The organism is Microcoleus sp. B3-D7, assembly GCF_036705305.1.
Taxonomy (GTDB): domain Bacteria; phylum Cyanobacteriota; class Cyanobacteriia; order Cyanobacteriales; family Microcoleaceae; genus Microcoleus.
Genome location: NZ_JAUBUE010000038.1, coordinates 1 through 51,852, shown reverse-complemented (window position 1 = coordinate 51,852; position 51,852 = coordinate 1). Strand labels below are relative to the sequence as shown.

Annotated in this window: 44 protein-coding genes and 2 riboswitches; of the genes, 27 read left to right on the top strand and 17 right to left on the bottom strand. The window is 45.9% G+C overall.

Annotated elements, in window-relative coordinates:
* Nucleotides 1-1,947, bottom strand: a 1,947-nt coding sequence (locus QUB25_RS22145; protein WP_333186141.1) for an AAA-like domain-containing protein, incomplete at its 3' end; no start/stop codon positions are given.
* 36 nt (nucleotides 1,948-1,983) lie between these two features.
* Nucleotides 1,984-4,263 carry an AAA-like domain-containing protein gene (locus QUB25_RS22140; protein WP_333186139.1) on the bottom strand — a complete coding sequence of 760 codons (2,280 nt, stop codon included), beginning with the start codon at nucleotides 4,261-4,263 and terminating at the stop codon, nucleotides 1,984-1,986.
* 813 nt (nucleotides 4,264-5,076) lie between these two features.
* Between QUB25_RS22140 and QUB25_RS22135 the strand changes: the two genes are divergently transcribed.
* Nucleotides 5,077-5,391: a hypothetical protein gene (locus QUB25_RS22135; RefSeq protein WP_333186136.1), complete on the top strand. Its 315-nt coding sequence runs from the start codon at nucleotides 5,077-5,079 to the stop codon at nucleotides 5,389-5,391.
* 565 nt (nucleotides 5,392-5,956) lie between these two features.
* On the opposite strand, the gene QUB25_RS22130 is transcribed toward QUB25_RS22135, so the two are convergent.
* From QUB25_RS22130 to QUB25_RS22120, 3 genes are all read right to left on the bottom strand, one after another.
* Nucleotides 5,957-7,318: a serine/threonine-protein kinase gene (locus QUB25_RS22130; protein WP_333186133.1), complete on the bottom strand. Its 1,362-nt coding sequence runs from the start codon at nucleotides 7,316-7,318 to the stop codon at nucleotides 5,957-5,959.
* A 29-nt stretch (nucleotides 7,319-7,347) separates the two neighbouring features.
* A complete protein-coding gene (locus QUB25_RS22125; protein WP_333186130.1) occupies nucleotides 7,348-9,780 on the bottom strand; it encodes an ankyrin repeat domain-containing protein in 2,433 nt (810 codons plus the stop codon).
* Nucleotides 9,781-9,985: 205 nt separating this feature from the next.
* Nucleotides 9,986-10,120 (bottom strand): DUF4058 family protein, encoded by a 135-nt coding sequence (locus QUB25_RS22120; protein WP_333038323.1) that lies wholly within the window; start codon nucleotides 10,118-10,120, stop codon nucleotides 9,986-9,988.
* 323 nt (nucleotides 10,121-10,443) lie between these two features.
* Between QUB25_RS22120 and fbp the strand changes: the two genes are divergently transcribed.
* From fbp to QUB25_RS22055, 13 genes are all read left to right on the top strand, one after another.
* Nucleotides 10,444-11,517 (top strand): class 1 fructose-bisphosphatase, encoded by a 1,074-nt coding sequence (gene fbp / locus QUB25_RS22115; protein ID WP_333062254.1) that lies wholly within the window; start codon nucleotides 10,444-10,446, stop codon nucleotides 11,515-11,517.
* Entirely contained in the window at nucleotides 11,514-11,654 is a 141-nt protein-coding gene (locus QUB25_RS22110; RefSeq protein WP_333186125.1) for a hypothetical protein, read from the top strand. Before fbp ends, QUB25_RS22110 begins: the two co-directional genes overlap by 4 nt.
* A gap of 116 nt (nucleotides 11,655-11,770) precedes the next feature.
* On the top strand, nucleotides 11,771-12,925 hold the full coding sequence (gene tal / locus QUB25_RS22105; protein ID WP_333186122.1) for a transaldolase: 1,155 nt from the start codon (nucleotides 11,771-11,773) through the stop codon (nucleotides 12,923-12,925).
* 261 nt (nucleotides 12,926-13,186) lie between these two features.
* Entirely contained in the window at nucleotides 13,187-14,716 is a 1,530-nt protein-coding gene (zwf, locus tag QUB25_RS22100) for a glucose-6-phosphate dehydrogenase (RefSeq protein ID WP_333186118.1), read from the top strand.
* A gap of 122 nt (nucleotides 14,717-14,838) precedes the next feature.
* On the top strand, nucleotides 14,839-16,203 hold the full coding sequence (gene opcA / locus QUB25_RS22095) for a glucose-6-phosphate dehydrogenase assembly protein OpcA (protein ID WP_333186115.1): 1,365 nt from the start codon (nucleotides 14,839-14,841) through the stop codon (nucleotides 16,201-16,203).
* A 388-nt stretch (nucleotides 16,204-16,591) separates the two neighbouring features.
* The gene (locus QUB25_RS22090; protein ID WP_333186112.1) at nucleotides 16,592-18,136 is read left to right on the top strand and encodes a cobyrinate a,c-diamide synthase; all 1,545 of its coding nucleotides are present in this window, start codon (nucleotides 16,592-16,594) and stop codon (nucleotides 18,134-18,136) included.
* Nucleotides 18,137-18,368: 232 nt separating this feature from the next.
* Nucleotides 18,369-18,860: an ureidoglycolate lyase gene (locus QUB25_RS22085; protein WP_333186109.1), complete on the top strand. Its 492-nt coding sequence runs from the start codon at nucleotides 18,369-18,371 to the stop codon at nucleotides 18,858-18,860.
* Between the two features lie 212 nt (nucleotides 18,861-19,072).
* Entirely contained in the window at nucleotides 19,073-20,335 is a 1,263-nt protein-coding gene (gene codA, locus QUB25_RS22080) for a cytosine deaminase (protein ID WP_333186106.1), read from the top strand.
* 26 nt (nucleotides 20,336-20,361) lie between these two features.
* The gene (locus tag QUB25_RS22075; protein WP_333186104.1) at nucleotides 20,362-20,670 is read left to right on the top strand and encodes a hypothetical protein; all 309 of its coding nucleotides are present in this window, start codon (nucleotides 20,362-20,364) and stop codon (nucleotides 20,668-20,670) included.
* Nucleotides 20,671-20,681: 11 nt separating this feature from the next.
* Entirely contained in the window at nucleotides 20,682-21,134 is a 453-nt protein-coding gene (locus tag QUB25_RS22070; RefSeq protein WP_333186103.1) for a hypothetical protein, read from the top strand.
* A gap of 149 nt (nucleotides 21,135-21,283) precedes the next feature.
* Nucleotides 21,284-21,793, top strand: coding sequence for a KGK domain-containing protein (locus QUB25_RS22065; RefSeq protein WP_333186101.1), 510 nt, complete (start codon nucleotides 21,284-21,286; stop codon nucleotides 21,791-21,793).
* 120 nt (nucleotides 21,794-21,913) lie between these two features.
* Nucleotides 21,914-22,090: a DUF4089 domain-containing protein gene (locus QUB25_RS22060; protein WP_333186097.1), complete on the top strand. Its 177-nt coding sequence runs from the start codon at nucleotides 21,914-21,916 to the stop codon at nucleotides 22,088-22,090.
* 24 nt (nucleotides 22,091-22,114) lie between these two features.
* Nucleotides 22,115-23,578: an AtzE family amidohydrolase gene (locus tag QUB25_RS22055; RefSeq protein ID WP_333186095.1), complete on the top strand. Its 1,464-nt coding sequence runs from the start codon at nucleotides 22,115-22,117 to the stop codon at nucleotides 23,576-23,578.
* Between the two features lie 11 nt (nucleotides 23,579-23,589).
* Here the strand turns inward: QUB25_RS22055 and rpsU are convergent, their stop codons facing one another.
* Both rpsU and prfB read right to left on the bottom strand, forming a co-directional pair.
* Nucleotides 23,590-23,784: a 30S ribosomal protein S21 gene (gene rpsU, locus QUB25_RS22050; protein WP_006632476.1), complete on the bottom strand. Its 195-nt coding sequence runs from the start codon at nucleotides 23,782-23,784 to the stop codon at nucleotides 23,590-23,592.
* Nucleotides 23,785-23,957: 173 nt separating this feature from the next.
* Nucleotides 23,958-25,092 (bottom strand): peptide chain release factor 2 gene (gene prfB, locus QUB25_RS22045; protein WP_333186092.1). Its coding sequence is split into 2 segments (ribosomal slippage): nucleotides 23,958-25,019 and nucleotides 25,021-25,092, totalling 1,134 coding nucleotides; the frame shifts between segments, so codons are not numbered across the junction.
* Between the two features lie 204 nt (nucleotides 25,093-25,296).
* Here prfB and QUB25_RS22040 point away from each other — a divergent pair.
* Nucleotides 25,297-26,043 carry a Uma2 family endonuclease gene (locus tag QUB25_RS22040; RefSeq protein ID WP_333186089.1) on the top strand — a complete coding sequence of 249 codons (747 nt, stop codon included), beginning with the start codon at nucleotides 25,297-25,299 and terminating at the stop codon, nucleotides 26,041-26,043.
* Nucleotides 26,044-26,128: 85 nt separating this feature from the next.
* Here the strand turns inward: QUB25_RS22040 and QUB25_RS22035 are convergent, their stop codons facing one another.
* On the bottom strand, nucleotides 26,129-27,712 hold the full coding sequence (locus QUB25_RS22035) for a tetratricopeptide repeat protein (protein ID WP_333186086.1): 1,584 nt from the start codon (nucleotides 27,710-27,712) through the stop codon (nucleotides 26,129-26,131).
* A gap of 248 nt (nucleotides 27,713-27,960) precedes the next feature.
* Nucleotides 27,961-28,689 carry a Bax inhibitor-1 family protein gene (locus QUB25_RS22030; RefSeq protein WP_333136856.1) on the bottom strand — a complete coding sequence of 243 codons (729 nt, stop codon included), beginning with the start codon at nucleotides 28,687-28,689 and terminating at the stop codon, nucleotides 27,961-27,963.
* A gap of 544 nt (nucleotides 28,690-29,233) precedes the next feature.
* Here QUB25_RS22030 and QUB25_RS22025 point away from each other — a divergent pair.
* Nucleotides 29,234-29,563: a PEP-CTERM sorting domain-containing protein gene (locus tag QUB25_RS22025; RefSeq protein ID WP_333062273.1), complete on the top strand. Its 330-nt coding sequence runs from the start codon at nucleotides 29,234-29,236 to the stop codon at nucleotides 29,561-29,563.
* Between the two features lie 72 nt (nucleotides 29,564-29,635).
* Here QUB25_RS22025 and bchD read toward each other — a convergent pair whose 3' ends face one another.
* Nucleotides 29,636-31,753, bottom strand: coding sequence for a magnesium chelatase ATPase subunit D (gene bchD, locus QUB25_RS22020; RefSeq protein WP_333186082.1), 2,118 nt, complete (start codon nucleotides 31,751-31,753; stop codon nucleotides 29,636-29,638).
* 34 nt (nucleotides 31,754-31,787) lie between these two features.
* Entirely contained in the window at nucleotides 31,788-33,071 is a 1,284-nt protein-coding gene (locus QUB25_RS22015; protein WP_333062276.1) for a HAMP domain-containing sensor histidine kinase, read from the bottom strand.
* 207 nt (nucleotides 33,072-33,278) lie between these two features.
* Here QUB25_RS22015 and QUB25_RS22010 point away from each other — a divergent pair, with 207 nt between their 5' ends.
* On the top strand, nucleotides 33,279-34,616 hold the full coding sequence (locus QUB25_RS22010; protein WP_333186079.1) for an ArsB/NhaD family transporter: 1,338 nt from the start codon (nucleotides 33,279-33,281) through the stop codon (nucleotides 34,614-34,616).
* A gap of 79 nt (nucleotides 34,617-34,695) precedes the next feature.
* Here QUB25_RS22010 and QUB25_RS22005 read toward each other — a convergent pair whose 3' ends face one another.
* Nucleotides 34,696-35,892: a sensor histidine kinase gene (locus tag QUB25_RS22005; protein WP_333186077.1), complete on the bottom strand. Its 1,197-nt coding sequence runs from the start codon at nucleotides 35,890-35,892 to the stop codon at nucleotides 34,696-34,698.
* 170 nt (nucleotides 35,893-36,062) lie between these two features.
* Nucleotides 36,063-36,275, top strand: a riboswitch (cyclic di-AMP (ydaO/yuaA leader).
* A 99-nt stretch (nucleotides 36,276-36,374) separates the two neighbouring features.
* On the opposite strand from QUB25_RS22005, the gene QUB25_RS22000 reads away from it, so the two are divergent.
* On the top strand, nucleotides 36,375-36,542 hold the full coding sequence (locus tag QUB25_RS22000; RefSeq protein WP_333186074.1) for a hypothetical protein: 168 nt from the start codon (nucleotides 36,375-36,377) through the stop codon (nucleotides 36,540-36,542).
* 184 nt (nucleotides 36,543-36,726) lie between these two features.
* Here the strand turns inward: QUB25_RS22000 and QUB25_RS21995 are convergent, their stop codons facing one another.
* Nucleotides 36,727-37,920 (bottom strand): sensor histidine kinase, encoded by a 1,194-nt coding sequence (locus QUB25_RS21995; RefSeq protein WP_333186071.1) that lies wholly within the window; start codon nucleotides 37,918-37,920, stop codon nucleotides 36,727-36,729.
* Between the two features lie 213 nt (nucleotides 37,921-38,133).
* A riboswitch (cyclic di-AMP (ydaO/yuaA leader) is annotated at nucleotides 38,134-38,329 on the top strand.
* Nucleotides 38,330-38,429: 100 nt separating this feature from the next.
* On the opposite strand from QUB25_RS21995, the gene ntrB reads away from it, so the two are divergent.
* The 4 genes from ntrB to QUB25_RS21975 all read left to right on the top strand — a co-directional run bounded on the left by ntrB (nucleotide 38,430) and on the right by QUB25_RS21975 (nucleotide 42,650).
* A complete protein-coding gene (gene ntrB / locus QUB25_RS21990; RefSeq protein ID WP_333062283.1) occupies nucleotides 38,430-39,278 on the top strand; it encodes a nitrate ABC transporter permease in 849 nt (282 codons plus the stop codon).
* A gap of 117 nt (nucleotides 39,279-39,395) precedes the next feature.
* Nucleotides 39,396-40,826 (top strand): ABC transporter substrate-binding protein, encoded by a 1,431-nt coding sequence (locus tag QUB25_RS21985; protein ID WP_333186069.1) that lies wholly within the window; start codon nucleotides 39,396-39,398, stop codon nucleotides 40,824-40,826.
* Nucleotides 40,827-40,978: 152 nt separating this feature from the next.
* Complete coding sequence (locus QUB25_RS21980) at nucleotides 40,979-41,818, top strand: nitrate ABC transporter ATP-binding protein (protein WP_333186066.1); 840 nt, start codon at nucleotides 40,979-40,981, stop codon at nucleotides 41,816-41,818.
* 46 nt (nucleotides 41,819-41,864) lie between these two features.
* Nucleotides 41,865-42,650 carry a universal stress protein gene (locus QUB25_RS21975; RefSeq protein WP_333186063.1) on the top strand — a complete coding sequence of 262 codons (786 nt, stop codon included), beginning with the start codon at nucleotides 41,865-41,867 and terminating at the stop codon, nucleotides 42,648-42,650.
* Nucleotides 42,651-42,865: 215 nt separating this feature from the next.
* Here the strand turns inward: QUB25_RS21975 and QUB25_RS21970 are convergent, their stop codons facing one another.
* Complete coding sequence (locus QUB25_RS21970; protein ID WP_333062291.1) at nucleotides 42,866-43,084, bottom strand: hypothetical protein; 219 nt, start codon at nucleotides 43,082-43,084, stop codon at nucleotides 42,866-42,868.
* A 214-nt stretch (nucleotides 43,085-43,298) separates the two neighbouring features.
* Entirely contained in the window at nucleotides 43,299-45,260 is a 1,962-nt protein-coding gene (locus tag QUB25_RS21965) for a S9 family peptidase (RefSeq protein ID WP_333186060.1), read from the bottom strand.
* Nucleotides 45,261-45,339: 79 nt separating this feature from the next.
* Here QUB25_RS21965 and QUB25_RS21960 point away from each other — a divergent pair, with 79 nt between their 5' ends.
* The 3 genes from QUB25_RS21960 to QUB25_RS21950 all read left to right on the top strand — a co-directional run bounded on the left by QUB25_RS21960 (nucleotide 45,340) and on the right by QUB25_RS21950 (nucleotide 48,288).
* Nucleotides 45,340-46,263: a nucleoside hydrolase gene (locus QUB25_RS21960; RefSeq protein WP_333186057.1), complete on the top strand. Its 924-nt coding sequence runs from the start codon at nucleotides 45,340-45,342 to the stop codon at nucleotides 46,261-46,263.
* A gap of 160 nt (nucleotides 46,264-46,423) precedes the next feature.
* Entirely contained in the window at nucleotides 46,424-47,782 is a 1,359-nt protein-coding gene (locus QUB25_RS21955) for a DUF3370 domain-containing protein (RefSeq protein ID WP_333186055.1), read from the top strand.
* A gap of 122 nt (nucleotides 47,783-47,904) precedes the next feature.
* Nucleotides 47,905-48,288 carry a VanZ family protein gene (locus QUB25_RS21950; RefSeq protein WP_333186052.1) on the top strand — a complete coding sequence of 128 codons (384 nt, stop codon included), beginning with the start codon at nucleotides 47,905-47,907 and terminating at the stop codon, nucleotides 48,286-48,288.
* A 267-nt stretch (nucleotides 48,289-48,555) separates the two neighbouring features.
* On the opposite strand, the gene QUB25_RS21945 is transcribed toward QUB25_RS21950, so the two are convergent.
* Nucleotides 48,556-50,151 carry a DUF4335 domain-containing protein gene (locus QUB25_RS21945; protein WP_333186051.1) on the bottom strand — a complete coding sequence of 532 codons (1,596 nt, stop codon included), beginning with the start codon at nucleotides 50,149-50,151 and terminating at the stop codon, nucleotides 48,556-48,558.
* A 178-nt stretch (nucleotides 50,152-50,329) separates the two neighbouring features.
* On the bottom strand, nucleotides 50,330-50,935 hold the full coding sequence (locus tag QUB25_RS21940) for a DUF3038 domain-containing protein (RefSeq protein ID WP_333044296.1): 606 nt from the start codon (nucleotides 50,933-50,935) through the stop codon (nucleotides 50,330-50,332).
* A gap of 384 nt (nucleotides 50,936-51,319) precedes the next feature.
* Here QUB25_RS21940 and QUB25_RS21935 point away from each other — a divergent pair, with 384 nt between their 5' ends.
* Complete coding sequence (locus QUB25_RS21935; protein ID WP_242715747.1) at nucleotides 51,320-51,532, top strand: helix-turn-helix domain-containing protein; 213 nt, start codon at nucleotides 51,320-51,322, stop codon at nucleotides 51,530-51,532.
* Complete coding sequence (locus QUB25_RS21930) at nucleotides 51,522-51,740, top strand: hypothetical protein (RefSeq protein ID WP_333186048.1); 219 nt, start codon at nucleotides 51,522-51,524, stop codon at nucleotides 51,738-51,740. Before QUB25_RS21935 ends, QUB25_RS21930 begins: the two co-directional genes overlap by 11 nt.
* Nucleotides 51,741-51,852 lie beyond the last annotated feature (112 nt).

Genomic DNA, 51,852 nt, shown 5'->3' with positions numbered 1-51,852 from the left:
GCTTTCCAGGTGCCACAGTTTGATGGTGTTGTCACTGCTTGCAGAAGCCAATGTCTTGCCATCTGGACTCAAGGCGATACTCCAGACAGAATTGCTATGCCCGGTGAGGGTAGCGAGGGGTTTTTGGCTTTCTAGGTGCCACAGTTTGATGGTGTTGTCACTGCTTGCAGAAGCCAATGTCTTGCCATCTGGACTAAAGGCGACGCTATTTACAGAATTGCTATGCCCGGTGAGGGTAGCGAGGGGTTTTTGGCTTTCCAGGTGCCACAGTTTGATGGTGTTGTCACTGCTTGCAGAAGCCAATGTCTTGCCATCTGGACTCAAGGCGACGCTATTTACAGAATTGCTATGCCCTTCCAAACTATTGCGCTCTTTTACTGCGGACGCTGCTTGTTGCAGCGCAGCTATCACTCGTCCTCTAATCTGTTTTGTCGTCTCGGCTGAAGAATCTAGCTGTTTGAATGCTTGCCCTGCCTTTAATGCTTCCAACAGTGCTTGGAATGTCTGTCCTGAACGAAATGATTCATTAGAAAAAGCAGTTTCCTGGATGACATTTGCTAAATTCTGGGCTTGAGTGACTTTATAGGTGGCTAATTGCTCTGCTTTAATTAGCGTCTGATTGGCTTGAGTCAAAATTTTATTCGCTTGTCTCTGCGCTTCTAACTCTCGTTCAACTTCCCGTTGTTGGACTTCCCGGCTGGCATTTAAAAACTGATAATCCAAATCGCTCAAACTTTTATCTGCTGCCCAAGTTTGAGCATCGTGCAAGGCTTGACCCCGCAACAGTCGCGATTCATCTTGGCAATCAGACTCTATCCAAGCTTTAAAACTTTCGCTGTAAGGGCGGAGCTCCGCTAATTGTTTTTCCACCCAATCCAGGTTAAAAACCGATTGATAAATTGGGTTATAAACTTTAAGTTTGCCAGACTGCTTAACCACCAACCCTGTTAATCGCAGTTCCATTTGTTCGGGAGTATCATCAGTCGCTATTTCATTGTGCTGCAAAATTTGCTGATAGAGTCCCAATAACCTACTGGCACGCTGTTCGCTGCGTAAGATGCGTCCTCTAATCGTTTTTAAATGTTCTGGTTCATCCTGTCCTTCCCAATTATCAATCACCTTTTCTTGGACTAAAGTTTCTACCCACTCAGCGGGATTTGGAATGGGTGTATGATTTGCACTACCGAGCATTAGTTTACAAAGCTTTTGTGTTAAGAATGGCTGTCCGCCCGTCCAATATAATACTGCTTCTAACACAGCTTGAGAATTTTCCGCTTGAGTTTCTAACCCCACTCCTAAAGGTTGGGCTTCTGCTAATTGAAACCCCGTTAACTCTATTCCTCGACCAATATTAAACGGAGTGCGTCGCTTGTCTTGAATTAAATCTGAGGGAGTAGCTACCCCCAACATTGTAAATGTTAATCGACGATAGTCGGGTTTATCAGCTCGATTATTATAGCAATCACGAATCACAGCAAAAAAATCTTCTATTTTAAAATTTAAGCTGAGTAAACTGTCCGATTCATCGACAAAAATTACTATATTTTCTGAAATTATCTTGAGTAATACTTCTTCAAAAAATTTACTGAATCGTTTAACATTCGATAGTAAGCTGTTCTGCTCCCACCATTCATCTAAATCAAAAACGTCATACAAATCTAATCGGCTGACGATGCTATCAATCACGCCTGCATACCACTCTTCTGGCGTAATGTCTGAGGTGCCAATTTCTGTGATATCAATGCTACTACAGGCAATTCCCTCTGCTTGTAACCGCTGCATTGTCCGCACTCGGAGGGATGATTTTCCCATTTGTCGGGAATTAAGAACATAGCAAAATTCTCCAGCTTTTAAAGCTTGATAAAGTTCTTCATCCGCCTTTCTAGTGACATAAGTTGGGGCGTTTGCAGGCAGGCTACCCCCAACTTGATATTGATAATCCTTCATAGGTCATTGTTAATTTATAGGTGGAAAATCAGAGAATCAAGGAATCAATTTGTACAGCCGTACAGGTTCAGTAATTCCCTTTAACTGTTGCATACCTAAGTCAATCACATTTAAAGGTGAGTGGGTTTTAACGACTTGATAAACTGTTTCAGAAATACAGATTCCTCCTGGCTCTGCTTTCCCTTCTAAACGAGCCGCTAAATTTACACCAGCCCCCCTGATATCATTATTAAGAAAGAAGATTTCCCCCAAGTGAATACCAATCCGGTGTTGCAGGACATGACTCGCAGGTAAGGTTGTAGCAGCTTCGGCGAGACTTCGCTGTATTTCTAGCGCACAGGCTACTGCTTTTACGGCACTTTCTGGAAAGAAAATTAATAAACCATCGCCCATTTCTTTAAGGACTTTGCCTTGATGTTTAGCGCAGATGTCTCGGATGATATTGAAATCTCGATTCACTAATTCTAGTGTCAGCTTTTGGTTGGCCACTGATAAAGCGGTGGAATTAACTACATCGGAAAAAATAATAGCTGCTAAATTACTCTCTACGCTCAAGCTTAATGGGTTATTAGATTGTTGCACAGCAGTCATATTTGGTTGGGGAAAGGCTAGGCGATGGCTAAAATATTGACGATACAAACCACACAATGGCATGACAGCATTTCCCTGAAATTTGATCAACCCCATGCTTCGCAATTTAAAAGCCTCTCCGGTATTAATTTCTACAGGTTGTTCGCTGTTAATGACTTGTCTAATTGTTGCTGCTAGTTCTGCATCTTGTTCCAAGTTAACTAAATGCCGTCGTAAATGATCGTAGTAAGGGCCTTCTTCAGTAGGAGCGACTTTTAGCAAGCTATCTAAGCTAATTCTCCCTCTGGCAATTTGGTAGAGAGCAACTCGCACTAAATAAGGATGACCGCCCACCATTTCCATCAGGTCACAAATCTCTTGATTTGACCAATTTAATTGGTGTCGATTCACTAAATCTGTTACCTGTTTGTGATTGAGTTCAGGTAATTCTATGGGCAATCCCACGTTAAATGGCGACTGATTAATATTGAGAGGAATATAAACTTCTTGAGAGTGAGAAATGACCAACCTCAGCTTTTTCCAAATTTCCTCATTTTTTCCCCGTTCGTGCCAAGCTCGTAATAATCCAAAGAAGTCGGTGGCTATTTCGGAATGCTCAAAAATGCGATCGACTTCATCTAACCCTAAAACAAGAGGCTGAGCACTGTTAGATAATAGATAGCGTTGGAAATACTTCGTGCTTTTATTTTTACTGCCGAGAACGCCTTTCCAATATTCTCCTAACTTGTCTTCTAAATTTAATTCATTGGTAATCTCACCACAAAACCACTGCAACAACTCATCAAGATTGGTGAGAAAACTGCCATCAGCCCATTGAAAGTTTAAATAAGCCGTTTGATATCCCTGTTCCTTGGCTTGGTATAAAATTCGCTGCACTAAGGAAGTTTTTCCCATGTGCCGGGGGGCTTTGATTCGGATTAAAGCTCCGGGCTTAACAATAGTTTGGTAGCAGTCAGATTCAATGGGAGGCCGATCGATATATAGGGGTGAATCTAAACTAACAGAACCTTCTGGGTTGTCTAAGTTTGAACTCGAAACGGGAGATACGGCGCTAGATCGCGGATTTTCCACCACAGGCGACGACTCCTCAACGATATCGCTAACAGAAGCATCGCCCGATCGCCCTGCTGCATCCAACTCAGAAAAATCCGACTTTTTCTTTAATACCGGAGTCAGCTCTTCTGGAATACCAGCCATGCTGATGCTAACGCAACCCAATTTATAGGCAAATTCGATCGACTCCCCCGCCGCCAACGTATCGTAAAAACCTACAGCAAATTCTCGTGCGGCGCTATCTCCCACCGCTTGCTTCATGCCGATCACATAGGGAATGTGACGTGCGATCGCAGCCGCTTGCACTTCTGAATAGCAAGCGTTGAGTATTACGCACTCCACGTACTCATTAAACGCCTCAAATAAAGCTGCCAAAGCTTTGGTATTGACCAGCTTAATTTGTCCCGCCTCATCTTCCAAGCCTAAACCGCCTTCTCCTGCACCATGCCCAGAGAAATGCACAATCTCTGGTTTATAATCTAATATGGCTCGCTGCATTTCTCTGGGTGTCACCGCCCACTGTTGCTCAAGTTGGAACTTGTCGGCTTTTTTAGAGCGTTGCAACCCCTCTGCAACTTCCTTCGCCTCTTTCTGTAAGTCCACAGGGGTCGTATTTTTGGGGTTGGCTGCCAAAAACAGGATAATTTTTTTATTTCTAGGCGAAATACTCATTAATGGAACCTTTAGGAGAGGAGATACAGGAGCTTAACGACACTACCTCAGTCAGGGCGAGATATTTCTTGCCTTTATACGATATTTAACCACAAACATCTTTATTTTTGTTGAGCAGTAAACTGGCAGAAACGATCGCCCTGAGTCAAGCATAACCAATCGAAAAGGCGATCGCTACCTGACGGGGTGACAACCCCGCCGAAAGCATTATCTGTAGAGCTTTTGGAGCTTTTGTGGTAAAAAAAGATGGGGTCGTGATTGTGAAAAATCCCCATCTATTAAATATGCTTTTTTCATTTTACCAAATCTACCTACAACAACAGCTAAAAGTCACCGAATATCTGACTTTAAAGATTTTGGTATATCTACTTGCCATAAACAAGTAAGCCTGGAATTGCTAGCTTCTTTGATGCCTTATCCGATTCAATTTGAAAGCCGCAGGCGCAGCCTACAACGATTTATCAAATTGGATTGCCTCCAAATAGAACGCCTGTGGTTCCCTATCGTTCAAGAAATATTGAAGCAGAAATTTAAAAATCATAAATGGTTAAAACTCGCTATCGATCGCACTTGTCGGGCGATCCACAAACCTTTTTGTAATTAGTCTGATTTGGGACAAGCGAGCTATCCCCTTATACTGGCAACTCTTGGATAAGAGAGGAAGCAGTAATATTGCCGAGCAGCAAACTCTAATCACACCGATTTTAGAGCTTTTAAAGGATTACAAAATTATCATTTTAGGAGACGCCTGAATTTGGCAGCGTCAAACTAGGGAGCTGGCTGTGTCAGCAAGACGTGAAGTTCGTTTTTAGGGTGAAACACGAACGCTATATTCAGCAAGAATTTGCCCAATATACTCATTTGTCCGAGCTGGGATTGTTACCCGGAAGTCGCTTTTTTCTTACGGGTGTTAAAGTCACTAAACAAAAAGGATTTGGCTTGTTTAATGTAGCTGGTTATTGGCGTCGTAAATATCAGGGCAAGGTGGAGAATGAAGGTTGGTATCTTCTCACTAACTTAGAAACCCATAATACAGCAATTTCTGCTTTCAAAAGTCGTATAGGTATAGAAGCCATGTTCAAAGATTGTAAGACAGGTGGTTACAACGAGCGAGAAGAGTCATGCTAATAATGAACGGTTACAAAAATTAATTCTCCTCATTGCTCTGGCTTACAGTTCTGCTATCCTGCCAGGTCAAAAAATCAAGCACCAGGGAATTCAAAAGTATGTTAGTCGCCTCTCAGAATCTCAACGTTCCCAGCGCCGACACAGTAGCTTTTGGATTGGGCTATATGGTCAATCTTGGGTAGTTGGAATGGAGTTTTGTCAAGATATTATTGCAGAATTAATGAGGATGAGGCGAAATAAGCTACCCTTTTTTCAGAGGGGTCTGAGGGCTAGGTCCTTGATTTTATCAAGCTTTTGACTCTTGTTGTCACCCCGTCAGGATCGCTACTCTCAACTAATCTTTTTAGCTACGTATTCAACAAGTGCGATCGCCTTCCCCCTTTTGCAGTTTTATTTCATAAATATCGAGATTCTTTATAGTTTTATTCTCATTCCAGATCCAGGACTTTTTAATTATTATTGCCTAAATTAGTACATAAAATCTTCTATACTTCCGCATGTATTTAATCCACGCACTCAGAAAAAAAACGGTTTTTTTATCAACTCTGTGGATAACAACAATGATTTATTTTAGTTTACTTAAACAATCATTCAATTCCCCTACCAACCATTCTTTCTCAGCTTGCGGCAAAAATAAGCCAAAACAATAGTTACGCGACTTGGCGCGAATCCGGCAAAAAGTAATCGATTTTTTGAGCAATGGCAGATGAATTCCGCTCAACTTTACCCGCTGGATATCTTGAGGAGTGATTTGAATTGGTCTAGTGAATCGACGAAAATCAGTCCTCCACAAGCACCTACACAACCACATCAAAGCATAAAATAGGGTAAATGTTGTTATAGCCAGGAATGATATAACTAAAAATCGCCCATATAATGTAAGTAGCCAATCGGTTGTAGTGTATTCACAAGACAAGCTAGATAGAACAAATCCCAGAATCAAAGAGAATGGAAGTAAAAATTTATAACTCAGATGAATGAACTGGAAAAACCATTTGAGCTTGCTAGGTGAACGATCGGGGTGTATCTTGATTAATAACCACCGTTTAGTGTCAATTAAAGTAATTCGGGATTGGGGCGATCGCTTAAACATTTTGTCGGGATTATTCCCGCTTGGCTGTTCCCCTCGCAGCGCTGACAAAGCATCTTTTGCTGAGTTAAATCGCTCTTCAATTGCAGGTTCAATTACCTTCTCTAACCAGTCGGCAAACTCTGGAGAAATAGAGACGATCTCGCGGAATTTTACCTTCAGCTTTTCTCTGGGCAAATCCGATGGAAATTTCTGGGTTAACAAGAAAAGCAGCGTGGTTCCTAATCCATACAAATCTGTTGATAATACAGCTTTTCCTCGGAATTGTTCTGGTGCCATGTAACCGTAGGTCCCGACAACGGTACTGCCTCCAGTAACGGTATAATGGTAAGTATTTTGAACTGCGCCAAAATCAACTAGGAAGACTCGCCCATTTTTTTGCAGAATAATATTTTGGGGTTTAATATCTCGGTGGATTGCAGGAGGTAACAGCGATTGCAGATAAGCTAGAATTTCTAGCAATTGATAGGCGATATGACGAACTTGAGCTTCATTTGGTTTCCAGCCATTTTCTATCCACTGTGCGAGAGATTTTCCCGGTGCGAGTTGTTGGGCGATATAAAAACAACGATCTTGGGAAGTATCCACTTGAAAGTAGTCAATGTAGCGAGGAATTCCCGGATGATTCAATCCCGATAAAGTTTTTGCTTCTCGTTCAAATAACTCGATTTTCTTCCATTCAGTTGTCAGGCGCAGGGATAAAGCTTTGAGTGCAACTTTTTGATTGCTGTTTAAATCTACAGCAGCATAGGTGATTCCAACTCCACCCTGTCCTAATTTGCCGATTATGCGATATCTTTCAGCAATGATTTTTTCCGATTGTTGTAGTGTTTTCATATTTTTGTGCCTGAGTTGATTGTGGATGATTAGTAGGTTGCACCGCGAGATATGAGTATTTTGGCTGCTGCTTCTCCGTCGGGGTTCCAGTTGGTTTCTGCTATCTTTAGGGGCGTGTCGCCATAGCAGTTTGTAGCGTTGATTGTTGCACCTTTAGCAATCAGTAGTTTTAATATTTCTACAGTGCCATAATGTGCGGTTTTGTGGAGTGGGGTTGTGTTACACATATCTCTATTATTAACATCTGCACCGTTTTTAATTAGCAGTGCAGCAATATCATTGTGTCCGATCGCGATCGCTTGATACAACGGAGTTTGACCGTTCTCATTTCTAACGTTAACCCTTGCGCCATTAGCAATTAGCAGTTCAGCGATATCTTGAGAGCCTTGAGCAACAGCAAGATGCAGGGGAGTTTGAAGCAAGTTATTTTTGGTATTAACGAATGCACCTTTGGCAATGAGTTGTTTGGCTACATCCTCAAGTTTGAAATCGACAGCGATATGCAGTAAAGTTCTGCCTTCTTTGTCTTCACTATTAACATCTGGGTTTTTACTAATTAGCAGCGCCACTGCATCCTGAAGTTTCAGGTCTACGGCGATATCCAGTGGAGTTTTTCTTTGATTATCCTGGATATTAATTTCTGCACCTTTAGCAATCAGCAATTTTAAGATTTCTACAGTGCCATAATGTGCGGTTTTGTGCAGTGGAGTTGTGCCAGATCCATCTATATTATTGACATCTGTACCGTTGTTAATTAGCAGTGCAGCAATCTCATTGTGTCCGATCGCGATCGCTCGATACAATGGAGTTTGACCGTTCGCATTTCTAGCGTTAACCCTTGCGCCATTAGCAATTAGCAGTTCAGCGATATCTTGATAGCCTCGATCGACAGCAAGATGCAGGGGAGTTCTTTTTTCACTATCCAGAATCGCCACATTTGCACCGTCTTTAATTAGCTCTTGTACCAACTCCTTAAAACCTATTTTGGCTGCATTATGTAATAAAGCTGTACTCTTGCCATTTCGGGCATTGTCTTCTTTGATGTTAATTTTTGCGCCTGCGGCGAGTAGTATCTTTGCTATTGCCTTCGATCGCGCCGTATGTAGAGGAGTCAAGCCATTTTTGTTTTTGGCATTGACATCCGCACCTTTAGCAATCAGCAACTTGGCCATTTCAGGCGATCGGGCAAAGAACAGAGGAGTTCTATTAAAATATTGACTTCCTGTCCGGGCGTTAATATCTGCACCTTTAGCAATTAGCGTCTGTGCCACTTTTATGCGATCGAAGATAGCAGCGATGTGTAATGGGGTACCGCCATGTGTACCCTTAGCGTTGACATCTGCACCTTTGGCAATTAACAATTCTGCCACCTCTTTTGAGCCAGCAAAGTGTAGTAAATTCTCACTGCCTATCCTGCTATTGGCACTAATACCAAGATCCAGATAATGCCTAATAGTGTTAGTATCTCCCTGGCTGGCAGCCTCGACAACTGCATCGGGGGTAAATCCAATCCGGTTGAGGAGCGGATATTTAAAGTGATTTAAAACAGCAACAGTAGCAATAGCAGCAATTCCTATTTTGAGGCGTTTTTCCCATTGCATCGAGCGATCGGATTTAACGCTACATATTCGAGGATTGCGAAGCAATTCAAGCGCTTCTTTTGCCGAGTTAAAGCGGTTTTCTAAATCGGACGCGAGCGTTTTTCCTAACCAATCGGCAAATGCTGAAGAAATCTGAATTTGAGAGCGAAAATCTTTCTCTAGTATATTTGTTGGTAATTCGGCGGGGGAACGGTGGGTTAGTAAATACAACAAGGTCGCTCCTAAACCATATAAATCTGTTGCAGGTACGGCTTGTCCGAGAAATTGTTCTGGAGCCATATAACCATAGGTTCCAACTACGGTACTTCCTCGCATTAAAGTATTGTAATAAGTGTTTTGCACTGCTCCAAAATCTACTAAGCAGACTGCCCAGTCTTTTTCTTTGTGGGAATCGCTCGGCGATTTGAAAACAATATTTTCTGGTTTAATATCCCGGTGGGTCACAGGTGGTGTCTGTGAATGGAGATAAACTAAAATCTCCAAAATTTGTGTGGCAATGCGTTGAATTTCTGGTTCACTAGCGTGCCAGCCATTTTCGACTAAACTGGCTAGAGATTGCCCTTGGGCCAGTTCTTGTACTATATAAAAACAACGGTTATCGGGAGTATCGACATAAAAATAATCCAAATAACGCGGAATTCCCGGATGATTCAATTTTGATAAAACATTGGCTTCTCGTTCAAATAGTTCCAGGACTTTCCAGTCATTCATCTTCTGTAAAGACAAAGCTTTGAGTGCGACTCGCTGGTGTGTTTGGAGGTCAACGGCTTCATAAGTTGTGCTACTACCGCCTTCTCCGAGTAGCTTTTTAATTTGATAGTGTTTGACTAAGTTATGGGGAATTTGTTCAAGAATATCCATAGCATTATCCTGGGTTGATGAGTATCAACAAACATTTTGTATTTGGGTTTTAAAAACCCAAATTTTGAAAAATTTATGCAATGTAAATTGAGTGTTTGAGTATATTTCAAACAAGTCAATAGAAAAGTCAATGACGGACTCTGTATATTTGCTTAAATTTCAATTACCGTATTTCTATGGAGAGCTTACCCAGAATTTTGGAGTGTCATATCACCTTTGGCGAAAATTTACGTACGGGATATTGATCGTAATCGAGCCGATAATCATAGCCGACGCGATCGTAAATGCCTGCAAGCAATTCCGGCAAATTAACAATAGGTTCTACATCTTCTTCGCGCAAAGGAAGTTGTCGGTCTTTTTGAGATGCTAGCCAACGTTCGTAGGCTTCTCTATCGCCACTTTCTCTCTCAGCGCCCTCTGCGTCCTCTGCGGTTAATCAAAAAAATTAGTGATTTTGAATACAATTCCCGACTCAACAGCCGCTCGCACTCCTCAATTTTCGATGCGGATCTAAAATTCACCTAAAGTTCGACGCCCTTTGGCAAAACCCTTCCTAAGATAGAAGTTGGGGGACGATCGGTCTTTTAGCCGATTCAGGAGCAAGAGTCAAGGACTCCATCGAACCCAAATCCAGAGCAGCAAGACAGGGAGGACATCAAAATCATGGTAAACGCGCCGACAGGGGAAGCCCGACTGGGCCCGATGGATCAGGTGCAAGCCTTAGACCGCGATTGCACAACCCTATCTCGTCACGTACTCCAGCAACTTCACAGCTTTTCAGCAGATGCTCAGGATCTCAGCGCCCTGATGAATCGCATCGGACTAGCTGCCAAGCTGATCGCAAGGCGGCTCAGCAGAGCCGGATTAATGGCAGATGCCTTGGGGTTTACAGGGGCTACGAACGTGCAGGGAGAATCCGTCAAAAAGATGGATATCTATGCCAATGAAGTGTTTATCTCGGTATTCCAGCAAAGCGGACTTGTCTGCCGCTTGGCTTCGGAGGAAATGGAAAAACCCTACTACATTCCCGAAAACTGTCCGATCGGGCGTTACAGTCTGCTCTACGACCCTATAGACGGTTCTTCCAATCTTGACATCAATCTCAATGTCGGCTCAATATTCAGCATCCGCAAGCAAGAAGGGGACGATGAAGACGGTTCTGCTTCCGACTTGCTGCAACACGGACACAAACAAATCGCGGCCGGCTACGTGCTCTACGGCCCGAGTACCATGCTGGTTTATTCGATCGGTCAGGGTGTTCATTCCTTTACCCTCGATCCCAGTTTGGGCGAGTTCATTCTAGCTAACGAAAACATTAAGGTTCCCGATCGCGGCCCGATTTACAGCGTTAATGAAGGCAACTTCTGGCAGTGGGAGGAATCTTTGAGAGATTACATTCGCTACGTACACCGCAGCGAAGGCTACAGCGCCCGGTACGGCGGGGCTTTGGTGGGAGATTTCCACCGGATTTTATTCCAGGGAGGCGTGTTTTTGTACCCCGGAACGGTGAAAAAACCGGAAGGCAAATTGCGTTTGCTCTACGAATCGGCTCCCTTGGCGTTTTTGATGGAGCAAGCCGGCGGGCGCGCCAGTACGGGAGTTCAAGACATCTTAGACGTTGTGCCGACCAAACTGCACGAGCGATCGCCCTTGATTATCGGCAGTAAAGAAAATGTAGCGATGGTCGAGTCTTTTATTCAAGATCGATCGCGCAATCCTAGAACAGTCCAAGGGTGAAGGAAGAGCGAAGTTCGGCAACGAGCAATGTACGGGATGTAACGGATGTCACAAAGAGGGAAGAGGGAAGTTCGGCAACGAGCAATGTACGGGATGTAACGGATGTCAGCAAGAAGGAAGAGGGTTTTAACTTATAGCTTTCGACTCCCAATTACCAATTCCCCATTGCCAATTTTCAATTACCAATTTTCAATTTTCCATTTCCAATTTCCAAGTTCCAATTAACAGCTATCAAATTGTAGGAGTTACAGTAATGACAGCAACGTCAACGAATCACCTGTTAGAAATCAAAGAAATTGGCCAAAGTATCTGGATGGACAATTTGACTCGCGATCTGATCGAGTCCGGCGAACTCAAACAGATGATTGAAAGTAGGGGACTGCGAGGGATTACATCTAATCCGGCTATTTTTGAGAAAGCGATCGCGGGTAATGTGATTTACGACGCGGATATCGAAGCGGGCATCCGGGCGGGTAAATCTGTAATGGAGATTTACGAATCTCTGGTATTTGAAGATATCCGCAACGCTTGCGACATCTTCGCCCCAGTTTACGCAGAGTCGAAGGGTTTGGACGGTTACATCAGTATCGAAGTCCCACCGACGATCGCCAACGACACAGAAAGCACGATTAGCGAAGCCTTGCGCTATTACCAAGCCCTCGGCAAAGAAAACGTGATGATTAAGATTCCGGGAACCGCTCAAGGTTTGCCCGCAGTCGAGCGAGTCATCAGCGAAGGGATTAACGTTAACGTGACTTTGCTGTTCTCGGTTGACAGCTACGTCGAAACCTTCTGGGCTTACATTCGCGGTTTGGAAGCGCGGGCGGCTAAAGGTTTGGATGTGAGCAATACTGCTTCTGTTGCCAGTTTCTTCTTGAGCCGGATCGACATCAATATCGATGGCAAGATTGACGAGAAACTCAAAAATGTCACAGATATTTCCACAAAAGCTAAACTGGAAGCAGTGAAGGGGAAAATTGCGATCGCAAATGCGAAGGTAGCTTACCAGAAGTATAAAGAGATCGTAGCGAGCGATCGCTGGCAAGCTTTAGCAGCCAAAGGAGCGAAAGTGCAGCGCTTGCTGTGGGCTTCCACCAGCACCAAAAACCCCAACTACAGCGATGTCATGTACGTCGATGAACTAATCGGCCCCGACACCGTTAACACTTTGCCGCCGAACACCGTTGAAGCTTGTTTCGACCACTGCGATGTCGCACCCCGGATTGAGAACAACGTTGCAGAAGCTTACACCCTGATCGAAAGTCTCAAAGATCCCGACATCGACATCAACTTGGACAAAGTGATGGCAGACTTGCTCCTCGACGGGATTGAGAAATTCGTCACCCCGTTCCAATCCCTGATGGATTCCTTGCAAGAGAAAGTCCAGAAGTTGTCACCCGTCGCTTAGGCAGATATCTGTATCCTGAAAGGCAGAAGCATTTAGGAATCGGAATAGATAATTATTTGGGTTCTTAAATGCCGAGTTTTAAATCCTCTCTAGGGATTTTGAGATTAATGGCTCTCAGAGTTCCTAGAGAGCAAAATCATCTGCCTCCTCTAGCAGTATGAAGAACCGATTAACTCTCTCACCGAGCAACTAGCAGAAATGACCGCAAACTATCATGGTGTCTTGGCAGGGTTAACATCACTAGAACAAGGAAAATAAATAATGGTAACGCTACTTGAAAATCCACTGCGGGTCGGTTTGCGAAAAGAACGGGTGCCGGAACCACAAATTCTGGTAATCTTCGGAGCTTCTGGGGATCTCACCCAGCGCAAACTGGTACCTGCAATTTATCAGATGAAGCGCGATCGACGCTTGCCACCGGAAACTACAGTCGTGGGAGTAGCCCGTCGCCCTTGGAGTCACGATTACTTCCGAGAGCAAATGCGCGAAGGCATTGAAGAATTTGGCGGCGGCATTGGCAGTGAAGAATTGTGGCAAGATTTCGCTCAAGGTTTGTACTATTGTCCGGGCGACATTGATAACCCCGAAAGCTATCAAAAACTCAAAGCTTTCTTAGCCGAAATCGACGAAGAAAGGAGAACTCGCGGCAATCACATATTTTATCTATCAGTTTCCCCGAACTTTTTCCCAGAAGCAATTAGGCAACTGGGCGATGCTCAAATGCTGGTAGATCCAGTAAAACACCGCTTGGTAATTGAAAAACCCTTCGGCCGCGACTTGAGCTCGGCAAAAGCTCTCAACCGAGTCGTGCAGAAGGTTTGCCAAGAACAGCAAGTTTACCGGATCGACCACTATTTGGGTAAAGAAACTGTTCAGAATTTAATGGTGTTCAGGTTTGCTAACGCGATTTTTGAACCGCTGTGGAATCGGCAATTTGTCGATCACGTACAAATTACAGTTGCAGAAACAGTAGGCGTAGAAGACCGGGCTGGTTACTACGAATCCTCTGGGGCGTTGCGGGATATGCTGCAAAACCACTTGATGCAGATTTTCTGTCTGACGGCGATGGAACCGCCGAACTCGCTCGACGCTGACAGCATCCGCACCGAAAAGATGAAAGTTCTGCAAGCAACTCGCTTGGCAGATTTGAATAACTTGGAGTTCTCAGCGATTCGGGGTCAATATTCCGCAGGTTGGATGAAGGGGAAACCGGTGCCGGGGTATCACGATGAACCGGGGGTTGCTCCCAATTCGACAACGCCGACTTTTGTGGCGATGAAGTTTATGATTGACAACTGGCGCTGGCAGGGAGTGCCTTTCTACCTGCGAACCGGCAAACGGTTGCCGAAAAAAGTTAGCGAAATTGCAATTCAGTTCCGCGAAGTTCCGCTGCTAATCTTTCAGTCCGCGGCCCAACAAACTACTCCTAACGTTTTGACTATGCGCGTGCATCCGAACGAGGGGATTTCGCTGAGGTTTGAGGCGAAAATGCCGGGGCCGGATTTGCGGACGCGGACGGTGGATATGGATTTCAGTTACGGTTCTTCCTTTGGGGTGACATCTTCGGATGCTTACGATCGCCTGTTAATTGATTGTATGCTGGGCGACCAAACTTTGTTTACCCGTTCTGATGAAGTGGAAGAAGCTTGGCGGGTGGTAACGCCGGCGCTGATGGATTGGGAATCGTCCAACGAACAGGAGTTGGTTCCTAAATACGAAGCGGGTACTTGGGAACCGGCGGAAGCAGAACTGCTAATTAACAGAGACGGCCGCAAGTGGCGCAGACTTTAAGAGTCATGAGTCAGCAGTCTTTAGTTTATTGGTCAGGATTAGCCATTATTGATTAGCTAAAAACCAATGACTAAGAACCAATGACTAATGACTAATAACAAATAACAAAGGAGAAAAGATTTATGACGATGACACCGATGAAAGCTCCGCCTCTGGTTTCGCTGCAAAATCCTAAAGATGTGTCGATCGACCAAATAGAGGCCGAATTGAGTCAAATTTGGGAAAGTTACAGAGAATCTGGTTCAAAGGGCGATTCTCCGATCGCTAGTAGGGCAACAACTTTTACTTTTATAGTCTACGAACCCGAAGAAACTCAGCGGTTATTAGCGGATCTGGGGTTTTACGACGGGCCAGTGGACGGTATTACCGGGCCGATGACGGCATCTAGCATCAGGGCGGCTCAAAAAGCTTACGGGCTGCCGAGAACTGGCAAACCTAACGCTGAATTGCTGGCGACTTTGCGGGAAGAAGTAGCTCATAAAAATTCAAAAGGCGAGGAGATGGGCTCCAGTGGTTTGGGTTCCGGGGGTTCGGGGGTGGCTGATGCGATCGTGGCTGCCAATCCCTGCCGGATTATTGCTCTGTGCCCGACGGCGGGGGAAGATACGGGCGTGCAGGCTCAAGTGGCTGCTTATTGTCCTGTCCACAAGCGCACCACCGGCAATCTGATCTGCTGCGAGTATATTACGCTCCGGGGTACGGAAGCTGCGCTGGAACGGGTGAGCGGCATCGTGACGGCGTTGACGATCCCGGATTTGCCGACGCTGCTGTGGTGGAAGGCGAATCCGGATGCCGATCGAGGTTTGTTCCAGCGGCTGGCGACAATTAGCAGTTCTGTGATTGTTGACTCTAGCAGCTTTGCCGAGTCTGAAGCTGAATTGCTGTTGATGCACAGTCTGATCGAGGAGGGAATTCCGATCGCGGATCTGAATTGGCGCCGGCTGGCCGCGTGGCAGGAGTTGGCTGCTGAAGCTTTTGACGCGCCGGAACGTCGCGCTGCGATTCGGGAAATCGATCGGGTGACGATCGATTACGAACAGGACAATTCTACTCAAGCGCTGATGTATTTGGGTTGGCTGGCGAGCCGGCTTCAGTGGCGTCCGGTTGCTTTCAAACAGGAAGAGGGCGATTACCAAATCAAGCGAATTAAATTCGCGGGGCCGGACGAACGGGTTGTAGAAGCGGAGTTGGCTGCTATTCCTACTGCTGATACGGGCGATGTCCCGGGCGATTTGATTGCTCTGCGTTTGAGTTCTACGAACGAGAAGGCTGACTGCGGTACGGTTCTGTGTTCGGAAGTGGGCGGCTGTATGCGGATGGAAACGAAGGGTGGCGCTCAAACCGATCGGTTTAACCAGGTGAGTCCTCTGTTCGATCAGGTGACGGAACAGTTGCTGGGCCAACACTTGCTGAGTTGGGGCCGGGACGTGCTTTACGAAGAAAGTTTGGCAGTGACGGCTCAAATGCTGAAGTTAGCTAAGCGGTAAAAAGAAGTTCGGCAACGGATTGTGTACCGGATGTAACGGATGTAACGGATGGATGGAATCAGGAGAAAGGAGAAAAAAATAAGCAAGACGGATTGAGTTAATATTCAGTGGGGCAGGCAATGTCTGCCCTACTTTTATTCTTCTCTTTTCTTCCTTCGCGCTCTTAGCGTCTTCGCGGTTCGTTAAATAGTTATTATTTGAGCGGTTTGAGAGCAATACTCATAACTTTATCAACTGTCTATTTTTATGAGGAAAGATTGCCTAAATCTTTGATTGATACAGAAACCGCAGATGCAAGGCAGATTAACACAGATAAACGCAGATAATTTCCTAATTGGAAAGCGACTTGGGCAATCTTATCTATTATTTATTTTAACTAACTAGAACTATGGCTTTAGTAATTGCTGGCGAACGCAGCGGTGCGGGAAAGACGACTGTGACGATCGCCCTTTTAGCTTATTTAATCCGTCGCGGCTTGAATGTTCAATCTTTTAAGGTAGGCCCGGATTACATCGATCCGATGTTTCATGCTTTTGTCACGGGTCGCCCCTGTCGGAATTTAGACGCAATATTAACCTCTGAATCTTATGTAAAAAAGTGTTTTTCTCGTCATATTCAAGATGTCGATTATGCCTTAGTTGAAGGGGTAATGGGTTTATTTGATGGAGTGAGTCGAAAAACTCAGGAATCACGAAGCCACGACACGGATTTTGACACGGATACACGAATTAATTATCGAGAAGAAGAAGGCAATTATGATTTTTCCTTTGCTTCTACGGCTCATGTGGCTTATTTGCTAAATGTGCCGGTATTGTTTGTGATAGATTGCAGCAGGCTCTCTGGTTCTGTGGCTGCGATCGCCCACGGTTTTCGTTCTTTTAACCCTGACCTTAAATTCGCTGGTTGGGTACTCAATCGGGTGGCGAGCGACCGACATTTGGAACTGCTTCAAGATGCTCTCAAACCGCTCAATTTACCTGTTTTGGGCGTTTTGCGTAGGGATGAGGCTGTTACTATTCCCGATCGACATTTGGGGCTGATTCCGGCTGAGGAGTTGCCGAATCTTCATGCTGCCATCGATAAATTGGCTGATTTGGCTGCTGTTAGTTTTGACTGGGAGCAACTTTTGCCTTTGTTGGCTGCAACTCGAAATGGGGGGGGTGAGGGGTCTGAGCAACTTTCGGGTAGGCACAATCTCCCTTCTGTAAGTGTAACTAAAAAAGATGATGTTGTCAACTCTTTGGGAAAACAATTTGGAGTGAGGATTGCAGTGGCGCGCGATCGGGCTTTTAATTTTTACTATCAGGACAATCTTGATTTGTTGGAAGAGTTGGGTGCGGAGTTGATATTTTGGAGTCCGCTTGATGACTCGGCTTTTCCTGACAATGTGCAAGGGTTATATTTTGGTGGGGGTTTTCCCGAAGTTTTTGCTCAGGAATTAAGCGGTAATGTTTTAATTCGGGATGCGGTAAAAAGTGCGATTTTTTCGGGAATGCCGACTTATGCGGAGTGCGGCGGTTTGATGTATTTGTGCGATTCTATTGTAGACTTCGATGGCAATTCTTTGCCAGGGGTGGGTGTGTTGGAAACTGCTGCTGCCATGGGAAAGCGTTTGACGCTGGGATACCGAGAAGCTGTGGCGGTGAGGGATAGTTCGGTGTTAACTGCTCTCGATCAGGTTTGGGGACATGAGTTTCATCGATCGCATTTAACTGTGGAACCGAGTAATCCAGTTTATCACAGTTGGAGGTATGGGAAGCGAGGGGAAGTTGAGGCGGTTGCTGAAGGTTGGGGAGTTTGTCAGGTACACGCTTCTTATTTGCATTTGCATTGGGGTGCTCGGCCTGATATTCCGGCTCGTTTTTTGCAGCAGTGTGCTGATTTTGATTGTAAGGGTGTTTTGGGCGATCGAGCTCAATTAATATCTTTTTAACGAACCGCGAAGACGCAAAGGACACGTTCGGCGAAGCCGTTCCCGAAGGGTAGGAGGAGAAAGAAGAGGAAGCAGAAGATAGGTAATATCTGTAGCGCTTTGGCAGTAAATCAATTCAGTTTTTTGGGAAGTCGAAAAGCCTGTTCCTGGCTGCGCCTAGAGTATAAATAAAGCGGTCTTACTATTTATATTAGAATATTGATGACGGATCGAGCTAGGGATGTTTGGATTTATGAGTGAATCAATTTCGACTAAGCAGTTGTTTGCACAATGGGTGACACCGGAGAATTTTCGGAGTTACGGTCAAGTTATCTTTGCGGCAATTGATGGCAAGTATTTCGATGCTGAGGATGCTCAGTTAAATTTGCAAAATGGTATTCCTAGATTTTACATTATGCGGCTGCACGAGAAAGGTCGCAAGTTTGGCAAAATTACGCGACACCTTCAATGTACTCAGTGTTTGGGTTCTTTGGAAGGGAAGGATTGGTTGATGGCGGTTGCGCCTCCTGGAGATAGCTATAAACCGAGTTTAGAGGATATGGCTGCTTTTCGGATTCCGGGCAATTGTTTTATTAAGTTAGATGTGGGGACTTGGCACGCTGGGCCGTATTTTGATGCGGATTTCGTTGATTTTTACAATCTGGAATTGAGCAATACTAATGTGGTTGACCATTTTACCTTTGATTTTGTGAAAAATCACAATCTGGAGTTTGAGATTGTCTGAGGTTGGCGATTTGTAGTTGCGCTTTCTTCTTGGTAATTATTGTGAGAGGTTTGTTGTTTGAGTAAGATTTTTTAACCGCAGAGGGCGCAGAGGACGCAGAGGAGGAGAAGGAGGGGGTTCGCAAGTGATTGGGGAATGCTTTTGGTCTTACTAGGCTGAATCGCAACTACGAAGGATCAAGTTTAAAACTTTTAAATTTAGGTGCAATCTTTATGTCTGAGCAAAAGTATAGCTTTGTTCTGCGCGAATGTCGTTTGTTAGGTGCGGACAGTCAAACAGTGGATATCGCTATTGATGGGGACAAAATAGTCGCCGTATCGACGCAGATTTCCGAATTGGGAGAATCCGAAATTGATGTTGGAGGCAAATTAGTCTCTCCCCCGTTTGTGGAGTCGCACATTCATCTAGATTCGGCTTTGACTGCGGGGGAACCGCGATGGAATCAAAGCGGCACTTTGTTCGAGGGAATTCAAATTTGGGGGGAACGAAAGCAAAGTTTAACTCTGGATGATGTCAAAAAACGGGCTTTTGAAACTTTAAGACTGCAAGCGTCTCAAGGGATTTTGTTTGTCAGGAGTCACGCTGATGTTAGCGAACCGACGCTGACTGCTTTGCAAGGGCTTTTGGAAGTTCGAGAACAAGTCAAAGATTGGATGACTCTGCAAGTTGTGGCTTTTCCCCAAGACGGGATTTACGGAAGTCCAGAAAATGACAAACTTTTAGAGAAATCTCTGGATATGGGTGCGGATGCTGTGGGCGGGATTCCGCATTATGAGTTGACGCGAGAAGATGGGGTGAAGTCGGTTGAGCGAATTTTTGAACTTGCTGAAAAATACAATAGATTAATAGATGTTCACTGCGATGAAATCGATGATGAACAGTCGAGATTTTTAGAAGTTGTAGCAGCTTATGCGATTAGAAGCGGGGCTGGTTCGCGGGTGACGGCAAGCCACACGACGGCTTTCGGTTCTTATAACAATGCTTATGCTTTTAAGCTGATGGGAAGTTTAGCAAAATCGGGAATTAATTTTATTGCCAATCCTTTAATTAATATCACCCTGCAAGGCCGCGCTGATACTTATCCCAAACGCCGTGGGGTGACGCGGGTTAAGGAGTTGTGGCAGCAGGGATTGAATGTGAGTTTTGGTCACGACTGCGTGCAAGATCCTTGGTATAGTTTAGGTACGGGAAATATGTTGGATGTCGCTCATATGGCGGTTCATGTTTGTCAGATGACGGGAATGGCTGAGATTGCAGCTTGTTTTAATATGGTGACTGTCAACGGTGCTAAAACTCTCAATCTGGGAGATAAAAATTATGGGATAAATGCGGGTAAACCTGCCAATTTGATTGTGTTGGATGCTGATGATTGTTACGATGCAATTAGGAGGCGCGCTGCGGTTCGGTATGTGATTTCGCGGGGTAAGTTGGTGGCGGAAACTGCACCTCCTAAAATTAGTTTCTATCCTATTTGACAAACAATATTTGAAGCTGTTAAATTGTGAATCAAGGTGCTATTCCCGATGAGAGTCCGAGAAATTTACTAGAGCAATTGCTCCTGCAAGATGCTAAAGCTGGTAATTGCAGAGTAATTCATTGCGGTACAGATAGATTGTTGGGAGATGCAGCGAGACTTATTGCTGTTTATGGCGGGAATTTTGAAAATTGGGATAAAATGACAAGTATTGAGACTTTGGAAATTAATGGAGCTTCCGTACAAGTCGATTGGTTTCGGAACAGTCAGACTCTTCAAGATGTGGAGTTTAAGTTCAAGCGACAGTATCCCAAAACAGCCCCTAAAAATCTGTAGGTAATCAAGTTATGAAAATTCGTTGTATTGCTAATACGGGTGAATCTCTGCCTGAAACATATATAGATCCGCCACGCGGTTATACTAGAAAAGTTGAGTTGCCACTAACTATAGGCAAGGAATATGTTGTTTATGCTATCCGAGAATGGAAAGGCACTATTTGGTACTACATCTGCAATGATAATTACAGCTATTATCCTATCCATAATCCGGCACCGCTGTTTGAAGTGGTTGACAGTAGGGTTTCTAAGTATTGGCGGTTTGAAGTTTCGCCCAATGGTTTGTTAATGATAGCCTTTGAGCAGTGGTTGACTGACCCTTATTTTTATGATAAGCTAACGGATCAGGAAGAGGCGGAGGTTGAGATTTTTGAGAAGGTTAAAGAATTGATGGATGCTGAGGATTTTACTTTGCCTCCGCTGGATGTTGCCGTTGAGAAGTTGCGGGAAAGTGTCAGTGTTTGAGTTAAAGACAAATAGCGAAGCGGAGTAAGTTCATAAAATCTGCTAAGCAAGCAGACATAAAAAAGGTAAAGATAGTTGTATTCGTAGGTGGAGACGGCCACGAGAACATTTGTAACTCCTGCTTCTACACGCCTGATATTTAAAGATACATGACAGGCTCTAATTTTATGAGTGATAAATTTCAACCACTAGACCGCGATGATGATGTTTTGTTATTCGATAACAATAATACATTTACAGTGGGCAAATTCAAGGTTTTAATGAGTCAACAATTTCAGGAAAAGTTTTTAAGAAGTTATTACGAAAAACATAGTTATAATGGCGGTCGTTCTCAAGAACGTATAGATATTAAATCCGACTTAAGCACTATCTCATTTGATTCTGGAGGTTTTATCTGCAGTGAGATTCAATGGAAATGTATAAAAGCAGTAAATTGTAAACTTCTCAAAGTGGGTTCTGGAGGATGGCAGGAAGGAAAATTGAGAATGCAGGCAAAAGTCGTAAATTCATATTACGAAAATGATGATTATAAAAAGTATAATAAAGCTGTTCTTGATATATGTATAGAATTCAGTCCCGATATACCAAATGAAGCTATATCACCTTTAGATGATATCAGACAATCCGAGGAATACAAAAAACTGAGCAATAATAACTGACTGCCCGATCGCGATTACGATACAATAATCGATCGCACTTATATCTGAATCTTAGATTTTAAACCGCAGATGGGGGCGGATGTACGCGGATGAACGCTGATGTTTTTTTGGGAGGGACTGATGGTAAATGTAGAAGAATATGTCGATCGCACCGCTGAACTGATAAACTTGCCGTTAGACCCGGAACATCGGCCGGGTGTTGTGGTAAACTTCGAGAGGATAGCTGCGATCGCCCGACTCGTTACTGAGTTTCCTTTACCCCCAGAAGTAGAAGCCGCGCCGGTGTTTGAACCTTAGATTTTTAACCGCAGATGAGGGCAGATGAACGCAGATGAACGCAGATGTTTTTTAGATAAGGCTGATGCGGTTGCTACGGCAGCGGCGGTTAAATCGGGTAAGGTTACGGCTACAGTGGCGGTAAATGCTGCTTTGGAACGGATTGCTGTTAAGGATAAAGCTTTTAATTGCTTTACTGCAATCACTGCATCAAGCGCACTCGCAGCAGCCGAAAAAATAGATAATTCGATCGCACATAACGAAAACCCAGGCCCTTTAGCAGGCGTTCCCTTCGCAGTCAAAAACCTGTTCGACATCGGCGGAATTACTACTCTAGCAGGGTCAAAAATCAACGCTGACAATCCTCCGGCTACCCAGGACGCGGCTGTGGTCGCTAGACTCAAACAAGCCGGGGCTGTCCTCGTAGGTACTCTCAACATGGACGAGTACGCCTACGGTTTCGTCACAGAAAACAGCCACTACGGGCCGACTCGCAATCCCCGCGATACTACCCGCATCGCCGGCGGTTCCAGCGGCGGTTCCGCAGCATCAGTCGCCGTCGGTTTTGTACCCTTCACTCTCGGTTCTGATACTAACGGTTCCATCCGCGTACCGGCTGCTTTGTGCGGTGTCTTTGGCTTTAAGCCTACTTACGGCCGTTTGTCGAGGGCTGGCGCTTATTTATTTTCGAGTAGTTTGGATTGTGTAGGGCCGTTTGGGCGATCGATCAGAGATATGGCGCTGCTGTACGATATCCTGCAAGGCCCTGATTCTCGTGACCCAGTTTGCACTCAACGCCCGCCTGAACTTTGTTCGCCGCAATTAAATAAAGGTATCGAAGGATTGCGAATTGCTGTTGCTGACGGCTATTTCGCCACAGGGGCCGAACCGGAAGCAATGGATGCTGTAGAAATAGTGGCTAAAGCCTTGACAAATCTCTTAGATTGTGGTATAAGCACAGAAAAAACAACAAACCCCCCAAAAATAGGGGGGCTTGCAACTGTCAGCATACCGGAATCCGATCGCGCCAGGGCTGCGGCGTTTATCATTACCGCCTGCGAGGGGGGAAACTTGCATTTGGACAATTTGCGATCGCGCCCTCAAGACTTCGATCCTGCCACGCGCGATCGCTTTTTAGCGGGAACCCTGATCCCTGCGACTTGGTACTTGCAAGCCCAGAGGTTCAGACAGTGGTACCGCGATCGAATTCGCGAAATATTCCAACACGCAGACATCATCCTCGCACCCGCAACCCCCATAGCTGCCCCTGAAATTGGCGTCGAGAAAATGGTAATAGCCGGACAAGAAATCTTAGTGCGTCCCAATCTCGGACTGTTCACCCAACCCCTATCATTTATTGGCTTGCCCGTTCTTTGCGTGCCCGTACAGCGGCCCGGCGCTTTGCCCTTGGGCGTACAAATTATTGGTGCTCCCTACAGCGAAGCGGTGATTCTCCGAGTCGCTGCGGTACTAGAATCGCAAGGCATTATATCTGCCGAATCAATTTAGTGCTAATAATTCTAGGGCTTGTTATTGCGGTGAAAGCGTCTCTTAGTCCTTCTGGCAATAGCTTTGCGCTTCTGCTTTTCCAACGGAGTTTCAAAGTGGCGGTGCTTTCTCATGTCGGGGAAAATACCCGCTTTAGAAACTTGTCGCTTAAACCGTCGCAGGGCTGACTCAATCCCTTCATTTTCGCCTATTACAACTTGGGTCATTATTTCTCCTTAGTGTTTGTCAGATCAAGTTTTATCATATCAAGGTTTTTGGCCGCGCGACCTGTTGAAGGTCGGGCGATCGGCCAAAACCCCAAAATTATAGCAAATCCGCTGCCATCACCGCTCTTGATTCTTTAGTCGGCGCAGGCCGACTTCGTATGTCAAGGCGCAAATTATATTCGCGCGGTTCCATCGGTTTGGGCTATCAACTGATTTTCCTGCCGCAGGTAAGCTTGAATAAACGGGTCTAATTCGCCGTTCATTACATCTGCGATGGCGGTTGTTTCCACCCCAGTACGCAAATCCTTCACCATTTGGTATGGGTGAAAAACATAATTGCGAATTTGGTTGCCCCAAGCCGCCTCCACCATATCGCCGCGAATCTCGGCAATTTCCGAAGCCCGCTGTTCCTTAGCAATCACCAACAGCCTAGCCTTGAGTAATGCCAAAGCTTTTTCCTTGTTTTGCAACTGACTGCGTTCCTCTGTACAGCGGACGGCCAAGCCAGTAGGAAGGTGAACGATGCGGACTGCGGTTTCTACCTTGTTAACGTTTTGCCCGCCCTTGCCGCCCGCGCGGGAAGTCGTGATTTCCAAATCTTTTTCGGGAATGTCCAACTTGACGGATCGATCGAGAATTGGCATCACTTCAACGCCCGCAAAACTGGTTTGACGCTTGTCGTTAGCGTTAAAAGGCGAAATTCTGACCAAACGGTGAGTGCCTTTTTCCGACCTCATATAACCGTAAGCGTAGCGGCCGACAATTTCCAAAGAAGCAGATTTAATACCTGCTTCCTCTCCCTCGGAAATTTCCATTAAATGTACTTTGTAACCTTGACTTTCCCCCCAGCGGGTGTACATCCGCAGCAGCATTTCGGCCCAATCTTGAGCATCTGTGCCGCCGGCGCCGGCGTTAATTGTCAAAACAGCGCCGCTTTGGTCGTAAGGCCCCGATAATAATTGTTGCAGTTCCCACTGGTCGAGTTCGCGGGTTAACTGAGAAAGACTCGATGAGGCTTCTTGGAACAGGGACTCGTCGGCTTCTAACTCCAGCAGTTCTAAAATAGCTTTAGCATCTTCCAAGCTCGTTTGCCAGCCGCGATATTGTTCTAAATGAGATTTGAAGTCATTAAGTTCTTGCAGGGTTTCTTGAGCTCGATCTTGGTCGTCCCAAAATGCTGGTTGGGCGCAGATTTGCTCTAAGTCTTGAATTTTGGCTGTAAGTGCGGGGATGTCAAAGATAGTCCTGGGTTGTACCCAGTCGATCGGACAATGTTTCGATATTGTGTTTGATGTCTAGAACTTCCACTGTGAGTTCTCCTAGTTGTGGGGTGTATTTTTAAGTTTAGCTGAAATTGGGATATTTCAACAAACAAAATGTTATTGCTTCTTCCTGATTAGATATAGTGCGAACCCGTTGAATTAAAAACTTTACCGCATTAAAAATTTAAACTTCAAAAAAAGTTGCTATAATTTAAAATCAGGTTAACGATCTCGATGGGAGTTAACTGCCATGATTTCCCCAGAACTAAAATTAAGCTTGCCGTCCACCGAAGACCTGCCCTGTTCGGACGATACTCCTGTGGATAACGAAGACCAGAATCTGCTACCCAACCTATTGTTGTTTGTCCTGACCGGTATTTGGTCCGATCGCATGGATTGGTACTTTGGGGTGGATATGGCGGTGTATCACACGACGGGAATCAGTCCCAAAGTGCCTGTCGTCCCCGACGGGTTTCTCAGTTTGGGGGTGGAGCGCCGAAAAGGAGGCAAATCTCGCCGCAGCTATGCTGTCTGGGAAGAAAACGAGGTTGTGCCGATCTTAGCATTGGAAATGGTGTCTCACAAACCCGGTGGAGAGTACGACGATAAAATGTCGATTTATGCCGGGTTAGGGGTTTTGTACTACATTATTTACAACCCCGAATTTTGGCGGCGCGATCGGCATCAACCGTTTGAAGTGTACAAGCTGATTGACGGGCAGTACCGGCAGCAGATTGGCGAACCCTATTGGATGCCAGAAGTCGGACTGGGTATAGGGCGATCTCAGCAAGTTATTGGGGGCATCGAGCAAGAAATTCTGGTTTGGTACGACGAGTCAGGAAATGTCTATCCCCTGCCGGATGCAGCGGCGGGGCAGATGCGCGAAGAGTTGAGGGTTGAACGACAGCGAGCTGAGGTTCAACAGCAACGAGCCGAACGTTTAGCTGAGTATTTGCGATCGCAAGGGATCGATCCCGATAACCTGCCTGAATCGTGACGTGAAATTCGATCGGCTTCACCGCATTCTTCCTTCTATCTTGTGACAACAGTCAACAGTCAACAGTCAACAGTCAACAGACTTCTTATATATACTGCGAACCTGTTGAATTGAAAGTTTTACCGCATTCGTGAGCGCATACGTCCAACCTTTTAGAACAGGAAAAACTTTTTGTGAGGTTTTCGCGAAACCAATCTTTTGCGATCGCATCTTTCACCGATTGAGTTCTGAGAGAATTAAAGCCATTTCCGTACTTTTCAATTAAAGCCAGCATTTGCGGTCTGTAAGTGTGGTTGTAAACAGCGTATTTAGTATGGCTTACCCAACAGCAAGGCCAGAGTTCCGCTTCAAAACTGATGAAAATCTCTTTGCTGGCTTGAGTTTGGCAGCTAATTTCTACATTTCGGTAGTAATTATTTAGGCTGCCAAATTTTTCTACAGCTTGGATAAATTGGTCTCCCTGGGGGTTTTTATATTGTTCCAATGATGGGGGTTGCAGTTCTTCGCTGGCTGGTTTTGATGGGACGGGCTGAGTTTGAGCGGGTGCTTGAGAGGTTTCGATAGCTATAGCTTGATACCAAGCATAATTTGCTTTTTCTGGTTGCCCCAACTGCATCAACACTTGAGCTAAATTGCGATAAGCTCCGGCAAAATTGGGTTTAAGCTCGATCGCCTTTTGGTAATAAGCACTAGCTGGCTGCCACTGTTGCTGTTGAGCATAAAGACTGCCGACATTAGCATAAACTTCTGGAAAATTAGGCTGAATTTTGAGGGCTTTGGCATAACAGTCTGCTGCTGCTTGCATCTTCCCTAAACCTTGAACAGCATTGCCCAAAGTTTTCCAGGCTGCTGCAAAATTAGGTTCAATTTTTAGGGCTTGTTGGCTGGCTGCGATCGCCTCTGAGAGCTGTCCTTGTTTCAAACAGTGCTCAGCTTGTTGGTGCAACCCAACAGCCGTCTGTGTTTGATTTTGAGGGGCTGACGCATTAGTTGTTGCTGGTTGGTTGGGGCGATCGCTCTTAGCCTCTACCTGAGAGTTTTCTGCCTTCTGAGGCTGTTGATTTGCGGACTCTTTGTCATAAATCTCTTTCGCCACAAAACGAGAGGTAGCTTTCGGTACAAACTCGACAAATCCTAATTGTTGGGCTAAATCCCGCGCTGCTTCTACTTGGTGCTGGTTGTGTTCAAATATCAAGTAATGCCATACAGCTTTTCCGCCAGCTTGGATAAAGGCATTAACCGACTGCATTATCCTGTCCCAGTTGGTATTTTGGCGGTAGATGCTGTTAGTATCGGCCAACCCGTCGATACTAAAAATTACGCGATCGTGTTCTCCTGTCATCGCCTGTGCCAGGGCTTGCCACCAGTCGGGATTGCGTCCGCTACCGTTGGTGTACAGGCTGATATGAGGAACTCCCATGCGGTGCAAATATTCTATCGCAGGAATTGTGGTATTGCTAGTCATAGCATCGCCGTAGTTGCCGCACATATACACCAAATCCAACTGAGAGCAAAACTCTTGTGGGAAAATTCTCTCAATATCCTCCATCTTTAATTCCGCCCCCGGCAAAATCGGGTTGTCGGTGCGCGGACACTGGGGACAAGCTGCATTGCACCTGGAGGTAATTTCTACGCTGACGATCCTAATATCTTCATATTTTAAGTACATGAGTTTTCCCCAATTAATTTGTGATTAATACTGAAATCGCGATCGACACAATTAGATAACAAGAGCTTTGATTGAGTGATTAAAAAGTAAAATTATACCTTATGCCTGTCGGCTGTGAACATGATATAAGTTTTTTGTATGAGGGACAGGGGAGGCGATGACGACTATCTTGATGCCAAATCTTAATAAAAAAAAAACCGCGGCCGGATGTCGATCGAGCCGCGGTTTTTTTTAAGCTAAAGTTTCAATTAATCGCGGCTGTTGATAGCAATCAGCAGGCGCAGAATGAAAATGAACAAGTTGATGTAGGTCAAGTACATCGACAGAGCGGCGGGCAAATACTGATCGTCGCGGTAGCTGCGGGGTAATATGTAAAAATCGACGATCGCAGCGCCGGCAAATATAAACACGCCGATGCCAGAAATGCCAATTTCCAACCAGGTTGGGGTGTAGATGCCAAATAGAGAGAGCAGAAACTGACCGCCAACGACGACTAACAAAGCAATCACACCTAAACTGATAGTTTTGGTGAGGGCCATGCCGTCTTGTTCAGAAAGGTTGGAGCCAATTTGGCGGGCGGCGATAAAGGTAATGCCGCATCCGAGGGCCGCAAAAGCGATGCCGGAGATGCCGACGCCTTGGGTTCTGAGGGCTGTAAATACCAATCCGCTGAGGGTGTAGCCGGAAAGCAGGCTGTAGGTTGCCAGCAGGGGCAAAGCGGTGTTTTTGTTGCCTTGTTCGGCGGCGCCGCGGGCGATGAAGAAGAGAATTAATTCTACGACGATCGCAGCAATGAAGGTGGGAAAGAAGATCCCAGGATAGTTGCGGATCACTCCGAGGCCCCCGTAGGTGCCGACAGCAGTTAAGACAAGTCCGCCGCCCACGAAGGGGAGAGCGTTGGAGATGACGTTGGGGCCTACCAGCGCGTGGTTTTTGGCCTCGCGCACGGCTTCGCGGAAATTGCTAGTGTTACTCACGAGGATTTACCTAATTTTGGCTGAGAATTGCTATCTATCATTTTGACAGCTTTACACTGTGTTTGCAAAACTTGAAAGAGTTTAAAGATTTGATAAAGAATGGGGGTGAAATCACTCCAAAGCAGGGATCGATTGTTTATAATCGACTGCGTACAGGTCTGTGCCGTGTCGCTGTCTCGCACTGTTGCGCGTCGTGGCAAAGCTATAATTGAGTTTAAAGGGCGGGCGCTATCTGCAGCCAGGGGCGAGCTTAAAGTCAATCAAATCGCAGATAGCGAATGTAAATCAATTTTGGATTGGGGATTTACGATTGGGGATTAAGGAGTCTATGCTAGAGGCAGGGGCCACAGTGGATTTTAGGTTTTTGATTTGCAACTTATTTCAAACTAGGGACCTGAAACTTCAATAATCTAAAATCTAAAATCTAAAATCTAAAATCTAAAATCGGTTCCGTTAATTGCTAAGGTAGCTCAGACAGAGGATACCCATAAAATTAATGAATAGATCGAGTTATATCTACAAACTGCTAAAGAGGTAATGTCCAATGCCCACCTTTTTTGATCGCAAATTATTGCCACCTACCGCCGGAATATTATTGGCTGCCGCTGCCGTTATTTCCGGTGGTCAAGCTGCTGTTGCAGCTAATGTCGGAGCCGTTGCTACCGCTACTTCAGGGCAGGGTTCAGAACATTTGCTGCTGGCTGATAATATCGCTCAACTCCCCCAAGGTACAACTTCTTCAACCCCCAACCGGGGGACGGCAAACCGCGTACCTCTGCCCGTAAGAATTCCTGAGCCTTCGACGGTGGTAGGGTTGGGTTTAGTTGCGGGTTCGCTGGCGCTGACTCGCCGGAGAGTGAGAGTTAAAAATTAGACTTTTGGCAAAAAGTCTAATTTTTGGATTTTTAACCGCAGATAAACGGAGATAAATCCAGGTATCAGGATTTTAGCCGATCGCGTCGCGCAGAGCATTTTTAGTCATAGCTGCGATCGACTGTTCGGTAGCTTTGGGCAAGTGATAGTATTTCCCTCCAGAAGTCTTGGCCAATTCCTTCGCAAAGCCAGTCGAAATAAACTTGCTCTCGGTATCAATCACCAGCAACTGCATTCCCAACCCACGAATTTTGGCAGCAATTTCTAACAATTCCTGCTTAATATCAGGCTTTTCTCCATCTACAATCGGTTCGCCCAAAGAACGAGCCAAAGGAATATTGCCGCGTCCGTCAGTAATGGCGACAATCGCAACTTGACCGATATCTCCAGACTGCCGCGCGTTGACTCCCACCCGCACTGCTTGAGTCAAACCGTGGGCCAGGGGGGAACCGCCTCCGCAGGGCAACCGCTCCAAACGCTTGCGGGCCAAGGCTATTGAGCGAGTCGGCGGTAGCAGCACTTCTGCTTGTTCCCCCCGAAAGGGAATGAGAGCAACTTGGTCGCGGCTTTGATAAGCTTCTGTGAGTAGCTGCATGACTGCACCTTTGGCCGACTGCATCCGGTTGAGGGCCATCGAACCCGAAGCATCGACGACAAATACGACTAAAGCTCCAGCTTTTCTGGCCAAGCGCTTCGCCCGAATGTCTCCCTGCTCCACAAATACACGGCGCTGAACCCCCTCTTGCCCCCCCTTGCTAAGGGGGGGTTGGGGGGCGTTAGAATTCCTGTCGCGGCGGGCTTTTTGGTAGGGTGCGGCGGCTCTGAGGGTGGCGTCAACGGCGATGCGGCGGACGGGGCCTTTGGGCAATACCGGCTTGACGTAACGGCCTCTATCTTCCGAGAAAATGGTGCTGCGGCTGCCCGATTTGCCTTGGCGGCTGGCGGCTTGGGCGAAGAAAAGCACGCTGGGGTCGAGAATTACGCCTTCGGGGTCGAAGAGAAATTCTTCGGGAATGGTATCTTTTTCTGGTTCTTCTTCAGGTTCCGGGTTGTCTTCATCCTCTTGGTCTTCTTCGTCTTCTTGCTCGTTTTCTGGTTCGTCTTGTTCTTGTTCTGACTGCTTTTGGGGAGGCGGTGGGGGGGGAGGAGGAGGAGAGTTTTCGTCGTCTGGGGGAGTTTGGATGATGGTGGCGCGGGGTACGATGACTAATTCTACGGCGCGGCGCAGGTCTTCGGCGTTAACTTCTGTGCGTCCCTCCATGGCGGCGGCGGCTTTGGCGACGCGGACTGCGAATATTTCGGCGCGGTGTCCTTGAACGCCACCCCGGATGGCTTCTTCTACTAGGTAGGCAATTTGTTCGCGTTTAATGCTGACATCTTTGAGCCATTCTCTGGCTAGGATGATTTGGGTTTTGAGGTTGTCGGTGTCTTCGCTGTATTGATTTAAAAATTCTTGGGGGGAGCTGGAGTAGGATAAAGCTTTTTCTACTGCATAGACTCTTTCTTCTATTTCGAGTGCTGCGTCGGCTGAAAGTACGATCGCGATGCGATCGAGCAAATGTTCTCTCAGCGGCCCTTCTTCGGGGTTGTAGGTGGCGATAAATAGAGGTTTGCAGGGGTGTTGGAAGCTAATGCCTTCGCGCTCTATTTGGTTGCGCCCTTCGGTTAATACTGTTAGCAATTGGTTGGAAATGTTGTCATCGAGGAGGTTAATTTCGTCTACATAAAGTACCCCTCGATTTGCTTGGGCTAAGAGTCCGGGTTGAAATACGGTTTGACCGAATTTTACTGATTGTTCGACATCGACTGAACCTAATAGTCTGTCTTCGGTGACACCCAAAGGAATTTGAATGAATGGTGTGGGAATTATTTCAGTAGTTAAGGAATTAGTATCGGTGGTGTGGGTATCTTGCCCCCCATTTTCTGGTAACAAGCCTGATGCTTGTTCTGCAACAATTTCATTAGGTTCGGCGTTGCAAAAAGAATCTCTAACAATTTCAATGGGTGGCAGTAATGAGTGCAAGGCGCGGGCCATTACTGATTTTGCTGTCCCGCGGCGGCCTGCGATCGCAACTCCTCCCAATCCGGGATCTACTGCTGCTAACAGCAGGGCTAATTTGATTGCTTCTTGCCCGACTACGGCGGTGAGGGGAAAGGCTGTGGTGGAAGGGCTAAGGTTGGCTGCGGGCATAGGATTTTCGGATGTAAAAATTTGAACTTAATGTTTAGCTTACTTCTTGGAGTATTTTAACTTCTTGCGGCAGAATCACGGTAAAAGTTGAGCCGACTCCTATTTGTGATACTAACTCGATTTTGCCTTGCAGCAGCGTGACGAGCCGCGATACTATTGCTAATCCCAGACCAGTGCTTTCGGTGGGAAAGAGCTGTTTGCCGGCTTCTCCTGCTTGAAAGAAGGGGTCAAAGATGCGCTTTGTATCTTCGGGGGCAATGCCAATCCCGGTATCTGTAATTGCGATCGCCCACTTTCCGTCTCCAGCAGGGTGGCAACTTAATTCGATGCTACCAGATTCTGTATAGCGAATGGCATTGCTCACCAGGTTGGTCAGAATTTGTTGCAGCCGCTGTGCGTCAGCGATTACTTGTCTTGGGGCGCAGTCGCTGGTAACAGTGAGCTTTAATCCTTTAGCATCAGCAATTGGCTGCATCATTTCTACTACGGTGTTAATTACAGATTGTACATTAGTGGGCCGCAGGTTAAGTTTAATTTTTCCGGCCTCGGCGCGAGAAATTTCTAGTGTGTCATTAATCATGCGAAGCAAGTGTCTGCCGTTACGCAATACTCGCTCGATGTGTTCGATGCCGGGGAGAGTATCTTTGACTTCAGATTGCCATTTTTCTTTTCGCAGAAATAGTTCGGAATAACCAATAATTGAGTTGAGAGGAGTTTTAAGTTCGTGAGCCAAATGGTAGACGTTTTCTTGATGGACGCTGACCAGGCGAGAGAGTTCTTGATTGGTGAGTTGTAACTGAGTTTGGATTTGTTGAAGTTCCTGCAGCCTCTGAGCAACGTAGCTGTTGAAACACTGGGCAATTGCTTCGTCTACTACGGCATCTATCAGCCTAAAAGCTCTGAATACGTCGGCGGTGGTTCCTGCTAGCAATTCTGATTCTAACTGCGAGAATATTACTTGACGCAATAAGTGGTATTCCCGGGCTACTTCGGCAGCATCGTAGCCTTGTTCGGCTCTGAGAAATCCGTGATCTAAACTGGCTTCAATTAATAGTTTTATTTCGCTGTTTTGATATTGGGAAAGCACTGTGGCCATCGCCTCCAGCAGGTGAGGTATGTGATTTTCGATTGCTGAGTGCGGTAAGGCGTCAGCGCTTTCAATTTTCCGATCCTGACGCACTGCTTCAATCCAGTTCTGGACGATAATATCGGTTTTTTCGGCGAGCACTTGGCTGTAGTCCATAATGTCTGCGTGGGGGTTGAGTTTGGCAGAGATTGCCCATGCTTCATTGTAGTTGAGCGATCGCCCGATCGCCATACCAAACTTCGGGCGATCGCGACCCTGCCGAAAGAAGTAGTTTTGAGGTGATTTTTTCCCTGTGCCGGAGAGTTCTTGATGAGCCGCTCCCAGCTTGTTGCTGCCAAAATCAGCACTTAAATTTATTGACAGAAGAGCCAGGAAGTAGTATATTCACTCGAACCGAGACTTTTTAATTTTTAAGTTTTATTATTTTCAGGGGACTAAATGGAAAACGTGCAAGCTGTGATTGCTGCAACAACATTTATATGTGTAATTTTCTTAATAATTACAGAATGGATACACCTCACAGTTGCGGCATTTCTGGGAGCGGTGATTCTGGTTTTTACCCACGTGATGACGTTAAACAACGCGATCGAATATATCGGTCGGAGTCACGCCACGCTGGGCTTATTTTTCGGAGTCATGGTAATGGTGAGAGCATTTGAGCCTACCAAAGTATTTGAATACTTGGCAACTCAAATTGTGCTTTTGGCTAAAGGCAAAGGCAAAAATCTCTTGCTGGGTATTGTCGCAATTACTACCCCAATTTGTTCTGTTTTGCCCAATGCCACGACAGTCATGCTGCTAGCACCATTAATTCCGCCAATGGCAGAAGAAGTCGGTGTAGATTTTGTGCCGTTACTGATTTTAATGGTATTTGTAGCTAACAGTTCGGGACTGCTGACAATCGTGGGCGATCCGGCCACATTCATTGTCGGCGATGCTATTAACATGAGCTTTACAGATTACCTGGTAAAGTTAAGTTTGGGCGGGGCAATTGCATTAGCAGTGATAGTAGTTATGTTGCCTTGGCTTTTCCGCGAAATTTGGCACAAGAACTTAGACGATTTGGAACATTTGCCGCGCCCAACAATTAATCACCCGCGAGTCTTAGCAGTGGGCGGTGTAATTATAGCTTTCGTGCTGACATTTTTTGTAATAGGAGAGTCGCTGCCCGTGCCTATTTCACCGGCAGCCGTTGCTTTGTTGGGGGCTGCTTTGGCAATGCTTTTAGCTCACCATTCCCAAATTGATTCTGTTAATAATATTTTGCGGGATTTAGATTGGAGCACGCTGCTATTTTTTATGTCTATCTTTGTGCTGATTGGCGGTTTGGAAAAAACCGGAGTTATCGCCAGTATATCTGGAATATTAGCAGTGATTTTAGGTAAGAATATTTTTCTGGGTTCTTTAGTTTTGTTATTTTTTGTGGGTTTGATGTCGAGCGTGGTGCCAAATATTCCGTTGGTAGTGGCGATGGTGCCACTGCTAAAACAGTATGTTGTCAATACCGGGCTCGCACCTGCAGAGGTGCTGGCTCCGGATTTTGCAGGGCAGTTTCCACCTGCTGTGCTGCCACTTTTTTATGCGATGATGTACGGAGCAACTTTAGGCGGAAACGGCACTTTGGTAGGAGCTTCTTCTAATATAGTGGCGGCGGGAATTTCTGAACTGCACGGGCGCCGGATTTCTTTTCAAACTTTTCTGCGTTACGGGCTGCCTGTGATGGCGGTGCAATTAATAACTGCGGCTGTTTATGTAACTCTTCGGTTTCTGATTTGAAGAAGTCATTAGTTGGCAGTTGGCAGTTGGCAGTTGGCAGTCAACAGTCAACAGCCAACAGTCAACAGTCAACAGTAATCTAAACTCCATCCAATTCTAAGGGAAAAATTACAGTGAAGGAGGAGCCAACTCCTACTTGAGAAACTAATTCGATTTTACCTTGCAAGAGCTTGACTAATCGAGCGACAATTGCTAGCCCTAAGCCGGTACTGTCAGGAATGCCAGAGCTCAGGGAGTTGTCGGCTCGAAAGTAGGGTTGAAAAATCCGCTCGCAGTCTTCAGGAGCAATACCAATTCCTGTATCTGAGACCGTTACTGTCCAATATTTATCTGGCAAAAGTTCGCTTTTTATTGTAACAGTACCGGCTGTGGTGTAGCGAATGGCGTTGCTGGTTAAGTTTGTGATAATTTGCTGCAAGCGCAAGCAATCTGTCACCACTTGATCGTCTGAGAGATGGCACTCCACAGCTATCTCTAAACCTTTGGCTTTCGCTAAAGGCTCGATTATTTCAACCACCGTGGCGAGTACATCTGGCAGTCTGATTGGAGCTAGCTGTAACTTTATTTGTCCGGCTTCGTACCGCGAAATTTCCAGAGTATCGTTGATCAATCTCAGCAACAGCCGGCCACTGTTGAGGACTCTATCAATATGCCCTATATTGGGAACAGAACCTTTAATTTCGGAATAGTTTTGTTGCTGGCGCAAAAACAAATCTGAGTAGCCGATAATAGAGGTGAGGGGCGTTTTTAATTCGTGAGCTAAGTGAGATAAGTTCTCTTGATTGGCGCGAACTAAGCGAGTCAGTTCTTGATTTGTAAGTTGCAATTGGTTTTGCAAATCCTTGAGTTCTTGGAATCTTTCTTGGGTAAAGGTTTGGAAACATTTAGCAATTACTTCGTCGAGCGCCGTGTCAATTAACCGGTAAGCTCTGCTGACTTCTGCTGCAGAGGCTTTTAACAATTCTGGCTCTAAAGCCTCGAAAGTTACCCAGCGCAGCAAGCGGTATTCTCGCGCAATTTCCTCGGCGTCGTAGCCTTGTTTTGCCCTGAGAGTTCCGTGTTCTAAACTTTTTTCTACGAGTGTGCGAATGTCGCTCTCTTGGGATTGGGAAAGCATAGTTACGATCGCTTGCAGTACCATTGGAACGCTGTCGCGCACGCCATTGTAGGTGAGTTCTTTAGCGGTTTCGAGTTGATCGTCGGATCGTACAGCTTCGATCCAGTTTTGTATAATTATGTCGATTCGATCTTGCAGCGCGAGGCTAAAGTCTCTCATGGCTCAAGTAGAGAAATAAGTGGGCGATCGCATTTTATCTCTCTAAGCTAGTTTAATAATTAACTTTTTGAATAGTTTGTCAACTTTTGGGCTTCGCCGATCGCTAATAGCTACTCCTAAAGACCTATTGACAATATAATACGCTCGTGCGAGCTTAAGTTAAATTGGCTTAAAACGTCAAGCCTAATCCAGCAATGCGCGATCGAACCAAGCGTGTGGCTGGAGCGGAGGAACCAATTTTGGGGGCTAATTTCTACAGAATTAAAAAGCAAAGTTAAAAATTGCCAAATTTGAGTGTAATTTTGGATTTTGAAATCTAAGGAGAAGGACATCTCTCAGTCCTAGCCTGTCAGCTAACTTCGCAGGCATTGAGAAGAGACTGAAAAGCCAAAGTTCTGAAAAAGATTGTTTGCCTTCGTCAGTGTCTCAGGTTGATATTGTTCAAGATTTTTGTACCTGCCCTGACTCTGAAGGAGATTGAAATGTTGATACAGCTTAATTTATCTGCGATCGCACTTGCAGGAGTTGCAACGTGGAAGCGGGTAAAACCCGTTGTCATCCGAGATGCAGTTTTGTTGCCGGCGGCTAGTTTTGACTGCACGGGCGCCGGATTTCTTTTCAAACTTTTTTGCGTTACGGGCTGCCTGTGATGGCAGTGCAATTAATAACTGCGGCTATTTATGTAACTCTTCGGTTTCTGATTTGAAGAAGTCATTAGTCATTAGTCATTGGGCATTGGGCATTGGGCATTGGGCATTGGGCATTGGGCATTGGGCATTGGGCATTAGTCATTAGTTAACAGTCAACAGTCAACAGTCAACAGTTAACAGTAATCTAAACTCCATCCAATTCTAAGGGAAAAATTACAGTGAAAGAGGAGCCAACTCCTACTTCAGAAACTAATTCGATTTTACCTTGCAAGAGGTTGACTAATCGAACGACAATTGCTAGCCCTAAGCCGGTAGTGTCAGGAATGCTAGAACCCAGGGAGCTGTTGGCTCGAAAATAGGGTTGAAAAATTCGATCGCAGTCTTCTGAAGCAATGCCAATTCCTGTATCGCTGATGCAGAGACTCCACTGTTCGTCTGACAATAATTCGGTTTTTATGGTAATAGTACCAGCTTGGGTGTAGCGGATGGCGTTGCTCGTTAAGTTGGTGATAATTTGCTGCAAGCGCAAGTAATCTGTCATAACTTGATCGAGAAGCGGAGTGCACTCAACGACGATCTCTAAATTTTTTTCTTTAGCCAAAGGCTCGATTATTTCGACAACAGTGCCGATCGCCGATCGCACATTTGTAGCAGTTAGCTGCAATTTTATGCGGCCCGCGTCGTAGCGCGAGATTTCGAGAGTATCGTTAATTAATCTAAGTAAGCGTCTGCCGTTGCTGAGGACTTTATCAATATGTGCCAAATTGGGAACAGAATCTCTAATTGGAGAACTGTTTCTTTGGCGCAAAAACAATTCTGAGTAACCAATAATAGAGGTGAGGGGAGTTTTCAATTCGTGAGCTAAGTGAGATAGATTCTCTTGACTGGTGCGAACTAAGCGAGTCAGCTCTTGATTTGTAAGTTGCAAGTGGTTTTGCAACTCCTGTAGTTCTTGGAATCTTGCCTGGGTATAGGTTTGGAAACAATCAGCAATTGCTTCGTCGATAGCACTGTCAATTAAGCGGTAAGCTCGGCTCACTTCAGCGCCCGAGCCTTTTACCAATTCTGGCTCTAAAGCATCGAAAATTACCCTCCGCAGCAAGCGGTATTCCCGCGCAATTTCTTGGGCATCGTAACCTTGTTTTGCCCTGACAGTCCCGTGCTGTAAACTTTCTTCTATGACTGTCCCAGTGTCGCTGTCTTCTGATTGGGACAGCATAGTTACCATCGCTTGCAGTACGATGGGAAGGCTGTCGCACACGGAATCGTAGGTGAGTTGTTTGGCGGTTTGGATTTGCTCCTCGGCGCGAACAGCTTCGATCCAGTTTTGGGTAATTAGGTCAATTTTATCTTGTAGCGCTTGGCTAAAATCAATCATGGCCCTTAATATATAAATCAAGTCAGCGATCGCATTTTATCTCTCTAGGTTAGTTTAATAATTAAATTTTTGAATAGTTTGTCAACTTTTTTTGGGCTTCGCCGAGCGCTAATAGCTACTTCTAAAGACATATTGACAAAATTAAATGGTCGTGCTAGCTTAAGTTAAATTGGCTTAAAACGTCAAGCCTAATCCATCAATGCGCGATCGAACCAAGCGATCAAACCAAGCGTGTAGCTGGAGCGGAGGAACCAATTTTCGGGGCGAATCTCGACAGAATTATAAAGCAAAGTTAAAAATTTCTAAATTGCCAAATTTAAGTGTAATTTTTGATTTTGAAATCTAAAGAGAAGGACATCTCTCAGTCCTAGCCCGTCAGCTAACTTCGCAGGCATTGAGAAGAGACTGAAAAGCCAAATGTTCTGAAAAAGATTGTTTGGCTTCGTCAGTGTCTCAGGTTGGTATTGTTCAAGATTCTTGTACCTGCCCTGACTCTGAAGGAGATTGAAATGTTCATACAGCTTAATTTATCTGCGATCGCACTTGCAGGAGTTGCAACGTGGAAGCGTGTAAAACCCGTTGTCATCCGAGATGCTGTTTTGTTACCTGCTGCGGGTTTTTTGGGAATTCTTGGCTTGTGGTGGATTGTTGCCAGCTTCAAAAGCGATTTGATTCCCACTCCCTATCAGGCGTTTATAGCTAATTTAGATTACATATTGCATCCATTTTATCAGCGCGGGCCTGGAGATTTAGGCATTGGCTGGCTGCTGCTAGCGAGTTTGCGACGGGTGTTGGTGGGATTTTTCCTGGGCGCAGCAGTGGCGATTCCCGTGGGATTTACGATCGGGATGTCGAAACCGGCCATGATGGCGCTCAATCCGCTGATTCAAATCTTTAAACCCGTGTCGCCGCTAGCGTGGCTGCCGATAGCTTTATCGATTTTTAATTTAGCAGAGCCGTCGGCAATTTTTGTCATATTCATCACGTCTTTGTGGCCGACAATTATCAACACTGCTTTGGGAGTTTCTAGCGTTTCCCAGGATTATCTGGATGTGGCGCAAGTGTTGGAAATGCCCCGCTGGAGGCGGATTACCAAAATAATTTGGCCGGCCAGTTTGCCATACGTTTTTACAGGTTTGCGGATTAGTTTGGGGATTGCTTGGCTGGTGATTGTGGCGGTGGAAATGCTGACAGGCGGTGTGGGAATTGGCTTTTTTGTCTGGGATGAGTGGAGCCGTTTGAATCTGAGCTCGGTATTTTTAGCGGTGTTGGTAATTGGCATAACTGGATTGTTGCTCGACGCTGCTGTTGACAAAGTTCAGGAGTTGGTAACGCATCGATCAATCATTAATCATTAGTCATTAGTCAATTGGCAGTTGTTAGGCAAGCAGTTGCCTGTTGTCAACAGTTAACAGTCAACAGTCAACAATCAACAGTTAACAGTCAACATTTAACAGTCATTAGTCAAATTAAATATGAGTGATAAGTTTTCCAATGAATGGAACCGCCGAGAGTTTTTGCAAGGAATGGGAGCGGCGGCGGCGGGAATGGCTTTATCTGGTTGTGGAATTAGCGCGGATCGATCGGCAAAAGGACTCACGGAAGAAGCCTCAGCCGTAAAGCCGGTTGTCGATTCCCGAACCTTAGAAAAACCAAATTTAACCGTAGGATACGTGCCGGTTAACGATTGTGCACCATTTGCGATCGCCTGGAAAAAAGGCTTTTTCCGCAAATACGGTTTAAACGTCCAACTCAACCGCGAAGCAAGCTGGGCAACCTCCCGGGACGGCGTAATCTTCGGCCGGCTCGACGCCTCCCCAGTCGTATCCGGCGCCGTCACAAACGCCCGAGTTGGCGCCGAAGGAGCGCGCCACGCACCACTGTGCGCGGCAATGACAATTCACCGCCACGGCAACGCCATGACGATGAACAAAGCTATGTGGGATTCCGGTTTGCGCCCGTGGCACGAATACAACGGCAATTTGGAAGAATTTGGCAAACAATTTCGAGCCTTTTTTGACAGTCAGCCGTCGGAAAACAGGGTTTGGGCAGTGGTTCTGAGTTCTGCTATTTACGAATACTTTGTCCGCTACATATCGGCGGCTGCCGGTGTCGATCCGTTCAAAGAATTTCGGGTAATTATTGTGCCGCCGCCGCAGATGGTAACAAACATCAGGATTGGCGCCATGCAGGCTTACATGGTGGCCGAACCTTGGAATACGCGGGCAATTCAAGGCAATTTGGGAGTGGGTTTTACCTTCGTGCAAGGGAAGGAAGTTTGGCTGGGACATCCCGATCGCCTTTTGGGAGTAATGGAATCATTCATTAAGGAAAATCCCAAGACTTATTACTCGCTGGTTAAGGCAATGGTGGAAGCTTGTCAGTATTGCAGCAAGCCGGAAAATCGCAGTGAAATATCGGAGCTGCTGACTGAGCGATCGTTTACGGGGGCGAGACCGAAAAAAGGGGCGATCGACAAATTTACGCGACCGGCAATAGTTGGCGACTACAACTATGGAGGGTTTGACGAAAAAGACCGCACCATACAATCGGAAGATGCAACTATTTTCTATGACATTCCTAAGAACTTACCTCAAATACCCGGAAATCATTCAACATTTATGTGGCAGTCTCAGAGTATTTGGTTGATGACTCAAGCCGCTCGCTGGGGACAGATTAAGGAGGTTCCAAAAAATGCTGAGGAATTAGCTAAAAAAGCTTGGAGAACCGACCTTTACCGCAAGATTGTTGCCGAAATGGGGATCGATTGTCCCCAGGAGGATTACCAAGTAGAACCGGCGGAACTTTTTATTGATAAAAAGGCATTCGATCCTAGCGATCCGGTGGGCTATTTGAAGAGTTTTGAAATCCGAGCCAACCGCCCTCAGTCTTTTTTTCAGTCTTAATGTTTGACATCTTGCGCTTTTCCGACCGTCCCCCCAGGGATCTAAGTCCCTCGCTAATAGCTAAAGTCGGTTGAAACAGACTAAAATATTTTAGAAATTACGCCACCGTAAGGAAATCAAATTAACACTTTACTACTTTTTAGGAGAATACCGTGACTCAATACTTTTCTACTTCTCTCGAAGCCAGCAGCCAAGTCCAGAAGCACCCTGAATTTCTGGAGATTAACAACTTGTTCAAGTCGTATAAAAGTGCTGACGGTAGCGAATTTAGCGTCTTGGAAAATATCAATTTAAGTATTGGAGAAAACGAATATATTTCGGTAATCGGTCACTCGGGTTGCGGCAAATCAACACTGCTAAAAATAGTGGCAGGTTTGGAAAAACAGAGCGCGGGAATGGTGACACTGGAAGGAAAAGAAATTCGCAAACCTGGAGCCGATCGCATGATGGTATTTCAGCACTACGGATTGCTGCCTTGGCTGACGGTGCGGGAAAATATTCGGCTGGCAGTTGATGAAGTTTTGCGAAGTCTTAGCCGCCCGGAGAAGATTAGTCTTGTCAACGAACACCTAGCAATGGTAAACTTAACGGCAGCAGCCGATAAATATCCAGACGAAATTTCAGGAGGCATGAAACAGCGGGTTGGGATTGCGCGAGCTTTGGCGATTCGACCAAAAATGTTATTAATGGACGAACCGTTTGGAGCGCTGGATGCTCTAACTCGCGGCAAGTTGCAGAAACAGGTGCTGGATATTTGGGAAAATCACAGACAAGCTGCAATGATGATTACTCACGATGTGGATGAAGCTATTTATATGTCCGATCGCATTGTGCTGATGACAAACGGCCCGGCTGCGACGATAGGTGAAGTTTTGTCAGTGCCGTTTGCGCGCCCGCGCGATCGCCAAGAGTTGCGGGAATCGAAGGAGTATTACGAAATCCGCAACTATGCTTTGAATTTTCTCGATCGCTACTTTACTCAAGACGAATAACACCCGACGGATTGACATAACAATTTACTTAAGAGAGGTTAAGCCTGTGAATCTCAAAACAATGTTAGCGCGTTTTGAAAGTGCATTGGGATACCAAAATTTAGCAGAAGAAATGGTGTTGCTGCCGGAGCCAACCTTACCAGTTTCTAAGAAATCAAAATCCCCAAAACAGGCAAAAACTATCAATTTTATTGTCGGTTACAACAGTTCTCCCCAAAGTCAAATAGCTCTGGATATTACCCTTTGGATGGCGCATCAAACTCGTTTCGTAACAACTAAAGAAGTCACGGTTCAAGTCGTATACGTGATCGACGAATCGCCAAAAAATTACCGCGAAGATACTTGCAAAGTTGCTGTAGCAAATGCCTTGGCTGCACAGCAGAAAGTGTCTGATTTAGAGGAAACATTCGCCCTTAGTTGTGCAGCGCCTGCGCTCGCTTTACCAACCGAAATCCCATTGGTATCCCAGCAAAAAAATTGGGTAGATCCGCATTATTTTCAAGCTATTTACGGTCAAAATAATGAGTACGAGGTAGCAGATAAGTTGCTGTGGCAAGCGCGCTGTTTGGCTGAGGAGTGGCGCGGTTTATTCAAAGCTCATTTACGCATCGGGCGGGTTGCTACAGAACTGAGAAATGTGGTTGAATTAGAATCAGCCAATTTACTGTTCTTGGGCTGTGGTTCTGCCAACCATCGGCTGGTTAGGGAACTAGGCAATAATTTTCCCTGCTGCGTACTCGGGATTCCTTCGGCACTCAGCTATCACATGGATGTTCAGCCTGAAGAAAATTTGAGCAAGTTACAGTTAGCGACTACTATACCTGCACGTTAAACTTGTTCGCTCGTTGGGTCAGAATCTAATTATGTAAGGTGCGCTAGGCGCACCCTATGACTATAATTGGCGCGCCCAACCTTTTTTTGCGTAAGTTCTATACCGATCAAAAATTAAAAATGGTTTTCTCGCTCGAAGTCCTAATTATGAGACAATTAGGACTTTTTTTGATTGTGGAGATTCTCAAAATTCTAGTCAAGGAAAATTATCGGAACTTATCTGACCGTAGACAATTCGTTAACTAATTTTATCCTTCCCCGGCACACAGAGCGCAGCAGCCGATCGATCGAGCGTTTGTCTTCCTCAGTCAAATTTTCGTCAAAAATAGCAGCCATCAAACCATACCTATCGGCTAGAGTAATGTAGCCATTTTGATTCACTTCGGCAAACAGCTCGCCCAAAGCAGATGGAATCAGGTGGACAGGAGTTTGCATAGTAATTGACTCTCTACGCGACGATCGGGCGATCGGGCGTTTCTAGGGCAACAAAAGGCGATCGCACTATAAAAATTTATAGCTGTATTGCCTTTAAACGTGTGACAATAAACAGCAAAATTTGTGAAGTAAATCACATTAAAAATTGGCAAATTCTGATAAAGCTTGCAGGTGCGTTTTAGGGAAGACCGAGCAACTGCAAACTTGATGTTTTCTAAAGATTGAAAATCACCACTTCCTCTACAGGTTCAGCTAACTCAAACTTAAACACCCGGGAATAGAAATAGAATTCGCCGTCAAGAGTTCTTTTGATATTTTCAGCGCGGCGAAAACCGTGGTGTTCCCCTTCATAAGCAACATAAGCAACCGGCAAACCTTTAGCTTTCAATATTTCTACCATCATTTCCGCTTGATTGGGCGGAACCACTTTATCTTCTAATCCTTGAAAAAAGATAACGGGACAAGATAAACGTTCGGCGGAATGAATAGGCGAACGAGCTACATACAAATCTTTTCTTTCAGGATAAGGCCCGATCAATCCATCCAGATAGCGTGCTTCAAACTTGTGAGTATCCGTGGCCAAAGCTTCCAAATCGCTAACTCCATAATAGCTAGCACCCGCTTTAAACACATCGCGGAAAGTAAGAGCGCACAGAGTAGTGTACCCACCTGCGCTGCCTCCGGCGATCGCCATTCTTTCGCCATCAACTAAACCTTTTTGAGCTAAATATTTAGCACCGTTAGCGCAGTCGTCAACATCGACAATTCCCCAACTATCTAGCAGTCTTTTTCTGTATTCTCGGCCGTAACCAGTGCTGCCGCCGTAATTAACATCGAGCACGGCAAAACCGCGACTCGTCCAATATTGAATTTTCAAATTCATGCTGCTAGAAGTAGCAGCAGTGGGGCCGCCGTGACTTTTGACAACAAGCGGCGGTTTTTCACCCGCAGGTGCTGCGAAATCTTGATTTTTCGGAGGATAGAAGAAACCGAAAGCAGTCAAATTGTTTTCCGTGGGGAATTCAATTGGTTCCGGTACAGAAAGATAACCCGGATTGATGCTTAAATTGCTCGATTGGCGCAATATTTCTAGTTTATTTGTTGCTAGATTTAGTTGTACAATAGCAGTAGATTCAGTCGGCGAACCTGCCAGAAAAACCACAGTTTTCCCCCGCCCTTTGACAGACGAAATATCCGTGTAAGGTGTCTCAATTGTTGTCAACTGCTTAGTCGTTAAATCGAGACTCGCTAAATGCCACTGGCCTTGCTGAGTGTAGGTACAAATAATTTTGCTTTCCGAGACAATGGCATAAGTAGACATTCCAAAAACCCACTGAGGAAGTCCGAACTCAGCCGCCATTTCGCACAAGCTGGTTTCTATCTCTGCTTCCCCCCTTACCAAGGAGGGATTGAGGGGAGTTCTAGATTGCCAGCGGTAGAAATTCCACCAGTTAGACTTGTCAGAAACAAAATACAAAACTCCATCGGGCGACCATTCCGGTTGAAAAATCGACTCATCAACCCCGCCAGCAACTAAGTATTTTTCCCCTAAAGAACCGTCAGCATTAATTTCTGCTACCCACAATTCTGTGCCATCCCACGGCATATTTGGATGGTTCCAACAAATCCAGGAAAGTTGAGAACCGTCTGGACTCAAACGAGGGGAAGCATAAAAATCATTGCCCTGAGTTAAGATTTGAATATCTTCGCCGTTATCTAAATTAATGCTAACAATAGTATTGACAGGTTCACCCTCACCTGCATGGTCTTCGCGCACGCAAATCAGGCGATTTCTTTGCTTGTCAACTATCGCATCTGCATAGCGAGAATTAGCAGTAGGTGTCAGAGGTTCTGGTTGAGAATTTAATGTTTGAGTATAAATACGTTGGTCGGCAAAATGAGAAAAATAGACAACACCGCCAGCAACTGCAAAAGCAGCGCCGCCGTATTCGTTAACGCGAGTGCGAACATTAAAAGGATGCGGTGTCACGTCGCTGATTTTACCCTCAGGAGTGCGCCGCACGAGGACGCTTCTTCCCGCTTCCGAAGGCCTTCCCTCAACCCAGTAAATATCATCGCCGTCAATAGCAATTTGTCCGAGTCCGACCGTTCCAGAAACAATTAAATCCGAAGAAATAGGCGATTTCCAAGACCCGTAAGGTGATACTTTATTCATATAGTTGAGGCAGTTGTGTTTCTCGCACAAAAAAATTAATATTTGTACTTTACACTACTTCAGTCACTGGGGAAGCAAAATGTCAAAAAAACTCGTACTCATGGATCACGACGGTGCAGTTGACGACTATCTCTCAGTCGTGTTGCTAATGACAATGGAGGAAGTCGAAACTCTGGGAGTAATTGTAACTCCTGCGGACTGCTACATTCAACCGGCTGTGAGTGCAACGCGCAAAATCCTCGATTTGATGGGGCGTTCAGAAGTTCCAGTGGCGGCGAGTACGGTGCGGGGACTGAATCCATTTCCGGTGTTATTTCGGCGAGATTCCTTTGCAGTCGATCGACTTCCCATTCTAAATGAAAAAGGAACCATTGACACGCCGTTAATATCAGAACCCGGACAAAACTTTATGGTGCGAGTTTTGCAAGATGCAGCCGCACCAGTCACATTAATGGTAACGGGGCCGTTAACAACTGTAGCGCAAGCTTTAGATATCGCGCCAGAAATTGAAAGCAAAATTCAAGAAATTGTCTGGATGGGAGGCGCCCTCAATGTTACGGGCAATGTTAGCAAAGATATGGAACCCGGACAAGATATGTCAGCGGAATGGAATGCTTACTGGGACCCGATAGCAATCGATAGAATTTGGCAAACCCAAATTCCCGTTGTCATGTGTCCTTTAGATATCACTAATAATGTACCGCTGACTGTAGAATTTTCCAATCTCTTAGCAAAACAGCGCCAATATCCAATTTCCGACTTAGCAGGACAGTGTTATGCCCTAGCAATATCTCAAGATTACTATTTTTGGGACATTTTGGCAACGGCTTATTTAGCGCATCCAGAATTTTACAAACTGCGAGAATGGGAAACAGAAATCATTACCAAAGGCATCAGCCAAGGACGCACCAAACTTAAAAGTGGAGGGCGACCAATTCAAGCAATGCATACAGTAGACACCGCCAAATTTTACGATTACATATTACAACAGTGGGCAAGGTAAAAATCACCTTATCTGCTAGGAACGAGTGCGCCAAATCTCCGTACCAAATCCGCCATGACACGAAGATTTACCTTCTCTTCTCTTCCTTCTCTTCCTCTGCGCCCTCTGCGCCCTCTGCGGTTAAAAAAAATCTCATCTCAAAAATGCAAAACATCAAAAAATGCTGCCAATTATATCAATTATCCCCTTAACCCAAACTCCTCCCGTACCTCAAGAAATAGTTCAAATTCAAGAAGTGCGACCTCTCCCCGGACAGTTAGACAACATACCAGTATTTAACAGCAATAGTCCCGAAGTAGTGCTGCAAGAAGGAATTTTGCTTTCGACATTTCCCCCGGATGGTAAAAGATTTCCTGCTGCACATTTAAACTTTCCGTTTCAAGGACGTTTCGACATATTTGCCCACCACATAGCCCGCGCACCTTCGCCGGAAGATTTGCGAACATTGTATCAAGGAGTAATTGTTTACAATCCTGGCAATAAACCTGTAAAATTAGATATATTGCAAGCTGCGAGTTATCTCAGTCAGCCCGATGCACCTTTTATTGAATTGCCGCCACAAGTCGATAATTCAAACAGTAATATTTACGCCGGGCCGGGAAGCCGCGCTGTGAATGATATTCTGAGAGGAAGGAGACAGTCAGACTTTGGGCAGGGGTTAATTATTCCACCGGGAAAAAGCGAACTGTTGATGAATCATCCGATACCGGTGCGGGGATTGGTACCGCCGCTAAACGGTCGATCGACCTTGATGCGGTTACGCAGCGATGGTATAGTCTATCTTGCCAGTCTGGCGATGTTTGCCCGAGTTGACCCAGAGGAAAACGGACAGGGAAACGAGCGATCGCCCAACTTAGCAGAATGGCAAAACTTATTAGACAATGGTAATATAGCCGGGCCGCGCGATCGAGCTCCCACACCGCCAGAAATCACCGAAGGCCAACTAATTTACGGCCGAGTTGCCGGTGTAGCATTAGGTTCAGAATGGCGAGCACTTCTCTCAGACAACCCCGCCACCTCAAACCTAGCAATTCCCCAACCCGGAACAGCATTTTCCTACCCATTAAGCAGCCTCCCGCGCGGAATGCTGGGTACAAATCAAGTGCAAAGTGCGAGGATGCTAGTCCGCTACCAAGATACAGCATACCGCGCCCACGGCAATTACGGAATTCAATACAGTCTCAGCTTGCCGCTGTACAATTTTACCAGCAAAAATCAAACTGTAACTGTCGCCATTCAAACTCCAATTAAGACAGACAAATTAACTTCAGGAGGACTTAGTTTTTTAGAACCTCCGGCCCCTCAAACTTTTTTTAGGGGGACGGTCAGAGTGCGCTATACTGATGACAATAAAGTGCCTCAAACTCGGTACGTGCATTTAGTGCAGCGGCGGGGACAGCAGGGAGAACCTTTGGTAAAATTAGAGATGAAATCGGGAGAAAAGCGACTTGTAGAAGTAGATTTTATTTATCCGCCCGATTCGTCGCCGCCACAAGTTTTGACAGTGAAAACAAATTAAGTTTTAGCGGCTTCTACGGGTAGGCATCTGCCTACAAAGACAATGCGTAATTAACCAGATTTTTTTTATTTTTGCGCTGCGCGGAATTGATTTGTCCCTAGTCGGTATTGGTAAAAAACAAGATGAACTTATCAAAAAGATTCTGGATTATTGCTTGTTTTGTGTACGTTTTAATTCTTCTCAGTATCATGCTTTTAGCAGGTACGGGGAAATTAGTCAACTTTCCTCTAGCTCATCCGCCTTATGACAAACTCGGCCACTTTATTTTGTACGGAATAGCATCTTTTCTGTGCCACAGAGCAACTGGAAAAAAAAATATCAATTTGTTTAATTATTCAATTCCTTTCGGGCCCGCAATTTTTACTATGTTCACTGCTGCCGAAGAAATGCTGCAAGCGATTTTACCAAATCGCAGTGCTAGTATTGAAGATTTTTTATTTAGTTTTGGGGGGATTGCAGTTTTTTATTGGATTGGAGAAGTTTGGGATAGAAAAAAATGGCATTGATGATATAGAAGGAAGAAGGAAGAAGGAAAAAGGAAGAAAGAAGAAGGAAGTTTCTAGAGTGCACAATGCGAACCGGTTGACGAGTGTCAGCCACTTTTTTTACTGGTGACTTTGCGCGCACGGGTAAAGAGATATTTGCAGCACAAAGGGGAGCAAATGTCAATACGCTGGCTGCTGCGGTCGCCGTTAAAAATTAAATTTTTTTGAACTTGTTTAAGATTAGCAATTAACCGGGATTTCCACTCTCGACAATGTGTTTGAGAGCGTTTAATCACTCTCTTCCAAAAAGGTTTGTACTCGACCGTTCGGTCGCAAAACAACTCGAATTTTCGGGTTTTTGCCATTAGAAACGGCAGAAACAAATGGCTCGCCGGCTAATGGCATATTAATTTGCTCGATATAATCTGCTGCTGCTTTTCCCATCGGCACAACACTTTGAACTGACCCATTTTCATCGATCAGCACGCTGTATTCCAAAGTTTGTTCCATTCCTTCTGGAGGCTTCCAGCGTTCCTCAAAGTAAGTTCTAGCTTCTGAAACTTGAGGAATTGTATCAAATAAAGTGCGGTTTTTTTGACTCGCCGCGGCCTGGTTGTTGTCCTCGGGCTCGGCTGGGGGTTGAGCGTCCTCAAGAGGTGGGAGCTCGGTACTGGCGGGGGGGACAATCGGCTCGATGGGGCGGGGGGAGGGTTGCGGCGGGGGAACGGGAAATCGGGAAGCAGACAGGGAGGGCGGCAGGGGGGGCGGTACGGCGGGAGCTAGTCTCGGCGGTAGGGGGGGCAGCACGTAGGGTACTGGTGCGGGTGCTTGGGGGGCGGAAATGGGCGGTTCTTCCGGGGCGGGAATAGTGATTGTTTGCCCTTGAGGGAAAGCTGGGGCGCTCTGTGGGGCGCTGGCTGTGCTGCCGTTGGGGGGAAATAGCAGGGGTGGCTGCTGGATAGGGCTGGGTCTGTTGGTGGGGGGAGTTGGGGCGAGGGCGATGGGAGGCAAGCTGGGGCTGGGGGAGGCGGCGGTGTTGATGGGCGGGGGCGGCAGGGGCGGTAAACCGGGTGTGGCTGCGGGTGTTGGTGCTGGGGATGTCGGTAGGGCGGGAACTGGACTGGGGGAGACGCCGACACCTAACTGGGGGTTTCCGGGAGCGGGGGCGAGTTGTGGATTGGCGGGGGCGGGAGCGGGGGCTGTGGCGGTTTGCGGAGAGGTGGCGGCCCGATCGAGCATTTTGATAATTCCTGTCGTCAGGCCCGCGCTGGCGACCATCATTGCTGCGACCTTGAGCCAGGGTGAGGACAGCGTTTGTCGGGGTTCGCGGTTGAGGTTGGGAAGCGCCATCACTTCGGCGGCGCAGTCATCTAGTGCAGTGGCCAAGTCAAACAGTTGCAGGGTGCTCAAGGGAACTACTGGCCCGGATTCTGCGGCGCTCAAAGAGCCTAAAAACAAGTTGTGGGCGAGCAAGCCGCGGGGCTCTAAGCGGGGGGGAACCGGAAGGTAGGCAGTGTTCGGGGCGGAGGTTGCTAGTTCGGAAGTGTGGACGGATCGATCAAATATAACGGCATTACGCGCGACTTCTGGCGAGTCTGGGCCCGCAGGGATACGGCTTGTTTGAGAGTTGAGGTTGCTTTCCCAATCGCGGGATTCGCCGAGCAAGTTTTGGACGTAGGTGCTAACAGCTTCGTGGAGGGTTTCGAGTTGAATTCGATCGCCCCTGAGAGTAACGTGTTGGGTATCTGGCAGCCTGGGGTCGTCGAGTCGCAGCTCGAAACTTAAAGATTTAAACACCGGTTGGCCCGCCCAGCGAGATAGAGGCGAACTTTTGGCTGTAATTTCCAGCGTGCAAGTGGGGGGCGTGTACCGTTTGAGAACCATAGCAGAAAGTCTGTTGACTGTTGACTGTTGACTGTTGACTGTTGGCTGTTGACTGGTGACTGTTGACCGTTGACTGTTGACTGTTGACTGTTGTTTAATTCTTAGAGTCGAAAGTCTGTTAACTACTGACTACTGACTATTGACTACTGACTATTGACTACTGACTACTGACTGTTGTTTAATTCTTAGCGCGGTCTAGAAGAGCCAGCCAGAGGCGGCGGTGGCCGCCGGGACTGCTGTAAAACAGCAAATCGATCAGGAGTTTGAGGGCCAAATCAGTCAACTCTCGGGCGGATAAATTTTCTGCATCTTCCATGCGCGAGCCATAAGTGTTGCTGAACCTGTCAATATAATCTCCCAGCAAAGCGATTGTGTGAGGTTCGCGGTTTTGCTCTGCCATTTGTTCCAGCAAAGCAACAGCGCGGCGGATTAAAGCTTGGTGCTGTTTTGCCAAATGACAGCTTATCAAAACGAGCGATCGAGCTTCCTCCACATCGAGTTTTTTGCGCCCTCCGTGGCCTTTCCGCAGCGGGTTAGATTGGCGCAGCCGCCACAAAGCTACCCGATCGGCTACCATTGGCTCTAAATTCAGTTCGGCTGCTACCTTGAGCATCGCCTCTGAGCCAATTTCTGCCAGTGCTTCTAGGGCTAACAGCACTAAATCCAGTTGGGCTTTAATGTTGTCCAACTGGGTAGGTTCTGGTGCTTTTTGGGTCAATTCTTCCCAGTTGGGAGATGGGCCCGTTTCGTTTGTGGGAGCGGAGGACTTTACGGTCGAGCGCATGGCTTCAGCACGGGAAATTAAGACTGGTTGAGGCAGGATATCAAACAGTATGCACTGATTAAAGCTTTTGGGCCTGTGGGCAACAGCACATCTGTTAAGTTGTCTCCATAGCTCGTTGCTTTGATTCCGGCAATCCTAACTGCTGGACGGAGTTGCGGGCTAAAAGTTGCGGTTTCAAGTTCGATCGATCGCAATCCGCACAACCCATAGATTTTTACTTCTAACCATCCTACGCCACAGAGTGACCGAAATCAAATCAGTGCTTTGAAACTATCGGGACTTATAACAATGCAAAGATCCTAGCGATCTCAAATGCTACTTATAGTCTGTCGCTACTTATAGTCTGTCAGATTATAGTTGTCATTGCTTCATCTTGCGCCATCTATGGATATTACGGAGCAATTTGGTAAAAAAGTTAGACATTTCAGAAAGCTCAGAAATCTTTCTCAAGATCAGCTTGCAGAACTATCTGAATTACATCGCACCTATATTGGTTCAGTTGAACGAGGTGAACGGAATATAACGCTGCTTAATGCCAGCAAAATAGCCAAGGCATTATCCGTTAGTCTAGCTGATCTGGTAATTGATGATGACTGAAAGAAGACTCGATCAAATTTTAGCAAGATACCAAAACTCATTTACCGAAAAAATTTATGCAGAAGAGAATGAAGAACACGATGTTTTAATGGATGTGTTTGGTCTTTCTCCCATAATAAAAAAAGAAAATAGGCAATATTGGGGACGTGAGTTATACCAATTTCCTAAAGTAGTGCTACAGTTAGTAGGTGTCTGTGTTGTAAATTAGTACCCAAACATAAGAAAGAAAAATGTCAGGAGTTGCGGGTCTTCTGGGTTGGCGGTGATAAGAAAGACTAATTAGAAAAGCAAGCTAATAGTCGATCTCGAAAATTGTCAAA

Excerpts from the sequence above, each read along its gene's own strand:
- QUB25_RS22140 (WP_333186139.1), bottom strand. The coding sequence starts at position 4,263 with ATGAGTATTTCGCCTAGAAATAAAAAAATTATCCTGTTTTTGGCAGCC.
- QUB25_RS22130 (WP_333186133.1), bottom strand. The coding sequence starts at position 7,318 with ATGAAAACACTACAACAATCGGAAAAAATCATTGCTGAAAGATATCGC.
- QUB25_RS22125 (WP_333186130.1), bottom strand. The coding sequence starts at position 9,780 with ATGGATATTCTTGAACAAATTCCCCATAACTTAGTCAAACACTATCAA.
- fbp (WP_333062254.1), top strand. The coding sequence starts at position 10,444 with ATGGTAAACGCGCCGACAGGGGAAGCCCGACTGGGCCCGATGGATCAG.
- tal (WP_333186122.1), top strand. The coding sequence starts at position 11,771 with ATGACAGCAACGTCAACGAATCACCTGTTAGAAATCAAAGAAATTGGC.
- zwf (WP_333186118.1), top strand. The coding sequence starts at position 13,187 with ATGGTAACGCTACTTGAAAATCCACTGCGGGTCGGTTTGCGAAAAGAA.
- opcA (WP_333186115.1), top strand. The coding sequence starts at position 14,839 with ATGACGATGACACCGATGAAAGCTCCGCCTCTGGTTTCGCTGCAAAAT.
- QUB25_RS22090 (WP_333186112.1), top strand. The coding sequence starts at position 16,592 with ATGGCTTTAGTAATTGCTGGCGAACGCAGCGGTGCGGGAAAGACGACT.
- QUB25_RS22085 (WP_333186109.1), top strand. The coding sequence starts at position 18,369 with ATGAGTGAATCAATTTCGACTAAGCAGTTGTTTGCACAATGGGTGACA.
- codA (WP_333186106.1), top strand. The coding sequence starts at position 19,073 with ATGTCTGAGCAAAAGTATAGCTTTGTTCTGCGCGAATGTCGTTTGTTA.
- QUB25_RS22070 (WP_333186103.1), top strand. The coding sequence starts at position 20,682 with ATGAAAATTCGTTGTATTGCTAATACGGGTGAATCTCTGCCTGAAACA.
- QUB25_RS22065 (WP_333186101.1), top strand. The coding sequence starts at position 21,284 with ATGACAGGCTCTAATTTTATGAGTGATAAATTTCAACCACTAGACCGC.
- QUB25_RS22060 (WP_333186097.1), top strand. The coding sequence starts at position 21,914 with ATGGTAAATGTAGAAGAATATGTCGATCGCACCGCTGAACTGATAAAC.
- QUB25_RS22055 (WP_333186095.1), top strand. The coding sequence starts at position 22,115 with ATGAACGCAGATGAACGCAGATGTTTTTTAGATAAGGCTGATGCGGTT.
- rpsU (WP_006632476.1), bottom strand. The coding sequence starts at position 23,784 with ATGACCCAAGTTGTAATAGGCGAAAATGAAGGGATTGAGTCAGCCCTG.
- QUB25_RS22040 (WP_333186089.1), top strand. The coding sequence starts at position 25,297 with ATGATTTCCCCAGAACTAAAATTAAGCTTGCCGTCCACCGAAGACCTG.
- QUB25_RS22035 (WP_333186086.1), bottom strand. The coding sequence starts at position 27,712 with ATGTACTTAAAATATGAAGATATTAGGATCGTCAGCGTAGAAATTACC.
- QUB25_RS22025 (WP_333062273.1), top strand. The coding sequence starts at position 29,234 with ATGCCCACCTTTTTTGATCGCAAATTATTGCCACCTACCGCCGGAATA.
- bchD (WP_333186082.1), bottom strand. The coding sequence starts at position 31,753 with ATGCCCGCAGCCAACCTTAGCCCTTCCACCACAGCCTTTCCCCTCACC.
- QUB25_RS22015 (WP_333062276.1), bottom strand. The coding sequence starts at position 33,071 with ATGGCGATCGGGCGATCGCTCAACTACAATGAAGCATGGGCAATCTCT.
- QUB25_RS22010 (WP_333186079.1), top strand. The coding sequence starts at position 33,279 with ATGGAAAACGTGCAAGCTGTGATTGCTGCAACAACATTTATATGTGTA.
- QUB25_RS22005 (WP_333186077.1), bottom strand. The coding sequence starts at position 35,892 with ATGAGAGACTTTAGCCTCGCGCTGCAAGATCGAATCGACATAATTATA.
- QUB25_RS22000 (WP_333186074.1), top strand. The coding sequence starts at position 36,375 with ATGTTGATACAGCTTAATTTATCTGCGATCGCACTTGCAGGAGTTGCA.
- QUB25_RS21995 (WP_333186071.1), bottom strand. The coding sequence starts at position 37,920 with ATGATTGATTTTAGCCAAGCGCTACAAGATAAAATTGACCTAATTACC.
- ntrB (WP_333062283.1), top strand. The coding sequence starts at position 38,430 with ATGTTCATACAGCTTAATTTATCTGCGATCGCACTTGCAGGAGTTGCA.
- QUB25_RS21985 (WP_333186069.1), top strand. The coding sequence starts at position 39,396 with ATGAGTGATAAGTTTTCCAATGAATGGAACCGCCGAGAGTTTTTGCAA.
- QUB25_RS21970 (WP_333062291.1), bottom strand. The coding sequence starts at position 43,084 with ATGCAAACTCCTGTCCACCTGATTCCATCTGCTTTGGGCGAGCTGTTT.
- QUB25_RS21965 (WP_333186060.1), bottom strand. The coding sequence starts at position 45,260 with ATGAATAAAGTATCACCTTACGGGTCTTGGAAATCGCCTATTTCTTCG.
- QUB25_RS21960 (WP_333186057.1), top strand. The coding sequence starts at position 45,340 with ATGTCAAAAAAACTCGTACTCATGGATCACGACGGTGCAGTTGACGAC.
- QUB25_RS21955 (WP_333186055.1), top strand. The coding sequence starts at position 46,424 with ATGCTGCCAATTATATCAATTATCCCCTTAACCCAAACTCCTCCCGTA.
- QUB25_RS21950 (WP_333186052.1), top strand. The coding sequence starts at position 47,905 with ATGAACTTATCAAAAAGATTCTGGATTATTGCTTGTTTTGTGTACGTT.
- QUB25_RS21945 (WP_333186051.1), bottom strand. The coding sequence starts at position 50,151 with ATGGTTCTCAAACGGTACACGCCCCCCACTTGCACGCTGGAAATTACA.
- QUB25_RS21940 (WP_333044296.1), bottom strand. The coding sequence starts at position 50,935 with ATGCGCTCGACCGTAAAGTCCTCCGCTCCCACAAACGAAACGGGCCCA.
- QUB25_RS21935 (WP_242715747.1), top strand. The coding sequence starts at position 51,320 with ATGGATATTACGGAGCAATTTGGTAAAAAAGTTAGACATTTCAGAAAG.
- QUB25_RS21930 (WP_333186048.1), top strand. The coding sequence starts at position 51,522 with ATGATGACTGAAAGAAGACTCGATCAAATTTTAGCAAGATACCAAAAC.